General features: G+C 64.6%; 56 protein-coding genes (2 of these 56 cut by a window edge). 26 read left to right on the top strand and 30 right to left on the bottom strand.

Annotated features, from left to right (window positions below):
- On the bottom strand, positions 1–609 hold the 5' portion of the coding sequence (gene mddA / locus ABIB80_RS06430) for a methanethiol S-methyltransferase (protein WP_007599504.1). It extends 177 nt beyond the left edge of the window; only the first 609 of its 786 coding nucleotides appear in the window; its start codon is at positions 607–609; its stop codon lies beyond the left edge, outside the window.
- A gap of 134 nt (positions 610–743) precedes the next feature.
- On the opposite strand from mddA, the gene ABIB80_RS06425 reads away from it, so the two are divergent.
- Positions 744–2,294, top strand: coding sequence for a winged helix-turn-helix domain-containing tetratricopeptide repeat protein (locus tag ABIB80_RS06425; protein ID WP_007599503.1), 1,551 nt, complete (start codon positions 744–746; stop codon positions 2,292–2,294).
- 7 nt (positions 2,295–2,301) lie between these two features.
- Here the strand turns inward: ABIB80_RS06425 and irr are convergent, their stop codons facing one another.
- A complete protein-coding gene (gene irr, locus ABIB80_RS06420; protein WP_007599502.1) occupies positions 2,302–2,784 on the bottom strand; it encodes a Fur family transcriptional regulator Irr in 483 nt (160 codons plus the stop codon).
- A gap of 177 nt (positions 2,785–2,961) precedes the next feature.
- On the opposite strand from irr, the gene ABIB80_RS06415 reads away from it, so the two are divergent.
- From ABIB80_RS06415 to ABIB80_RS06395, 5 genes are all read left to right on the top strand, one after another.
- Positions 2,962–3,273 (top strand): hypothetical protein, encoded by a 312-nt coding sequence (locus ABIB80_RS06415; protein ID WP_007599501.1) that lies wholly within the window; start codon positions 2,962–2,964, stop codon positions 3,271–3,273.
- Positions 3,274–3,491: 218 nt separating this feature from the next.
- Positions 3,492–5,042, top strand: coding sequence for an ABC transporter substrate-binding protein (locus ABIB80_RS06410; RefSeq protein WP_007599500.1), 1,551 nt, complete (start codon positions 3,492–3,494; stop codon positions 5,040–5,042).
- A gap of 203 nt (positions 5,043–5,245) precedes the next feature.
- The gene (locus tag ABIB80_RS06405; protein ID WP_007599498.1) at positions 5,246–6,217 is read left to right on the top strand and encodes an ABC transporter permease; all 972 of its coding nucleotides are present in this window, start codon (positions 5,246–5,248) and stop codon (positions 6,215–6,217) included.
- Positions 6,214–7,053 (top strand): ABC transporter permease, encoded by an 840-nt coding sequence (locus tag ABIB80_RS06400; RefSeq protein ID WP_018458168.1) that lies wholly within the window; start codon positions 6,214–6,216, stop codon positions 7,051–7,053. Before ABIB80_RS06405 ends, ABIB80_RS06400 begins: the two co-directional genes overlap by 4 nt.
- Positions 7,054–7,055: 2 nt before the next feature.
- A complete protein-coding gene (locus tag ABIB80_RS06395) occupies positions 7,056–8,675 on the top strand; it encodes an ABC transporter ATP-binding protein (protein ID WP_007599494.1) in 1,620 nt (539 codons plus the stop codon).
- Between the two features lie 18 nt (positions 8,676–8,693).
- Here ABIB80_RS06395 and ABIB80_RS06390 read toward each other — a convergent pair whose 3' ends face one another.
- A complete protein-coding gene (locus tag ABIB80_RS06390) occupies positions 8,694–8,963 on the bottom strand; it encodes a hypothetical protein (protein WP_083869906.1) in 270 nt (89 codons plus the stop codon).
- A gap of 346 nt (positions 8,964–9,309) precedes the next feature.
- Here ABIB80_RS06390 and ABIB80_RS06385 point away from each other — a divergent pair, with 346 nt between their 5' ends.
- Both ABIB80_RS06385 and ABIB80_RS06380 read left to right on the top strand, forming a co-directional pair.
- Positions 9,310–9,474, top strand: a complete 165-nt coding sequence (locus ABIB80_RS06385; protein WP_007599491.1) for a hypothetical protein — start codon at positions 9,310–9,312, stop codon at positions 9,472–9,474.
- Positions 9,471–9,680, top strand: coding sequence for a hypothetical protein (locus ABIB80_RS06380; protein WP_007599488.1), 210 nt, complete (start codon positions 9,471–9,473; stop codon positions 9,678–9,680). Before ABIB80_RS06385 ends, ABIB80_RS06380 begins: the two co-directional genes overlap by 4 nt.
- A 90-nt stretch (positions 9,681–9,770) precedes the next feature.
- Here ABIB80_RS06380 and ABIB80_RS06375 read toward each other — a convergent pair whose 3' ends face one another.
- Complete coding sequence (locus tag ABIB80_RS06375) at positions 9,771–10,064, bottom strand: hypothetical protein (RefSeq protein ID WP_007599485.1); 294 nt, start codon at positions 10,062–10,064, stop codon at positions 9,771–9,773.
- 125 nt (positions 10,065–10,189) lie between these two features.
- Complete coding sequence (locus ABIB80_RS06370) at positions 10,190–10,537, bottom strand: hypothetical protein (RefSeq protein WP_007599478.1); 348 nt, start codon at positions 10,535–10,537, stop codon at positions 10,190–10,192.
- A 236-nt stretch (positions 10,538–10,773) separates the two neighbouring features.
- On the opposite strand from ABIB80_RS06370, the gene ABIB80_RS06365 reads away from it, so the two are divergent.
- The 6 genes from ABIB80_RS06365 (at position 10,774) to ABIB80_RS06340 (ending at position 20,853) form a co-directional block, all read left to right on the top strand.
- Positions 10,774–11,094, top strand: coding sequence for a hypothetical protein (locus ABIB80_RS06365; RefSeq protein WP_007599476.1), 321 nt, complete (start codon positions 10,774–10,776; stop codon positions 11,092–11,094).
- Between the two features lie 223 nt (positions 11,095–11,317).
- Positions 11,318–12,043, top strand: coding sequence for an outer membrane protein (locus ABIB80_RS06360; RefSeq protein WP_007599475.1), 726 nt, complete (start codon positions 11,318–11,320; stop codon positions 12,041–12,043).
- A 164-nt stretch (positions 12,044–12,207) separates the two neighbouring features.
- Positions 12,208–14,361, top strand: a complete 2,154-nt coding sequence (locus ABIB80_RS06355) for a methyl-accepting chemotaxis protein (RefSeq protein ID WP_007599474.1) — start codon at positions 12,208–12,210, stop codon at positions 14,359–14,361.
- 94 nt (positions 14,362–14,455) lie between these two features.
- On the top strand, positions 14,456–15,517 hold the full coding sequence (locus ABIB80_RS06350; RefSeq protein WP_007599473.1) for an MBL fold metallo-hydrolase: 1,062 nt from the start codon (positions 14,456–14,458) through the stop codon (positions 15,515–15,517).
- A 201-nt stretch (positions 15,518–15,718) separates the two neighbouring features.
- Positions 15,719–16,948: a 5-aminolevulinate synthase gene (gene hemA, locus ABIB80_RS06345; RefSeq protein WP_007599472.1), complete on the top strand. Its 1,230-nt coding sequence runs from the start codon at positions 15,719–15,721 to the stop codon at positions 16,946–16,948.
- Positions 16,949–17,343: 395 nt separating this feature from the next.
- On the top strand, positions 17,344–20,853 hold the full coding sequence (locus tag ABIB80_RS06340; protein ID WP_007599471.1) for a PAS domain-containing hybrid sensor histidine kinase/response regulator: 3,510 nt from the start codon (positions 17,344–17,346) through the stop codon (positions 20,851–20,853).
- Between the two features lie 10 nt (positions 20,854–20,863).
- On the opposite strand, the gene ABIB80_RS06335 is transcribed toward ABIB80_RS06340, so the two are convergent.
- The 3 genes from ABIB80_RS06335 to ABIB80_RS06325 form a co-directional block, all read right to left on the bottom strand.
- Positions 20,864–21,367, bottom strand: coding sequence for a cytochrome P460 family protein (locus tag ABIB80_RS06335; RefSeq protein ID WP_354127159.1), 504 nt, complete (start codon positions 21,365–21,367; stop codon positions 20,864–20,866).
- A 121-nt stretch (positions 21,368–21,488) separates the two neighbouring features.
- On the bottom strand, positions 21,489–22,520 hold the full coding sequence (locus ABIB80_RS06330) for an alpha/beta fold hydrolase (RefSeq protein ID WP_007599467.1): 1,032 nt from the start codon (positions 22,518–22,520) through the stop codon (positions 21,489–21,491).
- A 36-nt stretch (positions 22,521–22,556) separates the two neighbouring features.
- Positions 22,557–22,976 carry an organic hydroperoxide resistance protein gene (locus ABIB80_RS06325; RefSeq protein ID WP_007599465.1) on the bottom strand — a complete coding sequence of 140 codons (420 nt, stop codon included), beginning with the start codon at positions 22,974–22,976 and terminating at the stop codon, positions 22,557–22,559.
- A gap of 199 nt (positions 22,977–23,175) precedes the next feature.
- On the opposite strand from ABIB80_RS06325, the gene ABIB80_RS06320 reads away from it, so the two are divergent.
- Positions 23,176–26,016: an ATP-binding protein gene (locus tag ABIB80_RS06320; protein ID WP_007599464.1), complete on the top strand. Its 2,841-nt coding sequence runs from the start codon at positions 23,176–23,178 to the stop codon at positions 26,014–26,016.
- Between the two features lie 1,094 nt (positions 26,017–27,110).
- Here ABIB80_RS06320 and ABIB80_RS06315 read toward each other — a convergent pair.
- A complete protein-coding gene (locus ABIB80_RS06315; protein ID WP_007599462.1) occupies positions 27,111–27,782 on the bottom strand; it encodes a response regulator in 672 nt (223 codons plus the stop codon).
- Between the two features lie 343 nt (positions 27,783–28,125).
- On the opposite strand from ABIB80_RS06315, the gene ABIB80_RS06310 reads away from it, so the two are divergent.
- The gene (locus tag ABIB80_RS06310; RefSeq protein ID WP_198288262.1) at positions 28,126–29,751 is read left to right on the top strand and encodes an MFS transporter; all 1,626 of its coding nucleotides are present in this window, start codon (positions 28,126–28,128) and stop codon (positions 29,749–29,751) included.
- 127 nt (positions 29,752–29,878) lie between these two features.
- On the opposite strand, the gene ABIB80_RS06305 is transcribed toward ABIB80_RS06310, so the two are convergent.
- Positions 29,879–30,358 (bottom strand): secondary thiamine-phosphate synthase enzyme YjbQ, encoded by a 480-nt coding sequence (locus ABIB80_RS06305; protein ID WP_035995416.1) that lies wholly within the window; start codon positions 30,356–30,358, stop codon positions 29,879–29,881.
- 135 nt (positions 30,359–30,493) lie between these two features.
- The gene (locus tag ABIB80_RS06300) at positions 30,494–31,030 is read right to left on the bottom strand and encodes a hypothetical protein (protein ID WP_007599459.1); all 537 of its coding nucleotides are present in this window, start codon (positions 31,028–31,030) and stop codon (positions 30,494–30,496) included.
- 391 nt (positions 31,031–31,421) lie between these two features.
- Between ABIB80_RS06300 and ABIB80_RS06295 the strand changes: the two genes are divergently transcribed.
- The 5 genes from ABIB80_RS06295 to ABIB80_RS06275 all read left to right on the top strand — a co-directional run bounded on the left by ABIB80_RS06295 (position 31,422) and on the right by ABIB80_RS06275 (position 34,061).
- Positions 31,422–31,796, top strand: a complete 375-nt coding sequence (locus ABIB80_RS06295; RefSeq protein ID WP_007599457.1) for an AtpZ/AtpI family protein — start codon at positions 31,422–31,424, stop codon at positions 31,794–31,796.
- Between the two features lie 114 nt (positions 31,797–31,910).
- Positions 31,911–32,660, top strand: a complete 750-nt coding sequence (locus tag ABIB80_RS06290) for a F0F1 ATP synthase subunit A (RefSeq protein ID WP_007599455.1) — start codon at positions 31,911–31,913, stop codon at positions 32,658–32,660.
- A 53-nt stretch (positions 32,661–32,713) separates the two neighbouring features.
- A complete protein-coding gene (locus tag ABIB80_RS06285; protein WP_007599451.1) occupies positions 32,714–32,944 on the top strand; it encodes a F0F1 ATP synthase subunit C in 231 nt (76 codons plus the stop codon).
- A 59-nt stretch (positions 32,945–33,003) separates the two neighbouring features.
- Complete coding sequence (locus tag ABIB80_RS06280; protein WP_007599450.1) at positions 33,004–33,570, top strand: F0F1 ATP synthase subunit B family protein; 567 nt, start codon at positions 33,004–33,006, stop codon at positions 33,568–33,570.
- 5 nt (positions 33,571–33,575) lie between these two features.
- Complete coding sequence (locus tag ABIB80_RS06275; protein WP_007599449.1) at positions 33,576–34,061, top strand: F0F1 ATP synthase subunit B family protein; 486 nt, start codon at positions 33,576–33,578, stop codon at positions 34,059–34,061.
- A 214-nt stretch (positions 34,062–34,275) separates the two neighbouring features.
- Here ABIB80_RS06275 and ABIB80_RS06270 read toward each other — a convergent pair whose 3' ends face one another.
- From ABIB80_RS06270 to ABIB80_RS06250, 5 genes are all read right to left on the bottom strand, one after another.
- On the bottom strand, positions 34,276–34,932 hold the full coding sequence (locus ABIB80_RS06270) for a hypothetical protein (protein WP_007599448.1): 657 nt from the start codon (positions 34,930–34,932) through the stop codon (positions 34,276–34,278).
- Positions 34,933–35,053: 121 nt separating this feature from the next.
- Positions 35,054–35,641, bottom strand: a complete 588-nt coding sequence (locus tag ABIB80_RS06265; protein ID WP_007599447.1) for a GNAT family N-acetyltransferase — start codon at positions 35,639–35,641, stop codon at positions 35,054–35,056.
- A gap of 40 nt (positions 35,642–35,681) precedes the next feature.
- Entirely contained in the window at positions 35,682–36,971 is a 1,290-nt protein-coding gene (locus ABIB80_RS06260) for a M16 family metallopeptidase (RefSeq protein ID WP_007599446.1), read from the bottom strand.
- Positions 36,968–38,386, bottom strand: a complete 1,419-nt coding sequence (gene thrC, locus ABIB80_RS06255; RefSeq protein ID WP_007599445.1) for a threonine synthase — start codon at positions 38,384–38,386, stop codon at positions 36,968–36,970. Before thrC ends, ABIB80_RS06260 begins: the two co-directional genes overlap by 4 nt.
- 556 nt (positions 38,387–38,942) lie before the next feature.
- The gene (locus tag ABIB80_RS06250) at positions 38,943–39,587 is read right to left on the bottom strand and encodes a response regulator transcription factor (RefSeq protein ID WP_007599443.1); all 645 of its coding nucleotides are present in this window, start codon (positions 39,585–39,587) and stop codon (positions 38,943–38,945) included.
- 85 nt (positions 39,588–39,672) lie between these two features.
- Here ABIB80_RS06250 and ABIB80_RS06245 point away from each other — a divergent pair, with 85 nt between their 5' ends.
- Positions 39,673–41,013, top strand: coding sequence for a histidine kinase (locus ABIB80_RS06245; RefSeq protein ID WP_007599442.1), 1,341 nt, complete (start codon positions 39,673–39,675; stop codon positions 41,011–41,013).
- A 94-nt stretch (positions 41,014–41,107) separates the two neighbouring features.
- Here the strand turns inward: ABIB80_RS06245 and ABIB80_RS06240 are convergent, their stop codons facing one another.
- From ABIB80_RS06240 to coxB, 9 genes are all read right to left on the bottom strand, one after another.
- Entirely contained in the window at positions 41,108–41,473 is a 366-nt protein-coding gene (locus ABIB80_RS06240) for a nuclear transport factor 2 family protein (protein WP_007599441.1), read from the bottom strand.
- A gap of 338 nt (positions 41,474–41,811) precedes the next feature.
- Positions 41,812–42,564 (bottom strand): SURF1 family protein, encoded by a 753-nt coding sequence (locus ABIB80_RS06235; RefSeq protein ID WP_007599439.1) that lies wholly within the window; start codon positions 42,562–42,564, stop codon positions 41,812–41,814.
- Positions 42,561–42,962, bottom strand: coding sequence for a DUF983 domain-containing protein (locus tag ABIB80_RS06230; RefSeq protein ID WP_007599438.1), 402 nt, complete (start codon positions 42,960–42,962; stop codon positions 42,561–42,563). Before ABIB80_RS06230 ends, ABIB80_RS06235 begins: the two co-directional genes overlap by 4 nt.
- A gap of 99 nt (positions 42,963–43,061) precedes the next feature.
- A complete protein-coding gene (locus ABIB80_RS06225) occupies positions 43,062–43,958 on the bottom strand; it encodes a cytochrome c oxidase subunit 3 (RefSeq protein WP_007599437.1) in 897 nt (298 codons plus the stop codon).
- Positions 43,959–44,036: 78 nt separating this feature from the next.
- Positions 44,037–44,687: a cytochrome c oxidase assembly protein gene (locus tag ABIB80_RS06220; RefSeq protein WP_007599436.1), complete on the bottom strand. Its 651-nt coding sequence runs from the start codon at positions 44,685–44,687 to the stop codon at positions 44,037–44,039.
- A gap of 5 nt (positions 44,688–44,692) precedes the next feature.
- On the bottom strand, positions 44,693–44,869 hold the full coding sequence (locus ABIB80_RS06215; RefSeq protein ID WP_007599435.1) for a cytochrome c oxidase system small membrane protein: 177 nt from the start codon (positions 44,867–44,869) through the stop codon (positions 44,693–44,695).
- Positions 44,866–45,810 (bottom strand): heme o synthase, encoded by a 945-nt coding sequence (locus ABIB80_RS06210; RefSeq protein WP_007599434.1) that lies wholly within the window; start codon positions 45,808–45,810, stop codon positions 44,866–44,868. The genes ABIB80_RS06215 and ABIB80_RS06210 overlap by 4 nt, the downstream gene beginning before the upstream one ends.
- A 60-nt stretch (positions 45,811–45,870) precedes the next feature.
- On the bottom strand, positions 45,871–47,496 hold the full coding sequence (gene ctaD, locus ABIB80_RS06205; RefSeq protein ID WP_007605061.1) for a cytochrome c oxidase subunit I: 1,626 nt from the start codon (positions 47,494–47,496) through the stop codon (positions 45,871–45,873).
- An 88-nt stretch (positions 47,497–47,584) separates the two neighbouring features.
- Positions 47,585–48,424, bottom strand: a complete 840-nt coding sequence (gene coxB / locus ABIB80_RS06200; RefSeq protein WP_007599432.1) for a cytochrome c oxidase subunit II — start codon at positions 48,422–48,424, stop codon at positions 47,585–47,587.
- A 447-nt stretch (positions 48,425–48,871) separates the two neighbouring features.
- On the opposite strand from coxB, the gene ABIB80_RS06195 reads away from it, so the two are divergent.
- Positions 48,872–49,417, top strand: a complete 546-nt coding sequence (locus ABIB80_RS06195; RefSeq protein WP_007599430.1) for an invasion associated locus B family protein — start codon at positions 48,872–48,874, stop codon at positions 49,415–49,417.
- Positions 49,418–49,428: 11 nt separating this feature from the next.
- Here ABIB80_RS06195 and ABIB80_RS06190 read toward each other — a convergent pair whose 3' ends face one another.
- Positions 49,429–49,752 carry a DUF5615 family PIN-like protein gene (locus ABIB80_RS06190; RefSeq protein WP_035993984.1) on the bottom strand — a complete coding sequence of 108 codons (324 nt, stop codon included), beginning with the start codon at positions 49,750–49,752 and terminating at the stop codon, positions 49,429–49,431.
- A 4-nt stretch (positions 49,753–49,756) separates the two neighbouring features.
- Positions 49,757–49,981, bottom strand: coding sequence for a DUF433 domain-containing protein (locus tag ABIB80_RS06185; protein ID WP_007599426.1), 225 nt, complete (start codon positions 49,979–49,981; stop codon positions 49,757–49,759).
- Between the two features lie 149 nt (positions 49,982–50,130).
- Here ABIB80_RS06185 and tldD point away from each other — a divergent pair, with 149 nt between their 5' ends.
- The 3 genes from tldD to ABIB80_RS06170 are packed head-to-tail and all read left to right on the top strand — an operon-like array spanning position 50,131 to position 52,952.
- Entirely contained in the window at positions 50,131–51,558 is a 1,428-nt protein-coding gene (gene tldD, locus ABIB80_RS06180) for a metalloprotease TldD (protein ID WP_007599424.1), read from the top strand.
- Complete coding sequence (gene lepB / locus ABIB80_RS06175; RefSeq protein WP_007599422.1) at positions 51,555–52,331, top strand: signal peptidase I; 777 nt, start codon at positions 51,555–51,557, stop codon at positions 52,329–52,331. The genes tldD and lepB overlap by 4 nt, the downstream gene beginning before the upstream one ends.
- Before the next feature lie 54 nt (positions 52,332–52,385).
- Positions 52,386–52,952 carry a nucleotidyltransferase family protein gene (locus tag ABIB80_RS06170; protein WP_007599420.1) on the top strand — a complete coding sequence of 189 codons (567 nt, stop codon included), beginning with the start codon at positions 52,386–52,388 and terminating at the stop codon, positions 52,950–52,952.
- A 160-nt stretch (positions 52,953–53,112) separates the two neighbouring features.
- Here ABIB80_RS06170 and ABIB80_RS06165 read toward each other — a convergent pair whose 3' ends face one another.
- The 3 genes from ABIB80_RS06165 to ABIB80_RS06155 all read right to left on the bottom strand — a co-directional run.
- The gene (locus ABIB80_RS06165; RefSeq protein WP_007599419.1) at positions 53,113–53,673 is read right to left on the bottom strand and encodes a PAN domain-containing protein; all 561 of its coding nucleotides are present in this window, start codon (positions 53,671–53,673) and stop codon (positions 53,113–53,115) included.
- Positions 53,674–53,785: 112 nt separating this feature from the next.
- Positions 53,786–55,156, bottom strand: coding sequence for a glutamate--cysteine ligase (locus ABIB80_RS06160; protein WP_007599418.1), 1,371 nt, complete (start codon positions 55,154–55,156; stop codon positions 53,786–53,788).
- A 99-nt stretch (positions 55,157–55,255) separates the two neighbouring features.
- Positions 55,256–55,612, bottom strand: partial view of a MarR family winged helix-turn-helix transcriptional regulator gene (locus ABIB80_RS06155; protein WP_007599417.1) — the 3' portion only. 138 nt of this gene lie beyond the right edge of the window; 357 of the gene's 495 nt are visible here — the last part of the coding sequence; its start codon lies off the right edge, out of view; the stop codon is at positions 55,256–55,258.

The following is a 55,612-nucleotide window of genomic DNA, read 5'->3' as shown; positions in this document are numbered from 1 at the left end:
CGCGATGATGAAGCCGAGATAGATCGGATGACGGACGAACTTGTAGAGCAGCGGCGTCTTGAAGCGCGGCGGCGACGCCTCCTTGCCGACGAGATGATTGGTCACCTGATGCAATCCGAACAACTCGAAGTGATTGATGATGAAGGTCGAGGTAAACACCAGGACCCAGCCCACCAGCGACAGCGTGACGATCGTCACAGCAAGATCCGGGTTCGCGACGTCCCATATGACCGTGGGCAGCGGACGCCACTGCCAGAACAGGAGAAGCAATGACAGGCTGGCAAACAGCACATAGGTGCTGCGCTCGACCGGCTTGGGGACGTACTGCGTCCACCAGGCCTTGAATTGCCGGCGCGCCATGACGCTGTGCTGGATCGCAAACAGGGCCATCACGAGCAGATTGATGATGACGGCCTCGGCCACGGGCGTATCGGTCCCGGTATCGATGGTCTTCGGCACCACGAGCCCCATGACGAAGCCGATGGCGTAGAGAATGGTGACGAAAAACACGAGATACGCCGCAATTCCGTACAGAAAGGCGATGAACTTGAAAATGCGTGAGCCCGCAACCGGGCCGATAGGATCAACCTGATGATCAATTTGGGTCATAAACAGCTCCGTTGTGCCAAAACGCCGGCACTTCATTGGTCGCTGCACCATGCCGCACCGGAGGTCCCAAGACTTTCGCGGACGGTTGATTTTCGCCTGAGACGACTTTGATTTTTGCTTGAGACGACAGAAACGTGCGATTTCGCTTTGAAAACAACGTGCTCGACGGCGACCTGCGGGAACTCACCTGCAGCGGCGCCGCCGTGCCGTTGCAGCCGCAGGTGTTCGATCTCCTGCTTTATCTGGTGGCGCAGCGCACCCGTGTGGTCAGCAAGGATGACCTGATCAGCCAGATTTGGAGCGATCGGATCATCTCTGATTCCGCCCTGAACAGCCGGATCAACGCCGCGCGCAAGGCGCTCGGCGACGACGGTGCGACCCAGCGGCTGATCAAGACCATTCCGCGCAAGGGCTTTCGTTTCGTCGGCGAAGTCCGGGAAGAAATGGCATCCGCGCCCGCCCCCACGCAACCCGTCGCTGCTTTGCCGCGCGCCCTGGCGGACCGCCCGGCGGTCGCGGTGCTCGCTTTCGAGAACATGAGCGGCGATCCCGCACAGGACTATTTCGGCGACGGCATCAGCGAGGACATCCTCACCGCGCTGTCGAAGCAGCGCTGGTTCATGGTGATCGCCCGCAACTCGTCCTTTACCTACAAGGGACGCGCGGTTCACATCCGGCAGATCGCCGAGGAACTCGGCGTCCGCTACATCGTCGAAGGCAGCGTGCGCAAGTCGGACAACCGGGTGCGCATCACCGCGCAGCTCAACGACGCCACGACGGGCAGCCATCTCTGGGCCGAGCGCTACGACCGCGAGTTGGTCGACGTGTTCGCCGTGCAGGACGAAATCACCAACGCGATCGCCGCGGCGATCGAGCCGCAGATTCATGCGGCGGAAAGTTTTCGCGCCCATCGCAAGCCCCCCGCGAGCCTGGATGCCTGGGATCTCCTGATGCGGGCGCTGTCGCATTACTGGCGGGTGACGCGGCGGGATCACGAGACCGCGCGGGCGCTGCTCGAGCGCGCGGTCGGGATCGACCCGAACTACGGCCAGGCGCTGTCGGTGCTCGCGGCGAATCACATGTTCGGCGTGCATCTCGGCTGGGCCGAGCTCGCCGTGGTGGCGCCGGTGGCGGAAGCCGCCGCGCTCGCCGCGGTGCGCTGCGACCACGAGGATGCCTGGGCGCACGCCGCGCTTGGCAGCGTCTACTTCTCGACGCGACGGCTTGCGGACGCGCTGTCCGAGTTCGAGCAGGCGCTCGCGCTCAATCCGAACTTCTCGCTGGCGCAGGGCTATTACGCACTGGCGCTGTCCTATGCCGGGCGGCCGAAGGATTCGTTCGAGGCAGCGCAGAGGGCCATGCGGCTCTCGCCGCGCGATCCATCCCTGGCGATCTATCACGGCATCGCCGGCTATGCCCGCTTCACCGAGCGGCGCTATGGCGAGGCCATCACGCTCGCGCGGGAGGCGATCCGCCACCGCGGCGACCTTACCGGCGCCTACCGCGTGCTGGCGGTTTCTGCTGGCATGACCGGCGACGGCGTGCTTGCGGAGATGGCGCTGGGCGAGCTCCGCCGCACCCAGCCCAACATCTCGCTGCGCTGGATCGCGACGCAATTGCCATGGGCGAACGACGCCGACCGCGAACACTATCTGGAAGGGTTCCGGCGGGCGGGCTTGCGCTAGACGATCGTCATGCCGGGTCTACGTCACGCTTCCGGCGCAGATGGACGACGACGTCGAGCCGCGCGATCTCGTGGCCCGGAAGCGCCTCGGGCATCCTGGTGAAGGTCAGGCCGTCGGTGACGTCGACCAGCACATCCTCGCCTTCGAGGTAGAAATGCGGATGCACGGACGTATCGGTGTCGAAGAACGACTTGATGCCGTCGGCGGCGATCCGCCGCAACAGGCCGGCTTCGGTGAACTGGTTCAGCGTGTTGTAGACGGTCGCAAGCGACAGCCGCAGATTGGCGGCGGTGGCTTCTTCATAAAGCCCCTCCGCTGTCACATGACGATGAGGGCAGAGGAACAGCATTTGGCCGAGCGCCAGGCGGTGGCGCGTCAGCCTGAGGCCAGCATCGCCGAGCAATTGCGCGCAACGTGCCGACGCCTCGTCTGCGAAAGAGATGGCGCTATCGTCTGAATCCGCTTCGGATGGGGTGGAATGGACGTTCATCGCCGATGGACTCGCAGTTGACCGGGCACGCGGGGCTTCACCCGTCCTGCCATCAGATCGCAGAAGCGGCAGCCCGGCTTTGATCCGAATCAAATCCGGAACGAGCCCGCCTCTGACCTATCGCAAGGCGGCCGAGTTTATTCCCGGCCAGAATGGCCTGACATCAATGAGGCTCACATGTCCAAGCCGGTTCCCGACAAGGCAGAGATCGCGCTCGAATATCCCGACAAGTTCTATGTCGGCACCTTCGGGCATTCATCGCGGTTCGAGGCACGTCTCGACGGAAGCGGCGTTGCGCTGGTGCTGCAGCATCCGGGCACGGCGGACGAGCGCAAATCGGTGCACCTGCACCTCAATTTCGGCCTGCTCGCCGGAATCCTGCGCGAACTCGCGGGCAGTGTCGCGGCCATCCCCAAGGACGACATCGCGCACCGGGAGCAACTCGCGGACGCGCTTGCCGAGTTGCAACGGGTGCTGCGGCCCTCCTGAAGCAGGGCGGCGCGGCGGCGTCGGCTTGGCCGTCAAATGCCATAACCGGACGCGCTGTACATTTTTTGGGCGAACACTGTCGAGACTTTCATCTTGCGGCGCCGAATGAGACTGTGTGAGCCTCGATCCCGGATGGGGACTGGGATGGGCCTGCCGTAGCTTTGCGCGCCATGACGTGCGAAGCGTTTGCGGCTGGTCTCGCTTGAGAAAGATTCGACATGTCAAAACGAGTGTTGCTTGGTGTCCTCCTGGCTTGCGGCCTCGCGGCCCCGGCGCTGGCGCAAGAGCCGAAAGCGGGTGGAGCGATCAATGCCGTGATTCAGCCCGAGCCGCCCGGCCTGATGCTGGCGATGGTCCAGAACGGCCCGGTGCAGATGGTGTCGGGCAACATTTTCGAAGGCCTGCTGCGCTACAGCCCCAAGCTCGAACCGCAGCCGGAGCTCGCCGAGAGCTGGAGCGTCAGCGAGGACGCCAAAACCTACATATTCAAGCTCAGGAAGGGCGTGACCTGGCACGACGGCAAGCCCTTCACCGCCGCCGACGTGCTGTTCTCAATCGAGATGCTGAAGCAGACCCACGCGCGTGCCCGCAACAATCTGGCGCAGGTCGACAAGGTCGAGGCGCCCGACGACTACACGGTGGTGTTCACGCTGAAGCAGCCGTTCGGTCCGTTCCTCGGCATCTTCGAGGTCGGCTCGATGCCGATGGTACCGAAGCATCTCTACGAAGGCACCGACTGGAAGACCAATCCCTACAACAACGCCCCTGTCGGCACCGGCCCCTTCATGTTCAAGGAATGGCAGAAGGGCTCTTTCATCCGCCTGGTCAAGAACCCGAACTATTACGAGAAGGGCAAGCCCTATCTCGACGAGATCTACTGGCAAATCATTCCCGATGCCGCGGCGCGCTCGGTGGCGTATGAGACCGGCAAGGTCGACGTGCTGCCCGGCGGCTCGGTCGAGAATTTCGACGTGCCGCGGCTGTCCAAGCTGAAGGACACCTGCGTCACCGGCGCCGGCTGGGAGTTCTTCTCGCCGCTGGCCTGGCTGTGGCTCAACAATCGCCAGGGTCCGCTCGCCGACAAGCGGGTGCGGCAGGCGGTCATGTTTGCGATCGACCGCGACTTCGCCAAGGACGTGATCTGGAACGGGCTCGGCAAGGTCGCGACCGGCCCGTCGGCCTCGACCATCAAATACTACACCGACGACGTGCCGAAATACCCTTACGATCCCGCCAAGGCCAAGGCGCTGCTGAAGGAAGCCGGCTACAAGGGCGAGAAGATCCGCCTTCTGCCGCTCGCCTATGGCGAGACCTGGCAGCGCTGGGGTGAAGCCGTGAAGCAGAACCTCCAGGACGTCGGCATGAACATCGAGACCATCGCCACCGACGTTGCCGGCGGCAACCAGAAGATCGGCGACTGGGACTACGACATCGCTTTCACCTATCTCTACCAGTACGGTGATCCCGCACTCGGCGTCGGCCGCAACTACGTCTCCAGCGCCATCGCCAAGGGCCAGGTGTTCAACAACGTCGAGGGTTACTCCAACCCGGAGATCGACAAGCTGTTCGCCGACGGCGCGGTTGCTACGCCGGACTCCAAGCGCAAGGAGATCTACGAGAAGGCGCAGAAGATCCTGGTCGAGGACGTGCCGGTGGCCTGGATGCTCGAGCTGCAATTCCCGACCATCATGCGTTGCAAGGTCAAGAACCTGATCACCACCGGGATCGGGGTCAATGACGGCTTCAAGGACGCATGGCTCGACAAGTGAGGGCGTGCCTTCCTTCACCTCTCCCCGCTTGCGGGGAGAGGTCGACGCGCTCGCAGAGCGCGGCGGGTGAGGGGGTACAGATCCATCGGCATTCTCGCCCGTGGAGAGAGGCCCCTCGCCCCAACCCTCTCCCCGCAAGAGCGGGGCGAGGGAGCACAATGCCCCCGTGGCTTCAGGTCACGCAACAAGACATGACCCTCTAGATGCTCTCCTTCGTTGCTCAGCGTGTCGTGAAGGGCGTGATCGTCCTGCTTGCGATCGTCGTCCTCAATTTCTTCCTGATCCGGCTTGCGCCCGGCGATCCCGCCGTCGTGATGGCGGGCGAGGCCGGCGCCAGCGACCAGATCTTCGTCCAGCAGCTCAGGGAGAAGTTCGGCCTGGACAAGCCGCTGCCCGAGCAGCTCTTCATCTACGTCAAGGGCATTGCTACCCTCGACCTCGGCTTCTCCTTCCGCCAGCAGGCACCAGTCGCGAAGCTGATCGGCGAGCGGCTGCCGGCGACATTGCTGCTGACGCTGACGGCGTTCGCGATCTCGCTCGTGCTCGGCGTTCTCTTCGGCACCTTCGCCGCGCGCTTTGCCGGAACCTTTCTCGACACCGCGATCACCGTCTTTGCGCTGATCTTTTACGCCATGCCGATCTTCTGGGTGGCGCTGATGGGCATCCTGCTGTTCTCGGTCACCATGGATTGGCTGCCGAGCTTCGGCTACGAGACTGTCGGCGCCAACCTCACTGGCTTCGCTCATGCCGTCGACGTCGCGAAGCACCTGATCATGCCGGCGATGACGCTGGGCCTGTTCTTCATGGCGACCTACACCCGCATGACGCGCGCCTCGATGCTGGAGGTGAAGCGTCTCGACTTCGTCAAGACCGCGCGCGCCAAAGGCCTGTCCGATGCCGTGATCCAGCGTCGCCACGTCCTGCGCAACGCGCTGCTGCCCGTCGTGACACTCGCCGGCGTCCACTCCGGCACCCTGATCGGCGGCGCCGTCATCACCGAGACCGTGTTCGCCTGGCCCGGCATCGGACGCTTGATGTACGACGCCCTGCTCCAGCGCGACTACAATCTGCTGCTCGGCGTCTTCGTGATCTGCTCCGCCATGGTCCTGATCTTCAACCTCATCACCGACCTGGTCTATCGCCTGGTCGACCCGCGCATCGAATTCACCACATGAAACAATTCTGGAAATCGATGCTGAGGAGCCCGAGCGGCGTCATCGGGCTCATCATCCTGCTGCTTGCGATCTCGGTCGCCTTGTTCGGTCCGATGCTGTTCCCGAACTCGCCCTGGCGCATGGTGCAGCGGCCGTTCCTGCCGCCGTTCACGCTCGCGACCGTGCCGCTCGGCACCGACGCGCTCGGCCGCGACGTGTTCGCCGGCATGATCTTTGGCGCACGCGTCTCGCTGCTCGTCGGCATGGTCTCCACCCTGGTGGCGCTCGTCGTGGGCGTTCCCATTGGCGCTATGGCCGGCTATTTCGGCGGCAGGGTCGACGACGCCCTGATGCGCTTCACCGAGTTCTTCCAGACCATTCCTAGCTTTGCGCTCGCGATCGTGCTGGTCGCGATCCTGCAGCCCTCGATCTATTCGATCGTCGCCTCGATCGCGCTGGTAAGCTGGCCGCCGGTCGCGCGCCTCGTCCGCGGCGAGGTGCTGTCGCTGCGCACGCGGGAATACGTCCAGGCCGCGGTGGTCACGGGCCAGAGCAACACCTGGATCATCCTGCGCGAAATCCTGCCGAATACGCTGTCGCCGGTGATCGTGCTGGCTTCGCTGATGGTGGCGACCGCGATCCTGCTGGAATCCTCGCTGGCGTTCCTCGGCCTCGGCGATCCCAACCTGATCTCCTGGGGCTACATGGTCGGCGCCGGCCGCACCGTGATCCGCCAGGCCTGGTGGATCACCGTGTTTCCCGGCGTCGCCATCCTGATCTCGGTGCTCGGCCTCAATTTGATCGGCGAAGGCCTCAACGACGCGCTCAATCCGCGGCTGTCGCGGGAGGGCCGCTGATCATGACCGCTCCGCCCGCCGTCTCCATCAAGAACTTGCGGATCGCGTTGCCCAAGGGCGCCGAGCGTCCGTTCGCGGTCGACGGCGTCTCGCTCGATCTGCGGCCCGGCAAGATCGTCTGCGTCGTCGGCGAATCCGGCTCCGGCAAATCGATGTGCGCGCATGCGCTGATGGGACTGTTGCCTGACACGGTCACCGTCACCTCCGGCGAGATCCAGTTCGAAGGCCGCGACCTGCTCAAACTCGACGACGACGGCTGGCGAGATCTGCGCGGCCGCCGGCTCGCGATGATCTTCCAGGAGCCGATGACCGCGCTCAATCCGTTGATGCGGATCGGCGATCAGATGGCGGAGATGTTCGAGGCGCACGGGCTGCTCACGCCGAGGGAGCGGCGCGCCAAGGCGCTGTCGCTGGCGCGCGAGGTCGGCCTCCCCGACCCCGAGCGCATCGTGCGCGCCTATCCGCACCAGCTCTCCGGCGGCCAGCGCCAACGCGCCATGATCGCGATGGCGCTCGCGCTCGAACCGGCGGTGCTGGTTGCGGACGAGCCGACCACCGCGCTCGACGTCACCACGCAAGCGCAGATCCTGAAACTGATCCGCAACCTCCAGCGCAATCGCAACATGGCGGTGATGTTCATCACCCATGATTTCGGCGTGGTCGCCGACATCGCCGACCAGGTCATCGTGTTGCGCCACGGCAAGGTGGTCGAGGAAGGCCCCGCCTCGGCCGTCTTCAACGCGCCGCAGCACGACTACACCAAGGCGCTGCTCGCCGCCGTGCCCTCGATGGACCCGCCCGCCCGCAGCCCTCTCGACGACCAGGCCAAAGCGGTCGAGGTGATCGGACTGGACAAGACCTACGTCACCTCGGGCGGCTGGTTTCGCGAGGACCGTCGCGTCGATGCCGCACGCGAAGTCAATTTCACGATTCTCAAGGGCGAGACGCTCGGCCTGGTCGGCGAATCCGGTTCCGGCAAATCGTCGGTGGCCCGTCTTGTGATGCGGCTGGTCGAAGCCGATCGCGGCACCGTGCGGATCGGCGAGACCGATCTCACAAAGCTCGCGGGCAAGGCGCTGCGCGCCGAGCGCCACCGCATCCAGATGATCTTCCAGGATCCGTTCGCTTCGCTCAATCCGCGCCGCAAGGTCGGTCATATCATCGCCGACGGCCCGATCGCGGCCGGTACCGATCCGAAGGTGGCATTCGAACGCGCCCGCGATCTCCTCAAGATGGTCGGGCTCGACGCCGGCGCACTCGAACGCTATCCGCACGAATTCTCCGGCGGCCAACGCCAGCGCATCGGCATCGCGCGCGCGCTCGCGCTCGAACCCGAAATCATCGTCGCCGACGAAGCCGTCTCCGCGCTCGACGTGTCGGTGCAGGCGCAAGTGCTGAGACTGCTTGAAGACCTCAAGGCGCGTCTTGGCCTGTCGATGCTGTTCATCACCCACGATCTGCGCGTCGCTGCTCAAATCTGCGATCGCATTGCGGTGATGCAGCGCGGCGCCATTGTCGAACTGAAGCCGACCGCGCAGCTGTTCGCCGCGCCCGAACATGCCTATACGCGCGAGCTGCTCGCGGCAGTGCCGGGGCGCAAGGATCGCCCGCCGGCGGCGTAAGTCAGCCGATCGCGATTTCTACTTCGGTCGGGGATTCGTGTTGTTCCAGGTGGGGACCGAGTTTGTTACGCCGACGGAGGGCTGGTTGGACGTTCCGACCGATGGCGCTGTCACGGTCCCGACGGTCTGCCCGGAACTTCCAATAGTCCCTTGCTGTACTGGTGCTCCGGAGCGTCCGCTCGTGCTGCTTGGTGCCCCCGTCCCCGACGTTTGTGCGTTTACGGCGAGTGGCGCTGCAGCCAATCCGAGAGCGATAAGTGCAGCAATGGAGCGTTTCGTTCTTGTCATGGCTGATCCTTTCGGGCGCGGTCTCTCAATCGCGATGCCGTTCGTCGAGGCACCCGTGCACTGAGTGACCTTACAACTCCACGCGCGACAAAATGTGCCGCAGTGCCATCATCCCGCGGGGCTCAACTCTTCATCACGATGCTGCGAAGCGGTCCCCGCCGAACAGATGCGCCGTGAGATCGGCGCATCGCTGAAGGTACCCCGCTCCCCCTCAGGAGCGGAATCCTCACGGGCTTTTTATCCCTCGTGACCGCCCGCACGGCTGCAAAGCCGAAGGCGACACCCCACATCCGGATGAAATGATTTCCATCATGTGATGATGGATTGAGAATCTATTGGAGACGACATGGGCCAGGTTATTGAGTTTGTCTCGAAATCCGAGCGCGAGCGCATTCGCCTCATCCAGGAAGCGCGCGCGATCTACGACAGCATCTTCCCGCCGGCTGATCCGGTGAGCGAACCATCAAGCGGAGCCTCCGCGCGTCGCAGCGACGGAGGCAACCTCGCGTGATCAAGATCATCGCCGTGCTCTGCAACCTCGCCTCTCCAGCGAACTGTCATGAGCAGACCGTCACCACATCCGATTTCGCCGACGTCTCGATGCAATCGTGCCTGATGGGTGCGCCGCAGCTTGCCGAATGGATGAACCAGCATCCGGCCGAGCGCCTCGCGGGATGGCGCTGCGTGATCGGCCAACAGGCCGGCCGGGGCGCCTGAGGATGCATGCTCCCTGCTGGGGCGTTGCGATCTTCACCTTGCGACCGGCCGCGCTGATCGACATCGGCTCTCGCCCAGAGCGTTCGTGTGCTATCTGACCGGCGGGTTGGTATTGCTCCAGGTCGGAACCGAGTTGGTGACGCCGACGGAAGGCCAATTATACGTGCCGATCGACGGCGCCGTGACCGTCCCCACCGTCTGTCCTGAGCTGCCGTAAGCCCTCGACGGCACGGCCATCGACCCTCCAACGCTGCCATAACTCGGGGCCGCCATAACGGAGCTGTAGTGTCTGGCGGACCTGTGCTTCTTCGCCTCGACAACGGAGGGGGCCGTAGCTAGGCCAACCGTGATAAGTGCGGCAATCGCGAATTTGATGCCTGTCATCGCTGATCCTTTCGTCGCCGTAGACCCCGTACGCCAAGTGTTCATTGTTCGGAAGAATTCCATAGCACTTCCGTTCATAACTCCGTGCGCACACGAAGGTGCCGGAGCGCGGTCGCACGGCATGATCAGCGCCGCCGCGGACGACAGGCCTTGCGGTTGTGGCGCTCCTTGACGGTCGCGACCGAGTGCATCAGCTCCTTGAAGGCCGCGATTGCCTTGTCATCGCCGAATGCGCTGTCACCGAGCGCTTCCAGATGCTCAATGACCACGAGCAGCGCATCCGCGACCTGGCCGATCTGCTTGCCGTAACTGCCGACATCCGACAGTAGGTCCTTCTCGACATCGGGCGCCGAGGATTGGCCCACCGTGATGTTCACGAGACCGAACTGGCCGCCGGCCGGGCTGAAGAACGACGTGATCGGGTTGATGGACTGCACGACGTCCCCCGACAGAGGCAGCTTGAACACGGGCATGCGACTATTCTTTCCTTTGCTGAGCCCGGCGGGCGCGAGACTAGCACGCCCGCCCGCTACCGCGCCTCGCCTTCGGATGGACCCGAATCAGCGCTAAAGCGTTTTCGAGCGAAGTGGATGCCGGTTCGCGTGAAGAAAACGCGTCGAAACAAGGATCTAGAGCTTCGGTTCTGATTCAATCAGAACCGATAATGCTCTAGTGCATTCACCTCATCGACTTCGCGTATTGAGGCGATATGACCGGTCCCGAACTGAAGCAACTCCGCAACGATCTCTCGGACGTCCTCGAACGCAAGCTCACCGCGGCCGACATGGCCCGGCTTTGCGGATTGCCGGAGAAGGGCGGCGCCGACACCATCCGGCGCTGGGAAGTCAGCGGCCCGACACCGTCCGCGACCAAGGTGCTGCGCGTGCTCGCGATGGCGAGCGAGCGCTACCCGATCCTGGAGAAGTTCGACGTCTTCGATCGTCATGACGTGCGCGAGGAAGACCGGCCCGCAAAGCGCGCTGCATTCCGCGAACAGATGCGCGATGAGGCGCGGCGCCGTCTTGGTTAATGAGATGCGCGCGCAAGTTACACTGACAGCGCCGAGTTAAGCCTTCCTTCACCACTTCTTAAGCCGACATTAAGCACGAAAATCGTTTACGGCCCAATACGTTAGGTTGGCTGCCGCTGTGCCACAGATGTGACAGCATTTTCGTCAAAAGCGAGCTATCTGCAAAATCAACGACGGCGCGGAAAGCGCGCCTGCCGGGGACCTAAGTGTTGGAGTTTGGACGATGAAGAAGATTCTGTTTGCGACCGTTGCGCTGCTCGTGCTGGGCGCTGCTGCGCCGGCAGTCGGTGCCGATCTCGGTAACCGCAATTACTATAAGGCGCCCGCGCCCGCTTATGCCGCGCCGATCTACAACTGGACCGGCTTCTACATCGGTGGCCATGTCGGCGGCGCGTTCTCCAGCGACAACAATTTCAGCGGCCTCTCCACCGGCAATAACGGCAACGGCCGTTTCCTCGGCGGCGTGCAGGCTGGTGCGGACTGGCAGTTCAACCCGAACTTCGTCGTCGGCGTCGAAGGCCAGTATTCCTGGCTCTCCGGCAGCGTCGGCGCGGTGTTCCCGGGCGGCGTCGCCTACACCAACGACCAGCGCGGTCTCGGCTCGATCACCGGCCGCGTCGGCTACACCTGGGGTCCGGGCCTGCTCTATGTGAAGGGCGGCTACGCCTACTCCGACAACAACGAGAAGGTCACTGTCGGCGGCGTGCCGGCGGCCTTCGTCATCACGGGCGATCACCGCAACGGCTACACCGTCGGCGCCGGCCTCGAATACATGTTCGCCCCGAACTGGTCGGCCAAGGCCGAGTACCAGTACTACAATTTCGGCGACGCGCACTTCACCGGTGGTCCGCTGGCGGGCACCGGCAACTTCACCACCGACGACCACACCATCAAGGCGGGCGTCAACTACCGCTTCAACTGGGCCAACTCGGCGGTCGCGCGCTACTGAACGGTTATCAAAACCTTATCATGATGAAGGGCCGGCATCGTTGCCGGCCCTTCTTTTTTCGCTGTGCGGAACGTGCGCAACCAATTGAGCGACTTGCGATTTTTTAACCTGGCCCGAGGATACTCCGCGGCGAAAACATAAAGATCACGCGTGGGGGAATTTCGATGGCGATCCGTCTGGGCCTTGGCCGTTTGCTTGGTCGTATCCGGCCCCGTTTCAAAATGCCGACATGGGGTGTGCGCGGCAGCCTGTTCACGGCCTTCGCGGTGATCGCGGGCATGGGCCTCGTGATTGCAGCCGGCGCCGGCTTCGTCTTCAACCATCTCGGCAGCACCATGATGGACCTGAGCGGCCGCGACATCCCGCGCCTTTCCGCCAGCCTTCAACTCGCATCGCAAAGCGCAACGCTCGCGGCGCAGGGGCCGGGCCTCCTGGCGTCGCCGTCCGACGAGGCGCTGAACGAACGCACCAAGAAGGTGCAGGAGATCCAGCAGCTTGCCATGGCCAAGCTTGGCGAGATCATCGAACTCGGCGCCGACAAGCAGATCGCAACCGCATTGCGCGACACCGCCAAGAGCATCGACGAGGCGACCCAGAGCCTGGTGTCGGCCGCGCGCGAGCGGCTCGATGCCGGCGCGCTGCATGACAAGCAATATGAAGCGCTCCGCAAGGCGCAGCTCACCTTCGTCGGTGCGGCCGGTCCTGCCATGCTGGATGCGCAAACGCGCCTGAACGCGATCCTCGGCGCGGCGGAAGTTTCCGCCGACGATGCCACCGAAGCCGCCCGCACCGTCTCCCAGGTCGCGACCATCTCCGCCAACGGCAATCTGATGGCCGCCGACATGATGGCGGCGCTGTCGGCCAACAACAGCGATACGCTGGAGGCGATCGAGAAAGAGTTCAAGGCGACGCGCGACCGCGTCAAATCGAACCTCGAGGACCTGCCGAACATGGGCTCGATGCAAGCGGTGCGCGACACCGTGCAAAAGCTGTTCGCCTTCGGCGAAGGCAAGTCCGGCGTGTTCAAGATCCGCCAGAAGGAGCTCGACGCGATCGACTACGGCCAGACCATCCTGGACGAGACCCGCAAGCTCAATGTCGGCCTCGGCATCAGCGTGCAGCAGCTGGTCGAGGGTGTGCAGAAGGAGACCAACGCGTCGACCTTCCAGGCGCGGCAGGAGATCTCGCTCGCGACGACCGCGATGCTGGCACTCGGCGCACTGACGCTGGTCGGCTCGGCGCTGTTCGTCTGGCTCTATGTCGGCCGCAACATCCTGCGCCGCATTCGCGAGCTTCAACGCGCCATGCAGTTGCTCTCGGCCGGCGACCTCGACACCGAGATCGTCCGCTCCCGGCAGAACGACGAGATCGGCGCGATGAAGGAAACGCTGACGGTGTTCCGCGACAGCATGATCGAAGCCCGGGCGCTTGCGAGCGAGCAGGACAGGGATCGCGTCGCCAAGGCCGAGCGTGCGGCGCAGATGGAGGCGAAGATTGCAGAATTCGAGGGCACGGTCCGCTCCGCACTCGACAATCTCGCGCAGTCGGCCAATTCGATGCAATCGACCGCGCAGAGCATGTCCAACACGGCAGACCAGTCCAATGCGCTGGTGAACGCGGTTGCCTCCGCAGCCGAAGAGACCTCGGTCAATGTGCAGACCGTATCGTCAGGCACCGAGCAGCTCTCGTCCTCGATCGAGGAGATCAGCAAGCAGGTCGTCACCTCGGCCGCGATCGCCAGGAAGGCGGTCGACGAAGCCGGCGCGACCGACGCCACGGTGCAGAGCCTCGCCGACAGCGCGAGCCGCATCAGCGTCGTGGTCGACCTGATCCAGACCATCGCCTCGCAGACCAATCTGCTGGCGCTCAACGCCACCATCGAGGCGGCGCGCGCGGGCGAAGCCGGTCGTGGCTTCGCGGTGGTCGCCTCCGAGGTGAAGAGCCTCGCGAGCCAGACCGCGAAAGCGACGGAGGAGATCCGTAGCCAGATCGCCAGCATGCAGTCGGTGACGACTTCGGCGGTCGGCGCCATCCAGGGCATCGGCCGGATCATCGGCGAGATCAACGACGTCACCACGACGATCGCCGCCGCGGTCGAGGAACAGGGCGCGGCGACACGCGAGATCGCCCGCAACATCCAGCATGCGGCCGGTGGCACCAGCGAGGTCTCCAGCAACATCGTCGGCGTCTCCACGGCTTCGGCGGAAGCCGGCGCAGCGGCGAACGAAGTGCTCGGTGCCTCCGACGCGCTCCGCCGCGAGGCCGACATGCTGCGCGGAGAGATCGACGCGTTTCTCAACAACATGCGGGCGGCGTAGGCGCCGTTCCGTAACCCGGAATGACCGCTATGCGGGCCCCGCCAGCGCCCTTTTTCGGCTGGCGCGCCGCAGCGAGCGGGTTTAAGCCGGTAGCATGAACGCAAAGACCGACACCGTGCAGTCCTCCGCCGACGCCCTGCGCTATCCCTGGGAACAGCATCCCGGCCCCGAACAGGTCGTCGAGGTGAAGCCCGGCGTGTTGTGGGCGCGGCTGAAGCTGCCGTTCCGCCTCAACCATGTGAACATCTACCTGCTCGCCGACGGCGACGGCTATGCCATGATCGATGCCGGCTTCGGCAACGAGGAGACGATCGAAGCCTGGACGAAGCTGTTCGACGGACCGCTGAAGGGCGTCAACATCACGCGCCTTATCGTGACCCATTCCCATCCCGATCATGTCGGTCTGGCCGGATGGATCGTCGAGCGGTTCAACTGCCCGCTGGTGATGTCGCAGGTCGAATATCTGCAATCGGTCTATCACCAGAACCGCGGCACCGAGGAGCGGCAGGAGGCGCAACGGCTGTTCTTCCGCCGCCACGGCATGGACGAGTCGCTCACCGAAAAACTGCTCGGCCGCGGCCAGGACTATCTCAAGCGCGTCTCGGTGCTGCCGCCGTCCTACCGCCGCATCTCGCATGGCGAGGACGTCGTGATCGGCACGCGCCGCTTCAAGGTGATCACCGGCGGCGGTCACGCGCTCGACCAGGTGATGCTGTATTGCGCCGACGACAAGCTGTTCCTCTCGGCCGACCAGGTCCTGAGCAAGATCTCGCCGAACGTCAGCGTGTGGGCGGTCGAACCCGACCAGAACTCGCTCGGCGAATATCTGGCCTCGCTCGCCAGCCTCACCACGACTCTCCCCTATGACGTGCTGGTGCTGCCCGGCCACGGCGTGCCGTTCTACGGGCTGAAGACCCGCATCAAGCAGCTCGCCGATCACCACGAGGAGCGCTGCCGCCTGATCGCGGAAGCCTGCCGCGAGGTGCCGCAGACCTCGCGCGCATTGGTGCCCGTGGTGTTCAACAAGCACGTGCTGGACGAACACCAGATGGGTTTCGCCGCCGGCGAGCTGGTCGCTCATGTCAACTACATGATCGTGGAAGGCCGGCTGACGGCTGAGATGAAGGACGGCGTGCTGCAGTTCAGGACGAGTTGAGCGCCGACTTCACTTCAGCGGATGTTGCAGGGCAACATCGCATCTCGCGCGAACTTGATCCGGATCAAGTTTCAAATCGCACGATAGGGCATTTTGCCCAAATGCCCCGCACGTCCAAATGTGGGATAGCGCATAGACATTGGAGCTGGAAAAGCTCTAAGGATATGCGGGTCTTTGGTCGGTTCCGCTGCAGGTTTGACGATGGATTACGCCCAGTTCTTCAATTCCGCCCTTGATCGTCTCCACAGCGAGCGGCGCTACCGCGTGTTCGCCGATCTCGAGCGCATTGCCGGCCGGTTCCCGCATGCGCTCTGGCACTCGCCCAAGGGCAAGCGCGACGTCGTGATCTGGTGCTCCAACGATTATCTCGGCATGGGCCAGCACCCGAAGGTGGTGGGCGCGATGGTCGAGACCGCGACCCGCGTCGGCACCGGCGCCGGCGGTACCCGCAACATCGCCGGCACGCATCATCCGCTGGTGCAGCTCGAGGCCGAGCTCGCCGATCTCCACGGCAAGGAAGCCTCGCTGCTCTTCACGTCGGGCTACGTCTCGAACCAGACCGGCATCGCGACCATCGCAAAGCTCATTCCGAACTGCCTGATCCTGTCGGACGAGCTCAACCACAATTCGATGATCGAGGGCATCCGCCAGTCCGGCTGCGAGCGGGTCGTGTTCCGCCACAACGACCTCGCCGATCTCGAAGCGCTGTTGAAGGCCGCCGGCCCGAGCCGGCCCAAGCTGATCGCCTGCGAGAGCCTTTATTCGATGGACGGCGACATCGCCCCGCTCGCCAAGATCTGCGACCTCGCCGAGAAGTACGGCGCGATGACCTATGTCGACGAGGTCCACGCCGTCGGCATGTACGGCCCGCGCGGCGGCGGCATCGCCGAGCGCGACGGCGTGATGCATCGCATCGACATTCTCGAAGGCACGCTCGCCAAGGCGTTCGGCTGCCTCGGCGGCTACATCGCCGCCAACGGCCAGATCATCGACGCCGTGCGCTCCTATGCGCCGGGCTTCATCTTCACCACCGCTCTGCCGCCGGCGATCTGCTCGGCCGCGACCGCGGCGATCAAGCACCTGAAGACGTCGAGCTGGGAGCGCGAGCGTCACCAGGATCGCGCCGCCCGGGTCAAGGCGATCCTCAACGCCGCCGGCCTGCCGGTGATGTCGAGCGACACCCACATCGTCCCGCTGTTCATCGGCGATGCCGAGAAGTGCAAGCAGGCTTCCGACCTCTTGCTCGAACAGCACGGCATCTACATCCAGCCGATCAACTATCCGACGGTCGCCAAGGGCTCCGAACGCCTGCGCATCACGCCCTCGCCCTATCACGACGACGGCCTGATCGATCAGCTCGCCGAAGCCCTGCTGCAAGTGTGGGACCGCCTGGGTCTGCCGCTTCGCGAGAAGTCGCTGGCGGCGGAGTAGGCTTCTTCGCCTTCTCTTCGATCTAAGTTTCACCGTCCCCGGAGCTACCCCCCTCCCCACCCTCCCCCACAAGGGGGGAGGGAGCGAGAGAGTTGCGGCTCCTTACATCGGGTAGCCGCACAGCGTGACGGTCGGTCTCGAATTCTTGCGACGCGGACGCTCTCTCCGTTCCCTCCCCCCTTGTGGGCGAGGGTCAGGGAGGGGGGTACCGCGCGGGGACTCTCTCGGTGAGCCCGAGGCAGCGCAGCTTTGGGGCAGCGCACCGCTTAACGACAACCCCGGTTCCCGCGCCCGCGCGGCATTTCGCTGTCGCCTCCACCCGCCCAACGCGCTAGATTTACAGGGAAAATGAGATCGGGCGCGGCCAGCGCGCCCCCGGGAGAAGCACGCTCGCCATGCTGCACGATTGGGGCGTGATCGCCGCCGCCTTCGGCTATATCGGCTTTCTGTTCCTGGTGGCGAGCCATGGCGACCGCCGCTCGCGGGCCGGGCGCGGCCGCGCCTCGGGGCTGATCTATCCGCTGTCGCTGGCGATCTACTGCACCTCCTGGACCTTCTTCGGCTCGGTCGGCTTCGCCACCCGCACCTCCACCGACTTCCTCGCGATCTATGTCGGCCCGGTCCTGATGATCGGGCTCGGCGCCGGCGTCCTCCGCCGCGTGATCCAACTCGCGAAAGCCCACAACATCACCTCGATCGCCGATTTCATCGGCGCGCGCTATGGCAAGAGCCAGGCGGTGGCGGCAACTGTCGCACTGATCGCGATCATCGGCTCGGTGCCCTACATCGCGCTGCAGCTCAAGGCGGTGGCCTCCTCGCTCGAAACCATCCTGAGCGAAGACCAGGCCTTCTCCCACATCCCGATCGTCGGCGACGTGGCGCTGATGGTGACGTTGGCGATGGCGGCCTTCGCGGTGCTGTTCGGCACGCGGCAGACGGACGCCACCGAGCACCAGCACGGCCTGATGCTGGCGGTCGCAACCGAATCCATCATCAAGCTGGTCGCCTTCCTCGCCGCGGGCATCTTCGTCACGTTCTGGATGTTCTCGCCGCACGAACTGATCGAGCGCGCGATGAAGACACCGGAGGCGGTGCGCGTCATCAACTATTCGCCGTCGATCGGCAACTTCCTGACCATGACGCTGCTGTCGCTCTGCGCGATCATGCTACTGCCGCGCCAGTTCCACGTCAGCGTCGTCGAGAATTCCTCGGATGCCGAGGTCGGCCGCGCGCGTTGGCTGTTTCCGCTCTATCTTATCGCCATCAATCTGTTCGTGATCCCGATCGCGTTCGCCGGCCTCGTCAGCTTCCCGTTCGGCGCCGCCGATCCTGATATGTACGTGCTGGCACTGCCGATGGAGGGCGGTGCGGATCTGCTCAGCGTCGCCGTCTTCGTCGGCGGGCTGTCGGCGGCGACCGCGATGGTGATCGTCGAATGCGTCGCGCTCTCCATCATGGTTTCGAACGACCTCGTGGTGCCCCTGGTGCTGCAACGACGGCCCGAGGGGCGCACCGGCGGCGCCGATTTCAGCGACTTCCTGTTGCGCTCGCGCCGGCTCGCGATCTTCGCCATCATGGTGATGGCCTATTTCTACTACCGCGCGCTCGGCAACACCCAGCTCGCGGCGATCGGCCTACTGTCTTTTGCCGCCATCGCCCAGCTTGCACCAAGCTTCTTCGGCGGGCTGCTGTGGCGGCGCGCGACCGCGCGCGGCGCGATCGGCGGCATGCTGGTCGGGTTCGCGGTGTGGCTCTACACGCTGTTCATCCCGAGCTTCATGGATACTTCGACGGCGGGGATCCTGCTGCTCCAGCACGGCCCGTTCGGGATCGAGGCGCTGCGGCCGCAGGCGCTGTTCGGCGCCGATTTGCCGCCGCTGATGCACGGCGTCGTCTGGTCGCTGTCGCTCAACATCCTCACCTATGTGCTGCTGTCGCTGGCGCGCCGGCCGTCTTCGATCGAGCTGGTCCAGGCCGATCTGTTCGTCCCCAACACGCTCGCGCCGATTTCCCCGAATTTCCGGCGCTGGCGGACCACCGTCACGGTGCAGGACATCCAGACCACGGTGGCGCAATATCTCGGGCCTGACCGCGCGCGGCATTCGTTCGAGGCATTCTCCGCGCGGCGCAATGTGCGGCTGGAGTCCGGGGCACCCGCCGATTTCGAGCTGCTGCAGCACGCCGAGCACCTGATCGCCTCCTCGATCGGCGCGGCCTCCTCGCGTCTGGTGATGTCGCTGCTGTTGCGCAAGCGGACGGTCTCCGCCAAGGCTGCGCTGAAACTGCTCGACGATTCCCATGCGGCGCTGCATTTCAACCGCGAGATCCTCCAGACCGCGCTCAACCATGTGCGCCAGGGCATCGCGGTGTTCGATGCCGATCTGCAACTGATCTGCTCCAACCGGCAGTTCGGCGATCTCCTCAACGTTCCTCCGCATTTCATCCAGTTCGGCACGCCCTTGCGTGAAATCCTGGAATTCATGGGCGTGAGCGAGCCGGCCGACCCGATCGAGCGCGAGGCCATGCTGGAGCGCCGGCTGGTGGCCTACACCACAGACGGCGAGCCTTATCTCGAGCGCCTGCCCGACCGCCACATGGTGATCGAGATCTTGACCAACCGCATGCCCGGCGGCGGCTTCGTCATTACCTTCACCGACGTCACGCCCACGTTCGAGGCGGCCGAAGCGCTGGAGCGCGCCAATGCGACGCTGGAAAAGCGGGTGCGCGACCGCACCGAGGAGCTGACCCGGCTGAATTCCGAGCTGGCGCTGGCCAAGAGCGCGGCCGAAGACGCCAGCATCTCCAAGACGCGCTTTCTCGCCGCCGCCAGCCACGACATTCTCCAGCCGCTGAACGCGGCGCGGCTCTATGTCACGAGTCTGGTCGAGCGTCAGCACAGCGGCGAGGAGACGCGACTGGTCGAGAACATCGACGAATCGCTCCAGGCGATCGAGGAGATCCTCGGCGCGCTGCTCGACATCTCCAGGCTCGACGCCGGCGCGATGACGACCTCGATCTCGAGCTTCAAGATGGCCGACCTGATGCGCTCGCTGGAGATCGAGTTCGCGCCGATCGCGCGCGCCAAGAATCTGGCGCTCGTCTTCGTGCCGTGCTCGCTGCCGGTGGAGTCGGATCGTCTCCTGCTGCGGCGGCTGCTGCAGAACCTGATCTCCAACGCCATCAAATATACCCCGCGCGGGCGCGTGCTGGTCGGCTGCCGCCGCCGCGGCGCCACGCTGAAGATCTGCGTCTACGACACCGGCGTCGGCATCCCGGCGGTCAAGCGCGGCGAGATCTTCAAGGAATTCCACCGCCTCGAGCAGGGCGCGCGAATTGCCCGCGGCCTCGGCCTGGGCCTGTCGATCGTCGAGCGGTTGGCACGCGTGCTCAAGCACGACATCGCCATCGATTCCAATGTCGGCGGCGGCTCGGTATTTTCCGTGACGGTGCCGACGGCAAAGGCGATCACCCACACCGCGGCCGTGACCAGTGCGACGCCGCTCGCACGCACCTCGATCTCGGGGACCCTGATCGTCTGCATCGAGAACGACGCCGCGATCCTCGACGGCATGCGCACGCTGCTGAAGGCCTGGGACGCCGAAGTGATCGCGGTCGCCGATCCCGAGGGCGCGATCGCCGCGATCGAAACTGCCGGCCGCCGCGTGACCGGCCTGCTGGTCGATTACCACCTCGACCGCGGCAACGGCATCGCGGCGATCCGCGACATCCGCCGCCGCTTCGGTGACGGCATCCCCGCGATCCTGATCACCGCCGACCGCAGCCCCGCCGTGCAAATGGCTGCGCGCGACGAAAAGGTCGCGGTGCTCAACAAGCCGGTCAAGCCGGCTTCGCTGCGCGCCCTGCTCGGCCAGTGGCGCACGCAGCAGATGGTGGCGGCGGAGTGAACTTCCGCACTCAAGGTGCAAGCCTCGTAAACACGTAGTCGCGGCTCTTCACACGAGCTTCGTGGCAGGCGAAGCAGGTGCGATGCTGGCCCTCGTCGACCGGCTTGCCGTTGACGAAGCGACCAAATCCCCAGCCGCCGGTCGAGGCATATTTTCTGGAATCCTTCACCATCACCTGGACGGTGGTGGCCTCACCGGGAATCGTCGCGGACGCAAATTCGGGCGATTGCTTCCGCTTCCAGGCGCGCTTGACCAGAATTGTCCCGTCCGGGAACGGAAGCTTGCCGCCTTGATAGGCATCGATCGCGGTCCTGTTGCCGACCACGGCACGCAGCTCGTCCAGGGGAGCCGCCTCCTCCGCCGGCGCGATCAGCTCCCACTGCTTGTAGCCCTCCGGGACGGTGACGCCGAAGATCGGCGAGGCATCGCCCTCGCCCTGCGCGAAAGCGATTGTGACCAGATACGGCACGCAGGTCAGGACAACGACGAGGAGGAGCACGGCCAGCACGATCATCGCCGTAGAGGATTGAAATTTTGACTTTTCAGATTTCATTGTCGTCATGACGCTTTGTTGAACTGCGATCGCAAGTCAGGCCTCGGTCCAGCATTGCCGGACCGAGGTGCTGTCAAACTCCTCAGGCACCGCCGTCGGCGTCGATGACGGCTTTGGCAAAGGCTTCCGGAGCCTCCTGGGGCAGATTGTGGCCGATGCCACCGGTGATCAGGCGATAGTCGTACCGGCCGGAGAACTTCTTGGCATAGGCGCTTGGATCTGGATGCGGCGCGCCGTTGGCGTCGCCTTCCATCGTGATCGTCGGCACGCTGATCACCGGAGCTGCCGCCAGCTTCTTTTCGAGCTCCTCGTACTTCGCTTCGCCTTGGGCGAGCCCGAGCCGCCAGCGGTAATTATGGATCGTGATCGCGACGTGATCCTTGTTGTCCAGCGCCGCCGCGCTGCGGTCGAAGGTGGCGTCGTCGAACTTCCACCGCGGCGAGGCCAGCTTCCAGATCAGTTTTGCGAAATCATGCGTGTACTTCTCGTATCCCGCGCGGCCGCGCTCGGTCGCGAAATAGAACTGGTACCACCATTGCAGCTCGGCCGACGGCGGCAAGGGCGCGCTGCCCGCCGCCTGGCTGCCGATCAGATAGCCGCTGACCGAGACCAGCGCGCGGCAGCGCTCCGGCCACAGCGCAGCAAGGATGTCGGCGGTGCGTGCGCCCCAGTCGAATCCGGCGACCACCGCCTTCTTGATCTCGAGCTTGTCCATCAGCGCGATGATGTCGGCGGCCATTGCGGCCGGCTCGCCGTTGCGCGGCGTCTCGGCGGAGAGGAAGTGGGTCGAGCCGTAGCCGCGCAGATAAGGGATGATGACGCGATAGCCGGCCTTTGCCAGGATCGGCGCGACGTCGACGAAGGCGTGAATGTCGTAGGGCCAGCCGTGCAGCAGGATCGCAACCGGACCGTCCGCAGGACCGGCCTCCGCGTAGCCGACGTTGAGGACGCCGGCATCGATCTGCTTGATCGCGCCGAACGACGCGTTCGATGCGGAGGCGCGCGGCGCTTCGGTTTCGGCGCGGGCGAGGCCGATCACGCCAAGGCCGGCGGCGACGGTTCCCGCGGCGATTCCAAAGAACTGGCGGCGGTGCTGATCGATGATCTGTTTCATGATGGTGCTACCTTTCTGATGGTTGGTGGTGTTGCGTCAGATCAGCGCGACCGAGACGTCGATGTTGCCGCGGACAGCTTTGGAATAGGGGCAAGTCTGGTGCGCTTCGTCGACGAGGCCGCGCGCGATCTCGCGATCGAGGCCGGGCAGGCTGATGTCGAGGCGTGCCCTGAGCGAATAAGCGCCCTCGTGGAGCACGAGGTCGATCTCCGCATCGATCGCGCATTTCCTGGGGAGCTCGATCTTCCGCTTGCGGGCGGCGATCTCCATCGCGCCCTCGAAGCAGGCCGACCAGCCGGCCGCGAACAATTGTTCGGGATTGGTGCCGATGCCGGTGCCGCCCGGCGGCGATAGCTTGACATCCAGGCGGCCGTCGGAACTGCGCGATATGCCGTCATGTCGCCCGCCGCTGGTACGGGTCCGGGCCGTGTAGAGCAGTTTCGCCGCTTGGGTCATGAAGGTCTCCTTGCCGTCGCACAACTGACTAGCAGCGGCTGCCGCGACACACCCGTTGGGAGTTGTGAGAACTTGTGAGGTCTCGGCGCGCGCGCCTCACAAGGCCTGCATTCGCAGTCTGATCGCGACGCGCGGGACGGTCTTGCCGGATTGCGATCATGTGGCTATCCGATCCGCTCGAAGGGATCAGGATTCCGCCATGACCGAGCCGGCCGGCACCGCAACGGGAACCCTCTCGTTTGGGCCATTCACCGTGACGCCAAATGAAAGACTTGTGACGCGCGACGGCGTCGCGCTGCCGCTCGGCGCAAAGGCCTTCGACACGCTGCTCGCACTGATGTCGCGGCCGAACCAGGTCGTCAGCAAGTATGATCTGATGGCGCTGGTGTGGCCCGGCATGACGGTCGAGGACGCCAATCTGCGCTTTCACGTCGCGGCGCTTCGCAAGGCCCTTGGCGACGGCAAGAACGGAGCCCGCTACATCACCACACTCTCCGGCCGCGGCTATTGCTTCGTGGCGCCGATCTCGCAGGTGAATATCCCGGCGGAAGGGCGCACCGTAGCGCGAACGGAATTGCCGCCCGTCAAACTGCCGAACCGGCTGCAACGGATGGTCGGGCGCGACGATGCGGTCGCCGCCGTCTCGGACAGGCTCATCGCCTCGCGCTTCGTCACGATTGCCGGCCCGGGCGGTGTCGGCAAGACCGCCGTTGCCGTGGCCATCGCTCACGACCTGCTCGCGACATTTTCCGACGCCGCACATTTCGTCGATCTTGCCGCGCTGAGCGATCCCGATCTCGTGATCACCTCGATCCTGCTGATGCTGGGCTTGCCGGCGCAAACCGAGGATCCTCTGCCTGCGCTGCTCGCGCATCTCAGGGACAAGCGGATGCTGCTGATCCTCGACAATTGCGAGCACGTCATCGCCACGGCGGCGCCGCTGGCCGCCGACATCTTCCACGCCGCACCGCATGTCCATATCCTGGCGACGAGCCGCGAAGCCCTGCGGGTCGAGGGCGAGCAGGTCTATCGCTTGGCGCCGCTCGCCGTTCCGCCCGACAATCCTGGGCTGACGGCGGCCGCGGCGCAGACTTATCCCGCGCTTCAACTCTTCCTCGAACGTGCCACGGCCGGCGGCGCGCAGATCGCGCTCGACGATGTCAATGCCGCGATCGTCGCCGGGATCTGCCGCAAGCTCGACGGCATGGCGCTGGCGATCGAACTCGCCGCCGGCCGCGTCGAAGCCTACGGCCTGGAGCAGACCGCAGCACTGCTCGACGAGCGCCTCAATCTGCTCTGGCAGGGCCAGCGCACGGCGCCGCCGCGACAGAAGACGTTGCAGGCGACGCTGGCATGGAGCTACGGGCTCTTGTCCGACATCGAACGCCTCGTGCTGCGCAGGCTCGCGGTTTTCGCCGGTCACTTCACCATCGACGCCGCACTCGAGATCGTGCCGGACGAACGTGTCGACCGCTCCCGCCTGTTCGACGCCATCGACGGCCTGGTGGCCAAGTCGATGGTCGCGGCGCGGCCGGTCGGCGCCATGATGCGTTACCGTCTGCTCGACACGACGCGCGCCTATCTGCTCGAGATCGAGCCTGATGACGCGGCGCTCGCCGCCCGGCACGCGACCTATTACCGGCAATGGCTGGAGCAGGCCGGCACGACGTGGGCCACGGTGCCGAGCGCCGACGAGCGCGCGATCCACTTTTCCGCGCTTCACAACGTGCGCGCGGCGCTGGACTGGTGTTTTGGCACGGACGGCGATGCCAGCATCGGCATTGCACTGGCCGCAGCTGCAGCGCCAATTTTTCTCGCGATGTCGTTGCTGGTCGAGTGCCGGCGCTGGTCTGAACGGGCGCTGCTTGCGATCGATCCCTTCTCGCGCGGCGGCGCCGAGGAAATGCACATCCAGGCCGCGCTCGGACTGACCTTGATGTTCACGCGCGGCGGCAGCGAAGCGGCGCGTGCCGCCTTGAGCCGAAGCCTTGCGATCGCCGAGGCGCGCGGCGACGCGCCGAACCAGCTCCAGCTGCTCGGGCGCATGCATATCTTCCACGAGCGGATGGGACAGTTCGACGCCGCGCTCGGCTATGCGCAGCAAAGCCTTACGGTCGCCGGGACACTCGGCGATGCCGCCTCCCTCGCCCTCGCCCATTCGCTCCTCGGTGTCTCCTTGCATCTTGCCGGCGAGCACCGCGACGCGCTGACGATGCTGGAGGCCGCCTGGCATGGGCCGGGCACGGAACGGATCAGCACCGTCTATGGCTTCGATCACCGCAACCGGGCCGGCATCTCGCTCGCGCGCGAGTTCTGGTTGCAGGGCCGCCCCGCGGATGCGCTGCAACTGGCCCGACAGACGGTCGTCGAGGCCGCGCAGATGGACCATCCGATCACGCTCTGCATTGCGTTGATCTGGGCGGTCTCGATCGATCTCTGGAGCGGAGACCTCGATGCCGCGGAAGAGAACATCGACCGCTTCATCGCCCATGCCGAATCGCGGTCCATGGGCCCCTATCTTGCGGTCGGCCGCGGCGTCAAAGGCGAACTGGCGATCCGGCGCGGCCATGCCGCCGAAGGCGTCGAGACGATCGGGACGTGTCTGCGTGAGCTCCACGATGCCGGCTACGAGCTGCTCACCACGACGTTCAACATCGCGCTTGTTCAGGGCTTGATGGCGCTTGGGCAGATCGAGCGGAGTGCGGGCCTGATCGACGATGCGATCCGCCTCGTCGAGCAAAGCGGCGATCATCTGTACATGCCCGAGCTGCTGCGCATGAAGGGAAGGGTTCTCTTGGCGAGGCCCCAGCCCGACGCTGATCAGGCAGAAGCCCACTTCGTCCAATCACTGGAATTGAGTCGTCGCAAAGGCGCCAAAGCCTGGGAGCTGCGGGCCGCGATCGATCTCGCGGGGCTCCTTGCCGAACGCGGCCGGCGCGAGGAAGCGAAGCGATGGCTTCAATTGGCGTATGAAGGCTTCGCCCAGGGCTCAGAGACAGCCGATATCCGGGCCGCCGACAAGTTGTTGCAAACATTGTGACGCGGACTCGGTGCAGCTCGTGTCCTGGGCGCGCTGCAACGCTCTTGCGTTGCTGCGCAGAGCCGGGACCCAGCAGTGACATGATACAGTGCGGCGAGATGGGCCCCGGCTCTGCAGCGCATCGTCGAAGGGACGCTGCGCTGCGTCCGGGGCACGAGAGCGGAGTATGTCGCACGTTCTCTCCACATCGTCATTGCGAGCGCAGCGAAGCAGTCCAGAATCCCTCTGCGGAAAGACACTGGATTGCTTCGCTGCGCTCGCAATGACGGAGCAAGGGGCAGCATCGTCATCCTCCAATGCAGATTCAACTTGCAGACACACCTTCGCGTCCTCGCGACGTGTTTCGCCCGAGCTTTGCTTCGTCACTCCACCCTCTAAGCCAAGAGGGCGCAGGGAAGGCCGGGTGCTGACCTCGCACCCGCGGTCCGCTGCGCGAAAATGGTGCGCAAGGAAACCGCACAGCAGCATACAGGTGGTGCCAATCACTCGGCCTTCCCTGCGCGATGGTTGGACGGCTTATGCCGTGCTCTCCCGGGAGCCGAGTTCCTGCTGGCCTCCCTCGTCCCAACGAAATTCACCGGCACCGCGCCGGTTGACGCGGATGCCGCATTCGCCAGGGCTTGACCGTAGCAACGACGGCCAGGACCACACGGTTTTGCCGTACGCACGGTTCGCCATTTCGCCGCAGTTTTTCCAGCCCTGTCGACAGAGCCGGAAACTTACAGACGAGACGAAGCCTAGCAGCGCCGCTCGTCGGAACGAAGCCTTGGGCTCACGGAGAGCAATCCGCCCTGCCCTTGGCCACTCGCACCCGAACGCTGCCGCGTCCACCGCAAGCCCGGCTCGCGAACGTGACGACCACAAGATCGCCCCTCAAGGATGAGCCGGGATGAGCGACACATACGCTAAAACCGAATTTCGGTAAAGTGGAATATTTTTGCGGCCAACGATTGACAGAGGAGCGACACAGGCGCGGTCCCGTAGCCCGGATGAGCGAAGCGATATCCGGGGTTTTCGCTAGCTAGCCGCACTAGCGGTCCCGGATGTCGCTTCGCTCATCCGGGCTACAGGCTGCGAGAGGCCCTCTTCCAGGCTCACCCCGTCGGGGTACCCTGCTTCCACTGACCGCCGGCAATTTTCGCGGCAGCGATCACGGCTTGGGTCCGGCTTTCGACGCCGAGCTTCTGCAGGATCGCGGAGACATGCGCCTTGATGGTGGCCTCGGAGACGCCGAGCTCATAAGCGATCTGCTTGTTGAGCAATCCCTCCGACAGCATCATCAGAACCCGGACCTGCTGCGGCGTCAGCGTCACCAGCCGGTCGCGCAGGCGCGTCATGTCGGGATCGGCGACCGCCGACAGATCGGTGTCGGCGGGAACCCAGACGTCGCCCTCCATCACCTTGAGGATGGCGTCGCGCAAGGTCTCGACGCCGAATCGCTTCGGAATGAAACCGGAGGCGCCGAAATCGAGCGAGCGGCGGATGGTGGCGCTGTCGTCGGACGCCGAGACGATCACCACCGGAATGGCCGGATATTGTGCGCGCAGATAGATCAGGCCGGAAAAGCCGGAGATCCCGGGCATCGAGAGGTCGAGCAGGATCAGGTCGACGTCGGAGGTCTGTTCCAAAAGTTTGGTCAGATCCTCGAACGATCCAGCCTCGTCGATCCTGGCAGAGCTCAGGACGCCCGCCACCGCCTGCCGCAGCGCGGCGCGGAACAATGGATGGTCATCGGCAATGACGAGATGGGTGGAGGGAGCGTTCATCGTTCTCTTGCTGGCAATCGCACCGGGCCAGTAGGCCGGCGCAGGGCCTTGGTCAATTCTTTCCCGACCAGCCGTGGCATGCAAGTGGACATTATCCCTTTGCGGCAACGGGGTTAATCCACAGGCCGGCACTATGTTGCCGGATGGAACGCCCGCGGCGTCAGGTGAGCGTCAGTGCGAAAGGCCGAAAGTCGTATTGGGGCGGGTTTCACGCCAATGTTACCTTGGGGGCAAGGCTTGGGTTGATCCGGCATGACCGGACATCCAGGGCGCGAGGAAACGATTTTTCGGGGAGCGACTCAACATGTCGACATTGGCTGTGTCTCAAGCAGGCGCGGGAGGGATGACGAAGGACGAACGGTTCGTCATTCTCGCCTCCTCGCTCGGTACCGTCTTCGAGTGGTACGATTTCTATCTCTACGGTTCGCTGGCTAGCATCATCGGCGCGCAGTTCTTCTCGGCCTATCCGCCGGCAACCCGCGACATCTTCGCGCTGCTGGCCTTCGCGGCGGGCTTCCTGGTGCGCCCGTTCGGCGCAATCGTGTTCGGCCGTGTCGGCGACATCGTCGGCCGCAAATACACCTTCCTCGTCACCATCCTGATCATGGGTCTGTCGACCTTCATCGTCGGCCTGCTGCCCAATGCGGCGACCATCGGCATCGCGGCCCCGATCATCCTGATCGCGCTGCGTCTCGCCCAGGGCCTGGCGCTCGGCGGTGAGTATGGCGGTGCGGCGACCTACGTCGCGGAGCATGCTCCGAACGGCAAGCGCGGCTACTACACCTCCTTCATCCAGACCACGGCGACGCTCGGCCTGTTCCTGTCGCTGCTGGTGATCCTGTTCACGCGCTCCGCGCTCGGCGAACCCGACTTCGCGGCATGGGGCTGGCGCATTCCGTTCCTCGTCTCCGTGCTGCTGCTCGGCGTCTCGGTCTGGATCCGGCTCCGCCTCAACGAATCCCCGATCTTCCAGAAGATGAAGGACGAGGGGAAGAGTTCGAAGGCCCCGCTGACGGAAGCCTTCGGCAACTGGCAGAACGGCAAGCTCGTGCTGCTGGCGCTGCTTGGCGGCGTGATGGGCCAGGGCGTGGTCTGGTACACCGGCCAGTTCTACGCGCTGTTCTTCCTGCAATCGATCCTCAAGGTCGACGGCTACACCGCCAACCTGCTGATCGCCTGGTCGCTCCTGCTCGGGACCGGCTTCTTCATCGTGTTCGGCATGCTCTCCGACAGGATCGGCCGCAAGCCGATCATCCTCGGCGGCTGTCTGATCGCGGCGCTGACCTTCTTCCCGATCTTCAAGATGATCACCACCAACGCCAACCCGGCGCTGGAAAAGGCGATCGAGTCGGTCAAGGTCGACGTCGTGGCGGATCCCGCAGGTTGCGGCGACCTGTTCAACCCGGTCGGCACCCGCGTCTTCACCTCGCCTTGCGACACCGCGCGTGCCTACCTGTCGCAATCGTCGGTCAAGTACTCGACCACGCCAGGTCCGGCCGGCTCCGGCGTGAAGGTGATGGTCAACGGCAAGGAAGTTGCCTACGCCAACGCCAAGGACGGCAATCCGGCAGTCCTCGCCGCCGTGCAGGCAGCCGGATATCCGAAGGCCGGCGATGCGGGCATCGTGAAGATGGCGCATCCGTTCGACATCTTCCGTCCGCAGGTGGCGGCGGTTGTCGGACTGCTGTTCGTCCTGGTGATCTTCGTCACCATGGTGTACGGCCCGATCGCCGCGATGCTGGTCGAACTGTTCCCGACCCGCATCCGCTACACCTCGATGTCGCTGCCCTACCATATCGGCAACGGCTGGTTCGGCGGCCTGCTGCCGGCGACCGCCTTCGCCATCGTGGCCTCGACGGGCGATATCTATGCGGGCCTCTGGTATCCGGTCATCTTCGCGTCGATTACCGTCGTGATCGGCTTGTTCTTCCTGCCGGAGACCAAGGACGTCGACATCAAGTCGACCTGATCGACGCAGATCGAGATCAACACCAACCGGCCGCGGTCTCCGCGGCCGGTTTTGTTTTGAACTCCAGACTCTTTGTTTTGACGCGTTTTCTTGACGCGAACCGGCAGCCACTTCGCTCGAAAACGCGCTACTGATTGCTGCCGAGAAATTGCAGCACCACCTCGCGCCGATGCGGGCGGGCGCGATGCTCGATCAGATAGATCGCCTGCCAGGTGCCAAGCGCCAGCCTGCCGTTCAGCACCGGCACCTGGAGCGATGTCCCCGTCAGCATGGTTTTGATATGCGCCGGCATGTCGTCCGGCCCTTCGGTGTCGTGAGTCCAGCCCGCATCTTCATCGTCGGGCGCGAGCCGCGCCAGCACCGTAGTGAGGTCGACCAGCACCGACGGGTCGGCATTCTCCTGGATTGTCAGAGACGCCGAGGTGTGACGGATGAACAGCGTGAGCACGCCGTCCCGCGCATGAACGTCGGCGATGAACCGCGCCGCCTCGGCGGTGAGGTCGCTGAAGCCGCACCCCGGCGTCTGCACGGTCAGCAGCGAAGATGCGATGGTGGTGGCCGGTCCTGACGACGGCGCCGAGCGCGAGATGGATTTGGCTGATGTCATCATCATCACTCTCAATTCGGAAAGCTGCCGTAGGGTGGGCAAAGCGAAGCGTGCCCACCGACTCACTCAACGGAGACGCAAATGGTGGGCACGGCGCTTCGCGCCTTTGCCCACCCTACGGCATCTCACCACGCGCTAAATCTTCCCCGAGACGTCCTTCTGCACGCGGTTGGCCATGTCGATCAGGCGACGCCAGGCTTTTTCCAGGAACGACATCACGCGATCGACGTCCTGGTCGCTCGGCAGCGGGATCTCGATCCTGCGCTCGCCCTCGGCGGCCCTTGGTTCTCGTGCTTGCGGCTCCGCCTTCTTGAGCGGATCGGTTTTCGGCAGCGCCTCGTCGATCTTGCCTGACACGGTCGGCCCCGCCGCAAGCCGTTCCTTCAGCATCTCGACTTCGGCCTGGAGCCTGCCGATCTCGGCGTCGAGCGCGGTACGTTCATCGGGTACGGCGTAGCAGGCCCAGCCGGCGCCGCTCCGGGTGCAGGTCGACACGGTGCCGGTGCGGCTGTCGAGCCGCAGCACGCCCTCGGGGATGGGGGTCATGCTGTAGCGGCCGTTTTCGCTGTCGGGCGCGGATTGCGCGGCAAGGCAGCCGACGCTGATGGCCATCGCCGCGGCGAACGCCGCCGCCGCAAGCCATGATGCTGGGGATGAATTCGCTGGTCTCATCGCGTTCTCCGCCACGACGCGCCGGTCGCACGTCCAAAGATGGCGCTCATAAAGGTGGCACGTCTCGCAAATGCTACACCCCGGCGAGGCGATCCGCCGCCCAAAACGCGCCTTTGACATCAACGATCGCGAGGCCCCCTTTGATCCCGGCAGCCGGGCGAAATGGCGACTGCGTTCGCCGATCCAGCGGAGACCTGCTGCGGTGCGGCGTCACGCTGTGTGCAGCGCTGCCGGCCGCGCCGATATTTCCAAAGAAATCATATACATAACGGGAATGGACACAATCGTGACTTGGCTTGACTTGATTATGGGCCATCAGTATGGTCCGCGCGGCTTTTGAGGGTGGCGGGCGCAATTTCCATTCAGCCGCGGCGTTTCGGGTCTTCGTTGCATGACACAGGGCACGGGACACGGCGAGAATGGAGATCGCGATAGATCGCCCGAGGAAGCTGCGCTTTCCGATCGGCTCGGAAATCTTGATCAGCGGTTGTCCGAATTTCGCGGCCGCCACGTCAAGACCGAGCAACCCGCAGGTGACGGTGAAGACAGAGCGGCCAGAGCCTCGGCGATGGCGCTTGGTTTCCGGTTATCCTCCGAGTTGGTCGCCGGGGTCGTTGTCGGAGCGGGGATTGGCTGGGGTTTCGACCGCTTGCTGTCGACGTCGCCTTTCGGATTCATCGTGTTCCTGCTGCTGGGCTTCGTCGCCGGCGTGGTGAATGTGGTGAGAACGGCAGGCGCGGGTCAAAACAGGCGCGGTGGTTCTTAAGCGATCCACTCCAGGAGAGGAATGATCGTGCCGGCTTGAGCCGGTACGGGCCGGGCCCGACCGGCAGACCGAGACCCGCCGGCATCGCCCGGCAGACCAAGAGATGCCGCGCTGATGAAAATCGATCCGATCCACCAGTTCAACATCGAGCCTCTCTTCACCCTGGGCCATATCGGCAACCACACGATCGCCTTCACCAATTCGTCGCTCTACATGCTGGTGGCGGTCGCGATCATCTCGATCCTGATGCTCGCCAGCGGCACGCAGCTGGTTCCCGGGCGCCTGCAGTCGGTCGCCGAGATCTCCTACGAGTTCGTGGCCTCGACCATCCGCTCGACGGCCGGCTCGGAAGGCATGAAGTTCTTCCCGCTGATCTTCTCGCTGTTCATGTTCATCTGCGTTTCGAACCTGGTCGGCATCATTCCCTACACCTTCACGATCTCGAGCCATCTGATCGTCACCGCGGCCCTCGCGCTGCTGGTCTTCTTCACGGTGCTGATCTACGGCATTGCCAAAAACGGCCTGAAATTCTTCTCGATCTTCGTGCCCCACGGCGTCCCCGGCTACATCCTGCCGCTGGTGATGTTCATCGAGATCCTGTCGTTCTTCCTGCGGCCGGTCTCCCACAGCGTCCGTCTGTTTGCCAACATGCTGGCCGGCCACATCGCGCTGAAGGTGTTCGCGGGCTTCGTCGCCATGCTCGGCTTCTCGCTCGGCGCCCTCGGCTGGGTCGGCGGCGTGCTGCCGCTGGCGCTCACGGTCGCGCTTTACGCTCTCGAGATTCTGGTCGCATTCCTGCAAGCCTATGTGTTTGCGATCCTGACCTGCATCTACCTCAACGACGCCATTCATCCGGGACACTGAGCGGTCCGGGGAATTTCCACCCAAAACCCAATCTTTCTTCCAAGGAGTCTAAAATGGATCCGGCAGCAGCAAAACTTATCGGCGCGGGCATCGCATGCATCGGCATGGGCGGCGCGGGCGTCGGCGTCGGCGTGATCTTCGGCAACTACCTCGCCGCAGCCGTTCGCAACCCCTCGGCCGCTCAGGGCCAGTTCGGCAATCTGATCTTCGGCTTCGCCGTGACCGAAGCGCTCGGCATTTTCTCGCTGCTGATCGCGCTGCTGCTGCTGTTCGTTCCGCTCTGAGGACGATTTTCGCGCCGCTTCAGCCGAAGCGACGCGCATGACAGCAACAGGAGTACTCCATGGCTGAAAGTCATGGCGGCGCAAAAGGTCCGGCGGCGGGCGCTCACACCGAGGCTGACGGTGGTCACCACGGTGGCGGTTTTCCGCCGTTCGAGAGCAGCACCTATGCTTCGCAGCTGGTGTCGCTCGCGATCTTCTTCGTCGCGCTTTACGTGATCGTGTCCAAGCTCGCTCTGCCGCGCGTCGGCGGTGCGATCGAGGCGCGTCAGAACAAGATCGAGGGCGACCTCGCCGAAGCGCAGAAGCTGAAGGACCAGTCCGAAGCGGCGCTGAAGGCCTATGATAGCGAGCTTGCTTCGGCACGCTCGCGCGCGCAGGCCATCGGCAACGAATCCCGCGACAAGGCGAATGCGCAGGCGGACGCCGAGCGCAAGGCTTTGGAAGAGCAATTGGCGGCCAAGCTCGCCGAGGCGGAGAAGACCATCGCCTCGACCCGTGCGACCGCCATGAGCAACGTCCGCGGCATCGCGGCCGATGCGGCAGGCACCATCGTGCAGCAGCTCACCGGCGTGGTTCCGGACGCGGCATTGGTCAATGCCGCCGTTGATGCGTCCTTGAAGGGTTAATCGATATGTTCTTCGATCCTGAAACCTGGGTCGCCATCGCCTTCGTGATCCTGATGGTCGGGTTCGGCTATCTCGGTGTCTTCAAGAAGGCCATGACTGCGCTCGACCATCGCGCCGATCGCATCAAGGCCGAGCTCGACGACGCGACGCGCCTCAAGCAGGAAGCCGCCAAGGTACTCGCCGACTACAAGGCGCGCACCGCCTCGGCCGAACGCGAGGCCGCCGACATCATCACGAACGCGAAGAGCGAAGCCGAGCGCATCGCAACCGAGGCCAAGGCCAAGGTGGAAGATTTCGTCGCTCGCCGCACCAAGACCGCGGAGGGCAAGATCGCGCTCGCCGAGGCCCAGGCGGTGGCCGATGTCCGCGCCGCAGCCGCCGAAGCCGCCGTCCAGGCCGCCTCCACCATCCTGTCGCAGTCGGTCAGGGGCCAGGTCGCCGACGATCTGCTCGCCAAGGGCATCACCGAAGTCAGGCAGAAGCTGAACTGAGGGGCTTCGCCTTCACCCATCAAAAAGCCGGTGCGATGAGCGCCGGCTTTTTTGTTGGTATGGCTTCTTCCCGTGTCCCGGACGCGGCGCAGCGTGTAACGCTGCTCCGCAGAGCCGGGACCCATGCCTCACACGATAACGCTGACCGCAACATGGGCCCCGGCTCTGCGTCGCACCGCTGCGCGCTGCGCCGCGTCCGGGGCACGAGACCGCCCTACTTCTTCTTCGCTCGCGCCTTCGGCTCGGGCGAGAGCGCCTGCGGATCGAAGCCGACATAGAAGATGTAGCTATCGGCGTCCTTGGCCGAAGGCATCGGATAGACCAGATCCTCGGCCACGAAGGTGAACGGCACGCTGCCGCCCTCCGACATTCCGACCGTGGTCCGGTAGGCCTTGGAAGCGATCACCTTCTCGCCGACGCCGCCCTGCACCACGGCGACGCGCAGCGGCACCTCGACGGTCGCAGGCGCGCCGGCGGGACCGGCAATGACGCGGCCCTGGATGCCGATCCGGGCCGTGATATCGCCGCCATTGCGGGCGCATTCGCGCGCCATCTTGGTGATGGTGGCCTGAAAGCGGATCTCGTTGCCGACGGCCGGCTTGCCGGTGGCACCGACCGCATAGGTGGAGGCTCCGGCACGCACCGTGACCTGCGGGCAGTCAAGATCGTCATCGGCCGCCGGCTGGCCTGGCGCAGGTGCCGGCTTGGGTTGAGCCGGCTCGTCCGACTTGCCGCCGAACAGGCCCTTGAATCGATCGGTCAGCGACTGCGCCGCAACCGGCGAGACGGAGACGAGTGCAACCGACAACGCCAGCGCGACCGCCGCCCCCCGCCGCAACGCATTCCGCGATGACCGAAGCTCCTGCACCATCAACACCCACACTCCATGACAACATCACGGCCGATCACCGGCCGGGTTGCGCCGTTATATCGTCAAAACCGGCGAACCCAAGGCAGGCACACAGGAGACTTTGGTCACATCAACGAACGGCTCAGCCGCGGAAATCCTCGTGCAGCAGGCCGAACAACAAATGGTCCTGCCAGACCCCGTTGATACAGAGATAGCGGCGCGCCAGCCCCTCGCGCGAGAAACCGCACTTCTCCAGCACCCGGATCGAGGGCGCATTGGTCGGGATGCAGGCCGCCTCGACCCGGTGCAGATTGAGCTCGCCGAACAGCGTCGGCAGCAGCACACGCAGCGCGGCCGTCATGTAGCCGCGCTGAGCGTGGGGCTTCCCGACCCAATAGCCGATGGTGCCGGCCTGGACGATGCCGCGGCGGACATTGGCGAGCGTGATGCCGCCGACCATGGCGCCGTCGAGCTCCCGGAAGATCAGAAAGGGATAGGACCGGTCCGCGGCGATGTCCTCGGAATAGCGGCGCAGGCGACGGCGGAAACCGGAGCGCGTGAGATCGTCCGACGGCCAGATCGGCTCCCAGGGCGTCAGGTAATCGCGGCTGGACTCGCGCAGATGGGCCCACTGCAGGAAGTCCGACATCTGCGGCGCGCGTAGCAACAGGCCGTTGCCGCGCGGCGCGAGAGCGGCGGGTCCACTGGATGGCAGGCGAAAGAGGGCCATGGTGATGCTTCCCGGGGGCGGATCAACCCGTGCGCGGCTCCTAATGCAGCCGCGCCTTGGCGCGTGCCCGGGTCAATCCTTCCGCAAAAGACACCGCCGTGTCCAGACCCCTGCCACTGCCTAATGCGACAACCGCAGGGCGGCTGCGCGAAAGCAGTGCACGCGCCGCATCCCGGGTCGATTCGACGCTGACGGCGTCGATCCGGGCCACCAGCTCCTCGGCGGTCTGGGGCCGGCCATAGGCCAGCACATGCCGGGCGAGCTGCTCGGCGCGGGACGAGCAGCTCTCCAGCGCCATCAGCAGCCCCGCCTTCATTTGCGCCTTGGCCCGCGCGATCTCGACCTCGGTCAGGGTCTCGACCGAATCGTTCATGATGTCGACCACGACCTCCATCATCTCGGGCGCGTCGGCCGGATCGGTGCCGGTGTAGAGGCCGAAAAAGCCGGTGTCGGTATAGGGGGCGTGGAACGAGTAGATCGAGTAACAGAGGCCGCGCTTCTCGCGCACCTCCTGGAACAGCCGCGACGACATCCCGCCGCCGAGGATGTTGGTGAAGACCTGGAGCGAGAACAGCGACAGATCGGTCTGCGGCACGCCCTCCAGCGCCAGCGTCAGATGCGCCTGTTCGAGCTCGCGATGCACCACCTTGGTGCCGCCCTTGCCGAACTGCGCGGGTTGCGGCTTGGGGCCCGCTGTCCCCTCAAAACTGGCAAAGCGCTGCTCGACCTCGGCGACCACCTGCTTGTGATCGACCGCCCCGGCGGCCGCCACCACCATGTCCGGCCCGCGGTAATGCGTCGACAGATAGTCGCGCAGCGAGTCGCGGCTGAAGGCACGCAAGGTCTTCGCGGTGCCGAGCAGCGAACGGCCCATCGGCTGGTCGGGATAGCAGAGCTCGTTGAGGTGCTCGAACACGACGTCGTCAGGCGTGTCCTGCGCCGCGCCGATCTCCTGCACGATGACGTTCTTCTCGCGCTCGAGCTCGTCAGGCTCGAAGGCCGGATTGGCCAGGATGTCGGCGAGCACGTCGAGCGCGAGCGGCACGTCGGCCTTCAGCACCCGCGCATAATAGGACGTGGTCTCGGTCGAGGTGCCGGCGTTGAGGTCGCCGCCGACCGCCTCGATCTCCTCGACAATCTCGCGCGACGAACGCTTCGTCGTGCCTTTGAAAGCCATATGTTCCAGGAGATGCGAGATGCCGTGCTCGTTGGGCTTCTCGTCGCGCCCGCCGACGCCGGCCCAGACGCCAAGCGCCGCGGTCTCGAGATGGGGCATCTTGTCGGTGACGACGGTCAGGCCGGACGCAAGCTTGGAAATCTCGACGCTCATCCGGCAACTCCCTGTTTCGCGGCGCGGCTGACCGACAGCACGAACCGCTCGACCTCGGCCTGGTCGTTCTTCATCACCTTCATGTGTTCGGATTTGGTCATCAGACCATCGAGCCAGGCCGGCAGTTGCGGCCGCTGGCCGCAGGCCGCTTCGACCGCATCGGGGAATTTGGCCGGATGCGCGGTGGACAGCACGATGCTGGGAACCGTCCTGTCCGTGGTGTCGCGGTCGGCGACCGCAAGCGCGACCGCAGTGTGGGGGTCGACCAGTTCGCCCGCCTCGCGCCAGGCGGCGCGGATCGCGGCCGCGGTCTCGGTCTCGTCGGCCCGGCCTGCGTCGAACCCCTCGCGGATCGCGGCCAGCGTCGCATCGGGCAGCACGAAGCGGCCGGATTGCTTCAGCGAATCCATCAGACGGCGCACGCCGGCGGCATCGCGCCCGCCAGCTTCGAACAGCAGCCGCTCGAAATTCGAGGAGATCTGGATGTCCATCGACGGCGACGCCGTCGCGTGGACCTCGCGCACCTCGTAGATTCCGGTCTTCAGCGTGCGCGCCAGGATGTCGTTGACGTTGGCGGCGATGCCCAGGGTCCGCACCGGAAGACCCATGCGCTTGGCGACATAGCCGGCAAAGATGTCGCCGAAATTGCCGGTTGGCACGACGAAGTCCACCGCGCGCGCGGGTGCGCCGACGGCAACGGCGGAGGTGAAATAGTAGACCACCTGGGCGACGATGCGCGCCCAATTGATGGAATTGACACCGGACAGCGAGGTCGCATCGCGGAAGCGATGGTTGTTGAACATCGCCTTCACGATGGCCTGGCAATCGTCGAAATTGCCCTCGACGGCGAGCGCATGGACGTTGGCCGCGCCCGTCGTCGTCATCATCCGCCGCTGCACCTCGGAGATGCGGCCACGCGGGAACAGCACGATGAGATCGACATTTTCGAGCCCTGCGAACGCGTCGACCGCAGCACCGCCGGTGTCGCCCGAGGTCGCGACCACGATGGTGGTGCGCTGGCCGCGCTTGGCGAGCACGTGGTCCATCAGCCGCGAGATCAGCTGCATCGCCACGTCCTTGAAGGCGAGCGTCGGACCGTGGAACAGCTCAAGCACAAACTGGTGCGGCGCCATCTGGCGCAGCGGCACCACCGCCGGATGGCGGAAGGTGGCGTAGGCCTCGTTCGCCATGCGGCCGAGCTCGGCGTCCGAGATCTCGCCGGCGACGAAGGGGCGGATCACCTCGACCGCGACCTCCCAATAGGGACGACCGAAGAAGCCGGCGATGGCGTCAGGCGAGAGTTGCGGCCAGATGGCCGGCACATACAGGCCGCCGTCGCGGGCGAGCCCGGTCAGCATCACGTCGCAGAAGCCGAGTTCGGGGGCCTCGCCCCGGGTCGAGATATAACGAGTCAAACTGCCCTCCAAAGGCCGGCCGAGCCTAGGCTCGATCCGCAAGCCTTTGATTTTACGAAATTACTTGTTAACAGCCAGAGGCTTTGGGCCACCATAAAGTGTTTTGCGGCATCAGGAAACCGCTTCGCGCCTGGGGCCATCCAAGGAAAAAGGCTGCCAACGAAAAGGGCTGCGGCAATGCCGCAGCCCTCTCTTGGAAGGTCTGTCGTTGTGTGCAGACCGGTTTGGCCTCTTGGGGTCACCGACCCTCAAAAACTGTTCGCGCAAGCTTTCGTCGGCTGTCACGGCATCGTCAAGGGACAAAACGGGATGTGCGAGAAAATGTTCCTATTTTTCCCGACGCGTTTCAGCACGGGCAAACGTTCGCCCAGCAATTTGGCGCCACGCATTGCCATTATATCCCGAACGATCGGACAGTTCGGGAACGAACGATGGCTGCGCTCATTGTGTCGGCGGATGGTGTCGGCGCTATCCACGCATTGCCCGGCTGAGCGCCGAGACCGGTCCGCCCGCCGAACCGGCAGCATCCTGGAGCAGCCGGTTCGGCGCCCGGGCGTCAGTTCATCCCGATTTCCACCGCGATCCGGATCAGGTCGGAATGGTTCTTGGCACCGAGCTTCTGCTTGAGCAGGGAGGTGGTGTTGGCGACGGTCTTGTAGGAGATACCGAGCGCCTCGGCGACCTCCACGATCTTGTCGCCTCGACCCAGCAGGCGAAGAATCTCGAGCTCCCGCGGCGTCATCTGCGAGGCAGGATTGGCCTTGATCGCCGCGCCGGAAAACGTCACGGCTTCCGCGAGCTGCGGTGAGATGAAATTGTCGCCCGCAACCACCTTGCGCACCGCCTTGAGCAGGATCCGGGGATCGTCGCCCTTTGAGACGTAGCCCTGCGCCCCAAGCTCGACCGCCCGCACCACGAAGGCCGGATCGTCGTTCATGCTGAACATGATGATCTTGGCGTCAGGATCGTCCTTACGAATGCGCCGCATCAGTTCAAAGCCGGAGACGTCGGGCAGGCTGATGTCGATCACAGTGACGTCGGGCCGCTTGCTGACATAGGCGCGATGCCCGGATTTGGCGTCGGTCGCCTCGTCGATCCGGATCGAATGGTCGGTGGCGAACAGGGTGCGGCAACCGGACAGCACCACGGGATGGTCGTCGACAATCAGGACGCGGGTCGCCGGCTTGGCAGTATCTTGCATTGTAATTCTCTAGTTTTTCGACTCATAAACCGACGGGAACAAATGGAAAGAGCAAAATCCCCTGACGCGCGTTAGAATTGACCTAATGTGGCAACGCTTCTCGTTCAGGACCCAACTGTTTCTGCCGCTCGGCTTGAGCTTCCTCGCCGCGCTGATCATGGGGGGCGTGCTGCTCCAAACCTTCGCGACCGGCCAATTGGCGGACGAGAACGAGCCGGGGCGGCGTTCGATTCAGACCATTGCCGCCGCGCTCAACAATACCCTGCGCACCTCGAACAACCCGCGGCAGACGCTCGACGCCTTTGTCCATTCTCTGGACACCTCCTCCGATATCCAATTCCGTGCCGTGGAGACGGGTCCAGCGTCCTCAGCGAGGGGCGGCCTGCGCAAGCCGCATGGCGTACCGCAATGGTTTGTCGACCTGCTCACCATTCCAGACATGGACGCGGCAGCTGCGGTGACGATCGACGGCCAGCGTGTCGGCGATCTCGTCTTCCTGCCGGACCTGTCGGCTGACCTGTTCGAGAAGTGGATCGGCTTTCTCGCGCTGACCATCCTCGTTGCCGTGCTGATGGTGCTCACCGGCACCATTGCCTATGTTTTCGCGGGATCGGCCCTGCGCCCGCTGCAAGATCTCGGCGAAGGACTCACGCGGATGCGGCGCGGCGACTACGCAACGCCGATCCCGGTCAGAGGACCGCCGGAAATCCGGCAAAGCTGCGAGGAGGCCAATGCGCTGGCCGAAACGCTGGCGCAATTGAGCCAGGATAATCGCGACCTGCTGCACCGCCTGGTGTCGCTCCAGGACGACGAGCGGCGCGATCTCGCGCGCGAACTGCACGACGAACTCGGCCCGCTGCTGTTCAGCATCCGCGCCGGCACGATCGCATTGGCCGACGCCTCGCCCCCGGCGGGAAATCCCGGCAGTTCGGCGCAGGATGTGTTGCAATCGGTCGAGGCGCTCCAGCAGACCAACCGCCGCATCCTCGACCGGTTGCGACCGCTCTACATCGAGGAATTGGGTCTGGAGACCACCGTGCAGACGCTGCTCCGGAATTTTCGCAAGCAGGCGCCGTCTATCGACCTGACGGACACGATCGATCCGGATCTCAACGCGATCGGCGGGCCGCTGGCTCAGACCGTCTATCGCGTGATTCAGGAGGCGCTGACCAACGTGCTGCGTCATGCCGGCGCCAGCAATGCCCATGTGCAGGCGACCTTCGCCGGGGAGACGGTCGTCATCGAGATTTCCGACGATGGCGGCGGCTTTCCCGAAGGTAATGTGTTCGGCCGCGGCCTGACCGGCATGCATGAGCGCGTGCGCGCACTCAGCGGATCGCTGTCACTGCTGCGCGTGGACGACAGGACTTATGTGCGCTGCCGCCTTCCCGCCGAGCCGGCACGCGAGGCGCCGGTCACCGGCTAGAGCCTTTTCGAGCGAAGTGGATACCAGTTCGCGTGAAGAAAACGCGTCAAAACAGAATCTGGTGTTCGGTTCTGACTTAATCAGGACGGAAACTCTAGCACGCCCAGCCAAGCTGCGCGTTCTGTCGCGCCGGCTCGCACAGCGTGGTGCGGATCTTGCCGTCCGGACTAAAACAAAACGAGGCGCGGAAGCGTAGCGCGCCGGCGACGGAATATTCGAGATCGACGCCGTGTGGCGCAGGATGGATTTCCTCCAGCCCGAAACCGACCGACGAGAAAGCGCTGAGCCGCGGCTGCCAATAGGCTTCGAGCTCGCTCCGGCCGCGATAGCGCTGCGTGCCGTTGCACGTGCATTCGACGTGGGCGTCGTCCGCATAGAGGTCGAGGAGCGCCGCGAGGTCGCCCTTCCTGCAGGCATCCACCCAGTCGACGACAATTCCCATCTGGTCGAAATCGCTCACGCTGCAATCCTGTCGGCCGCGGAAAAACGATGGCGGCTTAGGACCACACTCGTGAATGTGCGCTGAATGGTAAACCCCGGGCGATACCGGGTTCCCTGGCAGGGCTGTCGCATATGAAGAAATATATTCGACTGCGGCCATCCTTCGAGACGCCCGCCTGCGGCGGGCCCTCAGGATGAGGGATGAGTATGCGGCAGCATTTCAACGCGGATGGATGCAGCTGAGCCTCATCCTGAGGAGGCCGCGAAGCGGTCGTCTCGAAGGATGAGGCGTTCGCTCTGGCGCCGCCGAGACGTCATATGCGATAGCCCTGGGTTTCCTGAGTGGATCTACGGAGCTCAGCCCCGTCGCCGCCCTCTTGCCCAAACGGCGAAGGCGATGAGCACGGCGCCTGCAAGCGTGAACCAGGTGATGGCGTATTGCAGGTGATCGTCCTTGAGATGCACGTCGAGCGGCCCCGGCCGCGGAATGCCGTTCTCGGGCGCGGGCTGCTCGAGGTCGACATAGAACGGCGCAACCGCGCCCCAGCCCAGCGCGCTCGCGATCACCACGTGATCGCGCACGAACCACAGCCGCTTGTCGCGGTTCTCCGCCGGGGTCAGCCAGCCAGGTGCCTCGGGGAAGCGCAGATAGCCGGTGAAGGAGACCGCCTGCCCCGTGACGAGCTTCTTGACCGCGCGATCCTCGACGCTGCGATCCTGCATGGTATTTTCGACGAAGCCCGCATCGATCACCACCGTCTCGCCGCTCGGCAGCCGCGCCGGCAGGAACGCCCAGGTGCCGGGGCCTGACGCATCCTTGCGTACGGCGGATCCGGGGGAATAGACCATCGCATCGGGCAACGGCGCATAGGTCGCGGTAAAGCTGACACGGCGGAATTCATCGCGCGCGGGGCTTAGCGCGGCCCATCGCGCCGGCGGCGGCAGAGCGACCGGTGCCTCCGCGAGACGCTCGGTGAGTGCGGCGATCAGCTCGTGCTTGGCGATGCGGCGCTGCAATTGCCAGATACCGAGCACGATGCAGACCGCAGTCAGGAATAGCGTGAACAGCGCGAAGCCGGCCACGCGGGGCTTGCGCGCGGTCTCGTTCATTTCGCGCGGTCGACCAGCCGGCCCGGTGCCGCCTTATGGTGGAATTGCAGCGCGATCAGCAGCGACTTCATGGCGCGCAACGGCAGCAGGGTGGTCGCAAGGATCAGCGGCAGCCACAGCACCGCATGCAGCCAATACGGCGGCTGGTACTTGACCTCGACGACGAGCGCGCAGCCGACCACGATCGCACCGGCCAGCATGATGATGAAGATCGCCGGACCGTCACCGGAATCGATGAAGGCGTAGTCGAGGCCGCAATGCTCGCAGGACGGCGCAAGCGTCAGGAAGCCTGCATAGAGCTTGCCCTGGCCGCAGCGCGGGCATTTGCAGGCAAGCCCGCGCAGCGCGCTCTGCAGGACGGTGGCTTGCGACTCGGACGTGTCGTCGGCTTTGTTCATGATGACAGGGTCTATCACAGTTTCTGCCGAAACCCCTGCGCGCAGAAAAGCAAAAGGGCGGCCCCGGGGCCGCCCTTTCTCGATCCGAAGTCAGCCCGCTCAGTGCGCGCCGTGGGCCATGGTCTCGGCGCCGTGTCCCCAGACATAGATGCAGAGGAACAGGAACAGCCAGACCACGTCGACGAAGTGCCAGTACCAGGCGGCGAACTCGAAGCCGAGATGCTGGGTCGGCGTGAAGTGGCCGGCATAGGCGCGGAACAGGCACACCAGCAGGAAGATGGTGCCGACCAGCACATGAAAACCGTGGAAGCCGGTCGCCATGAAGAAGGTCGCGCCGTAGACGTTGCCGCCGAAGGAGAATGCCGCGTGGCTGTACTCATAGGCCTGCACGCAGGTGAAGAGCGCGCCGAGCACGACGGTGAGGATCAGGCCATACTTCAGGCCCTGGCGATCGTTCTCGAGCAGCGCATGGTGGGCCCAGGTCACCGTGGTGCCGGAGGTGAGCAGGATCAGCGTGTTGAGGAGCGGCAGATGCCAGGGATCGAAGGTCTCGATGCCGTGCGGCGGCCAGGTGCCCGGCACGGCGCAGGCGCCGGCCGCAGTCCCGAGACCACAGCCGAACACCGCATCGCGGGTGGCGTGGACGGCGTCGGCCGGGAATAGCGCCGCGTTGAAATAGGCCCAGAACCAGGCGACGAAGAACATCACCTCCGAAGCGATGAACAGGATCATGCCGTAGCGGTGATGCAGCTGCACGACGCGGGTGTGGTCACCCTTGTACTGGGCTTCCCGGATCACGTCGCCCCACCAGCTCGCCATGGTGTAGAGCACACCGACGGTGCCGACACCGAAGATGATCGGCGCAGCCGAGAACATGTGGTGCATCCAGGTGATCGCGCCGACCGCCATGATGAAGGCGGAGATGGAGCCGACGACGGGCCATGGCGAGGGATCGACCAGGTGGTAGTCGTGATGCTTGGTGTGCGCCGTTGCCATTTGCGGTCTCGCTCCTCAATCCCGTGCCTGTCAGGCACTTATCCCCTTATGTCCAACCCCGGCGCGTGAGCCCGGAGATCAGAGATTTCCCTTGCGTTTGTCGTCTTCGCTGGCCGCGAGCGGCTTCACCACCGGATCCTTCACCGGATAGAACGTGTAGGACAGCGTGATCGTGTTGAGACCGTCGTTCTCGTGGTCGTCGGCAATCGACGGATCGACGTAGAACACGACCGGCATCTCTCGCTTCTCGCCCGGCGCCATGGTCTGCTCGGTGAAGCAGAAGCAGTTGATCTTCTGGAAATAGGATCCGACCGTCAGCGGCGCGACATTGTAGGCGGCCTGGCCTGCGGTGGTCCGCGCGGCCCGGTTGGTCACCGTGTAGAAGACGGTCACGACCTGGCCGATATTGACCTCGATCTCGCTCTGCTCGGGCTCGAACTTCCAGGGCAGGCCGGGCGCGACGTTGGAATCGAAGCGCACCGCGATCTTTCGTGCGATCGGACCGCTGGCCGGCGCCGAGGTCGCGACCTGGGTCGTGCCGTTGAAGCCGGTGGCGCGGCAGAACCAGTTGTAGAACGGCACCGCCGCGTAGGAGGCGCCGACCATCAGCGCGACCACGCCGCCGCAGATCGAGGCGACCACCACGTCGCGGCCAAGCCCTTTGGAAGGCCTGCGGCCTTTGGCGGCCGTCCGGCTCTGATCCTGCGATATGGTCGGCTTCTGATCCATGTTTCCTACATCGGCCGGACGAGCACGGCCGGCCCCTTGACCATGGTGACGGCGAAGAACAGCACCACGAGCACGCCGAGCGCGAGTGCGATCGCGATCGAGCGCTGGCGACGGCTCTTCTTCTGCGCCTCGGTGAGGACGATTCCGTCTATCTCGGGTTTGTCGGCCATTCCTGCGATCATGCGCCCCCTACCATCGGCGCGAGCGCCCGGAACACGACCTCGGCCAGCAAGGTCGCAAACAGCGCGAACAGATAAAGGATGGAGAACGCGAACAGCTTGCGGGTCGCCCGCAGCGATTGGCTACGCTCGCGACGCACGTAGACGTTGACGGCGAACGCCAGCATGCCGGCGCCGAGGATCAGCGAGACGATGCCATAGATGGCATCGAAATAACCAAGCGCCCAGGGCGCAGCAGCGACCGCGATCAGCACGATGGTATAGAGCAGGATCTGAAGCCGGGTTGCGTCGGGGCCGGCGACGTTGGGCAGCATCGGAATGCCGGCGCGCGCGTAATCGTCGGAGCGGAACAGCGCCAGCGCCCAGAAGTGCGGCGGCGTCCAGAAGAAGATGATGGCGAACAGCAGCAGCGGCTCGACGTCGACCGTGCCGGTGACCGCGGCCCAGGCCACCACTGGCGGCAGCGCGCCGGCGGCACCCCCGATCACGATGTTCTGCGCGGTCCAGCGCTTCAGACCGATCGTGTAGATCACGACGTAGAAGAAGATGGTGAAGGCGAGCAGCGCGCCCGCGATCCAGTTGACCAGGATGCCGAGCGTCATCACCGAGAAGAAGGCGAGCGTCATGCCGAAGGTCATCGCCTCGGGGCGGGTGATGCGGCCGCGCGGAATCGGCCGGTTCGCCGTGCGCGACATCTTGGCGTCGATGTCGCCTTCGAGCGCCATGTTGAGCGCGCCGGACGCGCCGGCGCCGACGGCGATGCAGAGCAGCGAGGTGATGGCCAGCACCGGGTGAAAATGCCCGGGTGCCATCGCCATTCCGACCAGCGCGGTGAAGATCACCAGCGACATCACCCGCGGCTTCAGGAGCGCGATGTAATCGCCAACCTCCGCTTCGGAGATGCGGGGATTGATGTGGACGGCGTTGTGGTCGAGGACGGACACTAGACTGACTCGCTTGGTTGTCGAGCCGCGGCGCCCGTCACGGGCGCCGCGAGCATTTGCTTACTGCACGCGGGGCAGCACTTCGAACTGGTGGAAGGGCGGCGGCGAGGGCAGCGTCCATTCCAGCGTGGTCGCACCTGCACCCCACGGATTGTCGCCAGCCGGCACCTTCTTCGCGAAGGCGTCGATCACGCAATAGAGGAAGATCAGCACGCCGAAGCCGGAGATGTAGGAGCCGACCGACGAGACCAGATTCCAGCCCGCGAACGCGTCGGGATAGTCGACATAGCGGCGCGGCATGCCCGACAGGCCGAGGAAGTGCTGCGGGAAGAACACCAGGTTCACGCCGATGAAGGTGACCCAGAAGTGCGCCTTGGCGAGCCCTTCATTGTACATGTAGCCCGACATCTTCGGGAACCAGTAGTACCAGCCGGCGAAGATACCGAACACCGCACCGAGCGACAGCACGTAGTGGAAGTGCGCGACGACGTAGTAGGTCTCCTGGAGCACGCGGTCGACGCCGGCATTCGCCAGCACCACGCCGGTGACGCCGCCGACGGTGAACAGGAAGATGAATCCCACCGCCCAGATCATCGGCGCGCGGAACTCGATCGAGCCGCCCCACATCGTGGCGATCCACGAGAAGATCTTCACGCCGGTCGGGACCGCGATGACCATCGTGGCGGCGACGAAATAGGCCTGCGTCGCCGAGGACATGCCGACCGTGTACATATGGTGCGCCCACACCACGAAGCCGATGCCGCCGATCGCGACCATGGCGTAGGCCATGCCGAGATAGCCGAACACGGGCTTGCGCGAGAAGGTCGAGACGATCTGGCTGACCATGCCGAAGGCGGGCAGGATCAGGATGTACACTTCGGGGTGACCGAAGAACCAGAACAGATGCTGGAACAGCACGGGATCGCCGCCGCCTTCGGGGTTGAAGAACGTCGTGCCGAAATTGCGGTCGGTGAGCAGCATCGTAATCGCACCGGCGAGCACCGGCAGCGACAACAGCAGCAGGAACACCGTCACCAGGATCGACCACACGAACAGCGGCATCTTGTGCAGGGTCATGCCCGGCGCGCGCATGTTGAAGATGGTGGTGATGAAATTGATGGCGCCGAGGATCGAGGAGGCGCCTGCCAGATGCAGCGACAGGATCGCGAAGTCGACGGCCGGGCCCGGATGGCCCGAGCTCGACAGCGGCGCGTACATGGTCCAGCCGGCGCCGACGCCGTTGGCGCCCGGCTCGCCCTCGACGAAGGTCGACATCAGCAGCAGCGCGAACGAGGCCGGCAGCAGCCAGAACGAGATGTTGTTCATGCGCGGGAACGCCATGTCGGGCGCGCCGATCATCAGCGGCACGAACCAGTTGCCGAAGCCGCCGATCATCGCAGGCATGACCATGAAGAAGATCATGATCAGACCGTGGGAGGTCACGAACACATTGTAGGTGTGCGTCTCGTGGAAGATCTGCACGCCCGGATACATCAGCTCGGCACGGATCGCGATCGACATCGCGGCGCCGATGACGCCGGCGATGACCGCGAAGATCAGGTACATCGTGCCGATGTCCTTGTGGTTGGTCGAATAGACGTAGCGCCGCCATCCGGTCGGATGGGCGTGCTCGTCATGTCCGTGGTCTTGCGCGTGATCGCCGTGTGCCGCTGCGCTCGTTGCCATTTTCTAATCCTGCCTTGCGTCCCGATCGGACCTCTGGAGGTCCCGCCCTTATGTCGCTTTCAGTTTCCTCGAACCCTTCGCCCGGCGCTCACTGCGTCGGGCCGGCCGTGGAGGCGTAGGTGCTGGTGCCGCCGCTCGCGTACTTCTTCTTCGCCGTCTCGACCCAGGAGGCGAACTCCTGGTCGCTCACCACGCGGATGGCGATCGGCATGAAGGCGTGGTCCTTGCCGCACAATTCCGAGCACTGGCCGTAGAACATGCCGGTCTTGGTGGCCTTGAACCAGGTCTCGTTGAGCCGGCCCGGAATGGCGTCGATCTTGACGCCGAAGGACGGCAGCGCAAAGGCATGAATCACGTCGGCCCCGGTCACCTGAACCCGGACCACCTTGTTGACGGGCACCACCATCTCATTGTCGACGCCGAGCAGGCGGGGCTGCTTGTCCTGGGCCATCAGCGAGTCGAACTCGAACTTGCCGTTATCAGGATAGGCGTAGGACCAGTACCACTGCTTGCCGGTCGCCTTGATGGTCAGATCCGCCTTCGGCACGTCGAGCTCTAGGAACAGGAGCCGGAACGACGGCACCGAGATACCGACCAGAATCAGCACCGGAACGAGCGTCCACGCTACCTCGATCAGCGTGTTGTGCGTGGTCCGCGACGGCACCGGATTGGCTCGCGCGTTGAACTTCACGACCACGATCACGAGCAGCGCCAGAACGAACAGCGTGATCAGCGTGATCAGCACGAACAGGAAATTGTGAAACCAGACGATGTTGTCCATCACCGGGGACCCGGACTGCTGCAGCGTCCACTCCCACGCAGCCGGTTGCCCGAGCTCGGCAAATGCCGCACCGCCCGTCGCCAGCGTCAGACCCGCTACGGCCAATCCCAGCAAGTGCCGGCCCACCGGGCCCATCGACATCTTCATGCCGTTCGCGCTCCCCTAACGAAATCACCCCAAGTGCATTCCCCTATTTTCGGGAAACGCTTTATTCGATCCCCCGTCTGACAAACCGCCGCGCAAGAATACCTCTAAGAGGAATTGGGGCCAGATCGCTAGAACGCCGAAATCAAGCCTCTCAAACCATAATTCTTGATCTATCGCAATGCAGTCTTGAGCCTCGTCTGTCAGCCATCACCCGCAAGATATTTCCTAGTAACATCAGACAAAAATACCATTTCCCGGGATGCTGCCGCTTGACAGCGGAATTGCCCGCGGTAGGCACTGGCGGACAGCCGCACAGGAACCTGATTCGTGCGGGCGACGACGGCCGGGGCGGCGTGGAATTTGCTTGCGAATCGCCTTCAAGACGCCGTCATTCCCGTATCAGTCCGCCGGGTGCGAGCGACCCAGGCGAGCAGAGGGACCGACCCGATGGGGTTTTCGAGATCCATGGCAAGGCGGGCTAAAAGCCAGGCTGGCGGCCTCACGATGCTGGCTGCCCTGCTGGCGGCGGTCGTCGTCCTGGCGCTTCCGGGCCTCGCCCATGCGCAGGGCGCGGTGCGCTCCGTCCATGGCGACTGGCAGATCCGCTGCGACACCCCGCCGGGCGCCCAGTCCGAGCAATGTGCTCTGATCCAGAGCGTGGTGGCCGAAGACCGCTCCAACGCCGGCCTGACCGTGATCGTTCTCAAGACCGCCGACCAGAAGAGCCGCCTGATGCGGGTCGTCGCCCCCCTCGGCGTTCTCCTGCCCTCCGGCCTCGGCCTCAAACTCGACAACCAGGATGTCGGCCGTGCCGGCTTTGTCCGCTGCCTGCCCAATGGCTGCGTCGCCGAAGTCGTCATGGACGACAAGCTGCTCGGCCAGCTCCGCACCGCCAAGACCGCGACCTTCATCATCTTCGAGACCCCGGAAGAAGGCATCGGCTTCCCGCTCAGCCTGAACGGGCTCGGCGAGGGATATGACAAGCTGCCATAGGCTCTAACGGCCTAATAAATCTCAAGGCAGGCAGTGCTGTCATCGCTCTCGAAAGACTCAATCGTCCGCGCGTGCCGGCGAAGCAGAGCCGCAATCGTCGCGGTCGTTTGATTGCCCGCCCGAAGCCAAATCACTTTGGGTGGAGAGCCCAACAGGCCCGCCAGCTCGGCAAAATCGACGTCCTGGGTCACAATCGCGAAACCATTTGCCTTCGCAAACTCCCAAAGCGCACCGTCGGCGACTTCGGACAGACCATAAGACCGGACGTGACTCGAATCCGGAAAAAGGTCGTCGATCATCTGGCAAAGTTTGAAGCTGAGGTTCTGATCGAACAGCGCCTCATATCGGTGCGGTCACCAATCGCCTCTCGCGGTCGGCGGCATAGGCCAGGCAAGCGCGGATATCGTCCTCGGTCAGTTCGGGGAAGTCGTCGAGGATTTGAGCGTGGGTCTGGCCAGCAGCCAGCCAGCCGAGCACATCTGCCACAGCGATCCGCATGTGGCGGATGCAGGGTCGCCCACCGCGTTTGCCAGGTTCAATCGAGATGATATCTCGGTAATTCATGAAACTAGCATAGCACCGATCGGCATCCGCGTCAGGGCCCCTTACTCCCGTGCCAATCCTATCGTTTCCGTAATGTGACGGCCAAGCCCCTCGCGGAACTGCCGGGAAACCATTATCTTGCCTCACATCCCCCGATAATGGACGGACGCATGACCAACCCTGCCACAACCTCCCTGCTCGACCGCGCCAATCTCGACCGCGATCAGGTTCGCAACGAGCTCGCGCGCGGGCTTGCCGGTGCCGACGACGGCGAATTGTTCCTGGAATACAGCCAGACCGAAGCGCTGATGTTCGACAATGGGCGGCTGAAGCAGGCGACCTACGACACCTCGCAAGGTTTTGGCCTGCGCGCCGTCAAGGACGACGCGGTCGGCTACGCGCATTCCTCGGACGTGTCGCTGCCGGCGCTGATTCGCGCTGCGGACGCGGTCGCGGCCGTGCGCGGTGGTTATTCCGGCAACTTCGCCGCGCCTCCAGCACATACCAACGTGCGGCTTTACAGTGACGACAATCCGCTCGATGCCCCCGGCTTCGAGACCAAGGTCAAGCTGCTCGCCGAAATCGACGCCTATCTGCGCGACAAGGATCCGCGGGTGCGGCAGGTCAGCGTCAGCCTGGGCGCGACCTGGCAGGTGGTCGAGATCCTGCGGCCCGACGGCGAGAGCTATCGAGACATCCGCCCGCTCGTGCGCGTCAACGTCTCCGTCGTCGCCGGTCAGGGCGACCGCCAGGAGAGCGGCAGCAAGGGTTATGGCGGTCGCGCCGGCTACGCCGAATTCATCGAAGCTAAGTCCTGGCGCGACGCCGCCGACGGGGCGCTGCGCGAGGCCCTCGTCAATCTGGAATCGATTCCCGCCCCCGCCGGCGAGATGGACGTCGTGCTCGGGGCCGGCTGGCCCGGCGTGATGCTGCATGAGGCGGTCGGTCATGGCCTCGAAGGTGACTTCAACCGCAAGAAGACGTCGGCGTTTGCCGGCCTGATGGGCCAGCAGGTCGCGGCCAAGGGCGTGACCGTGGTCGACGACGGCACCATTGCCTCGCGCCGCGGCTCGCTGTCGATCGACGACGAGGGCACGCCGACCAACCGCACCGTGCTGATCGAGGACGGCGTCCTGGTCGGCTATATGCAGGACCGCCAGAACGCGCGCCTGATGAATATGAAGCCGACCGGCAACGGGCGCCGCCAGGGCTATGCCCATGTGCCGATGCCGCGCATGACCAATACCTACATGCTCGCGGGCGACCGCGATCCGGCCGAGATCCTCGCGTCGGTGAAGAACGGCGTCTTCGCCGCGAATTTCGGCGGCGGTCAGGTCGACATCACCTCGGGCAAATACGTGTTTCAGTGCACCGAGGCCTACAAGATCGAGAACGGCAAGATCGGTGCGCCCTTGAAGGGCGCCATGCTGATCGGCAACGGGCCGACCGATTTGCGTCGCATCCGCATGATCGGCAACGACCTCGCGCTGGATACCGGCATCGGCACCTGCGGCAAGAACGGTCAGGGCGTGCCGGTCGGCGTCGGCCAGCCGTCGCTGTTGATGGAACGCATTACGGTGGGTGGAACAGGCGGATGAGCGTCGAGAAGATAACTGTCACCACCAAGCGGAAGGGCAGCGGCTGGGCAGGCCAGCTCGTGCAGCTCGCGGGCATCGTCGCGGCGGTGTTCATCGCCAAGGGTGCGCTGGCCGAGCCGTTCTACGTGCCGTCGGGCTCGATGGAGCCGACGCTGTTGATCGGCGACGCCTTGATCGCCTCGAAATTCCCCTACGGCTACGGCACCTCGTCGCTGCCGATCCAGATCAACCTGCCCGAGAGCGGTCGCGTCTTCGCGGAGACGCCGAAGCAGGGCGACGTCGTGGTCTTCCGCTGGCCCGGCGATCGCTCGCAGGCCTGGGTCAAGCGCGTCGTGGGCCTGCCCGGCGACCGCATCCAGCTGCGCCAGGGCCAGCTCTTCGTCAACGACCGCCCCGCCGAACTGAAGCCGGACGGCGTCGGCGCCGCCGAGGACGACAATGGCGGCAGCGAACCCGCCTATCGCTATGTCGAGACGCTGCCGAACGGCGTCTCGCACCTGATCTTCAAGATGCGCGACAACGGTCCGCTCGACAACACTCAGGAAGTGACGGTGCCGGCGGGCCATCTCTTCGTGCTCGGCGACAACCGCGACAACTCCGCCGACAGCCGCGTGCCCCTGCGCTCCGGCGGCGTCGGCATGTTGCCGATCGACAATCTGGTCGGCCGCGCGGATGCCGTGCTCGGATCCTGGGATCTCGGCATCCGGGGCCAGCCGGTGTGGACCTGGCTGTCCGGATTTCGCATGGCGCGGTTTTTCACCGCCGTGCATTGAAGGCAGGAACGTCCTCACCTCTCTCCTGCATGCGGGAGAGGGAGTGCAATAGTGATGGTCCGCGACGAATTTCTGGCTCTCGCCCTGCGAAATCCGTTGAACGCAGCGATCCTCGATGAAATCCATCGCCTCGCGCTGCCGGATGCGTGGCTCGTCGCGGGCTGCCTGGTGCAGACGGTGTGGAACGTGCTCACGGGCCGCCCGATCGATCACGGCATCGCCGATTACGACGTGTTCTATTTCGATTCCGACACCTCATGGGAGGCGGAAGATGCGGTGATCCGCAAGCTGCACGCGCAGCTCGCGCATCTCGGCCCCAAGGTCGAAATCCGCAACCAGGCACGCGTGCACCTTTGGTATCCCGGCAAGCACGGTCTGCCCTATCCACCCTTGATGCGCGCGACCGACGGTATCGACCGCTTCCTCACGGAGAATACGCAGGCGGGCATCCGCTCTGCCGGTGGGGATTTCGAGGTCTACGCGCCGCACGGATTCGACGACATCGCGAAGCTGATCGTGCGACCCAATCGGACGCCGAATTTTTCCGCCGCCAGTTACGCGGCGAAGGCGGCACGCTGGAAGACGCTGTGGCCCGAGATCACGGTGATCGCGGCCGAATGAGATGTCCGCTTTACCCTCCTCGCCATTGCGAGGAGCGAAGCGACGAAGCAGTCCAGAGTGCCGCCGCGGAAGCAATTCTGGATTGCTTCGCGGAGCCTGTCATCGGGCCGCGCTTCGCGCGGACCCGGTGGCTCGCAAGGACGGTGGTGAGAGCTGCATGCTATCTCACCACGCCCGACGTGAACCCCGCCTTCCGCCGCGGCGGTTTGATTTCCTTTTTCAGGAAGCAGCGCGCTTCGCGTCCGGTGTAGCCGGGGCGGGCATAGGTGAAGGCGCGGCATTTGTTGTCGGCGGTGCAGGCGGCCTTGCAGGCCTCTTCGCCTTCGCCGTCCTTCATCTCGAAATTGCGCAAATCGCCGCCGGGGCGGTCGATCGAGGTCTCCACGCCTTCGACGCGCGGCTCGATCACGCCGGCGCCCCGCACACCGGAGATGCAGCAGCTTCCCGGCACGCGCGCAGGCACCGTGTTCTTCAGCCAGCACACGGCCGAGCCGCCTTCGACGTCCGGATAGCTGAAGCTCCACGAGCGGCACCGGCGGTCGCGCTCGCACAGCAGCGCGCAATCCTCCGGATCGCCCGACGTGACCGGGGTGCTGAAATAGTCTCCGCCGGGCCGGTCGAACGCCGTCTGGGCGCGCGCAGGCCAGCTCGCAAACACGAGCGAAAGCAGCGCGGCGCAGGCCGCGACGCTTGCCAGGACGGCCAGGCGGCCCTTCCCCATCGGAACAGCTTTCGAGTTATTGACGACGCTCGGGTTTTTCAGCCGGCCATTTGATCGCCGCAAACCTGTACGGGCGATGAACGGCTCAGCTCCCGACCGCTCGTCTTGTGTCCTAGAACGCGTATTCCGCGTAGGCTGGTTCCACCGAGCCGTTCCAGGGACCCTTGAACTTGTCGAGCATCTCCTCAGCCGGCGTGCGGCCGGAATCGATGATGCGATCGAGCGGCTCCAGATGCCTGGTCTCGTCGCGGCCGAGCTGGTCGATCCGGCCGCGCCGGCGCAAGCCGGCATGTGCCAGAACGAGGCATTCCTTGGCGATCTCGAACAGATAGCGGTCCTTGATCCGCGATTTGAAGCCGAAGCGCGGCACGTCGTCGCGCAGGGCCTGGCGCTCATGCGCGCTCCAATGCTTCACCAAGTCCCAGGCGGCATCCAGCGAGACATCGTCGTAGAGGAGCCCGGCCCAGAACGCCGATAGCGCCGGCAGACGGCCCCACGGGCCACCATCGGAGCCGCGCATCTCGAGATAGCGCTTGAGCCGCACCTCCGGGAAAATCGTCGAAAGATGGTTGGCCCAGTCCGACAACGTCGGACGTTCCCCAGGCAAATTGTTGTTGCGACCATCGAAGAAGGCGCGGAACGAGGAGCCCGAGACGTCGATGTAGTCCTCGTCGCGCTTGACGAAATACATGGGCACGTCGAGCGCGTAATCGACATAGCGCTCGAAGCCCATGCCGTCCTCGAATGCCCACGGCATCATGCCGGCACGCGCGTTGTCGGTATCGCGCCAGATCTCGGACCGGAAGGAGAGAAAGCCGTTCGGCTTGCCCTCGGTAAACGGCGAATTGGCGAACAAGGCGGTCGCGACCGGCTGAAGCGCGAGCGAAACACGCAGCTTCTTGACCATGTCGGCTTCGGAGGAGAAGTCGAGATTGGTCTGTACCGTGCAGGTCCGGTACATCATGTCGAGGCCGTACTGGCCGACCTTCGGCATGTAATTGGTCATGATCTTGTAGCGGCCCTTGGGCATCACCGGGATGTCGGCGCGCGACCAGGACGGCGTCATGCCGAGCCCGAGGAAGCCGATGCCGAGCGGCGTTGCGATCTCGCGCACCTGCGCCAGATGCGCCATCAGCTCACTCTGGGTCTGGTGCACGTTTTCGACCGGAGCGCCCGAAAGCTCGAACTGCCCACCGGGCTCCAGCGAAATCGCGCCGCCGCCGGTGACGTCGTAGAGGCCGATGATGTTGCCCTTCTCCATGATCGGCTCCCAGCCGAGCAGGAGCTTCATGCCTTCGAGCAGCGCGCCGATACCGCGCGGGCCCTCATAGGGCACCGGGCAGTGGCCTTCGAGCGTGAACGGCGTCTTCTCATGCTCGGTGCCCATGCGGAATTCGGACGGGTCCTTGCAGCCTTCCTCGAACCACTTGACGAGTTCGTCACGCGATTGCAACGGCGTCATATCGATCTGGTCTCGCGCCATATCAGACTCTAATCAAAAGCGCTTCGATCGAACGCGCGTGGGTGACAGGGATGGTCCGCGCAGCCACCGGCTGCACGGACGAGCTGGTTTGCCGCGCGATCATCGCAACGGCGTGGTTTCGTTGACGTGGGCAGGCGGCAGTTTCATCTCGCCGCACGAGCAGCCCAGACGGTCGAGCAGACCGCTGAGCTTCACGGCATCCGCATCGGACAGCTTCGAACCGACATATTTCTCGATCGCGGCAGAATAGGCGCCCCACATCCGCTTCTGCAATTCGCGCCCGGCTTCCGTGATCTCCACGAACTGGCCGCGCTTGTCGATCTTGCATTCGCGCCGCGAGGCGAGGCCTTCGTCGACCAGGCGGTCGATCAGCCGCGATGTCGAATATTGCGGGATCAGCATCTGCCGTTCGAGTTCGACCGGCCGGAGCTCGCCCGAGGGCGCCCGTGACAGTTC

Origin of the sequence: Bradyrhizobium sp. i1.15.2, assembly GCF_040548425.1 — a bacterium.
GTDB lineage: Bacteria > Pseudomonadota > Alphaproteobacteria > Rhizobiales > Xanthobacteraceae > Bradyrhizobium > Bradyrhizobium canariense.
The sequence above is the reverse complement of the archived record's forward strand: the minus strand, read 5'-3'. Positions and strand labels throughout refer to the sequence as shown.

What these genes read in the sequence shown, in the direction of transcription:
- irr (WP_007599502.1), bottom strand. Translation starts at nt 2,784, where the DNA reads ATGAACGTCCATTCCACCCCATCCGAAGCGGATTCAGACGATAGCGCC.
- ABIB80_RS06415 (WP_007599501.1), top strand. Translation starts at nt 2,962, where the DNA reads ATGTCCAAGCCGGTTCCCGACAAGGCAGAGATCGCGCTCGAATATCCC.
- ABIB80_RS06410 (WP_007599500.1), top strand. Translation starts at nt 3,492, where the DNA reads ATGTCAAAACGAGTGTTGCTTGGTGTCCTCCTGGCTTGCGGCCTCGCG.
- ABIB80_RS06405 (WP_007599498.1), top strand. Translation starts at nt 5,246, where the DNA reads ATGCTCTCCTTCGTTGCTCAGCGTGTCGTGAAGGGCGTGATCGTCCTG.
- ABIB80_RS06400 (WP_018458168.1), top strand. Translation starts at nt 6,214, where the DNA reads ATGAAACAATTCTGGAAATCGATGCTGAGGAGCCCGAGCGGCGTCATC.
- ABIB80_RS06395 (WP_007599494.1), top strand. Translation starts at nt 7,056, where the DNA reads ATGACCGCTCCGCCCGCCGTCTCCATCAAGAACTTGCGGATCGCGTTG.
- ABIB80_RS06390 (WP_083869906.1), bottom strand. Translation starts at nt 8,963, where the DNA reads ATGACAAGAACGAAACGCTCCATTGCTGCACTTATCGCTCTCGGATTG.
- ABIB80_RS06385 (WP_007599491.1), top strand. Translation starts at nt 9,310, where the DNA reads ATGGGCCAGGTTATTGAGTTTGTCTCGAAATCCGAGCGCGAGCGCATT.
- ABIB80_RS06375 (WP_007599485.1), bottom strand. Translation starts at nt 10,064, where the DNA reads ATGACAGGCATCAAATTCGCGATTGCCGCACTTATCACGGTTGGCCTA.
- ABIB80_RS06370 (WP_007599478.1), bottom strand. Translation starts at nt 10,537, where the DNA reads ATGCCCGTGTTCAAGCTGCCTCTGTCGGGGGACGTCGTGCAGTCCATC.
- ABIB80_RS06365 (WP_007599476.1), top strand. Translation starts at nt 10,774, where the DNA reads ATGACCGGTCCCGAACTGAAGCAACTCCGCAACGATCTCTCGGACGTC.
- ABIB80_RS06360 (WP_007599475.1), top strand. Translation starts at nt 11,318, where the DNA reads ATGAAGAAGATTCTGTTTGCGACCGTTGCGCTGCTCGTGCTGGGCGCT.
- ABIB80_RS06355 (WP_007599474.1), top strand. Translation starts at nt 12,208, where the DNA reads ATGGCGATCCGTCTGGGCCTTGGCCGTTTGCTTGGTCGTATCCGGCCC.
- ABIB80_RS06350 (WP_007599473.1), top strand. Translation starts at nt 14,456, where the DNA reads ATGAACGCAAAGACCGACACCGTGCAGTCCTCCGCCGACGCCCTGCGC.
- hemA (WP_007599472.1), top strand. Translation starts at nt 15,719, where the DNA reads ATGGATTACGCCCAGTTCTTCAATTCCGCCCTTGATCGTCTCCACAGC.
- ABIB80_RS06340 (WP_007599471.1), top strand. Translation starts at nt 17,344, where the DNA reads ATGCTGCACGATTGGGGCGTGATCGCCGCCGCCTTCGGCTATATCGGC.
- ABIB80_RS06335 (WP_354127159.1), bottom strand. Translation starts at nt 21,367, where the DNA reads ATGATCGTGCTGGCCGTGCTCCTCCTCGTCGTTGTCCTGACCTGCGTG.
- ABIB80_RS06330 (WP_007599467.1), bottom strand. Translation starts at nt 22,520, where the DNA reads ATGAAACAGATCATCGATCAGCACCGCCGCCAGTTCTTTGGAATCGCC.
- ABIB80_RS06325 (WP_007599465.1), bottom strand. Translation starts at nt 22,976, where the DNA reads ATGACCCAAGCGGCGAAACTGCTCTACACGGCCCGGACCCGTACCAGC.
- ABIB80_RS06320 (WP_007599464.1), top strand. Translation starts at nt 23,176, where the DNA reads ATGACCGAGCCGGCCGGCACCGCAACGGGAACCCTCTCGTTTGGGCCA.
- ABIB80_RS06315 (WP_007599462.1), bottom strand. Translation starts at nt 27,782, where the DNA reads ATGAACGCTCCCTCCACCCATCTCGTCATTGCCGATGACCATCCATTG.
- ABIB80_RS06310 (WP_198288262.1), top strand. Translation starts at nt 28,126, where the DNA reads ATGACGAAGGACGAACGGTTCGTCATTCTCGCCTCCTCGCTCGGTACC.
- ABIB80_RS06305 (WP_035995416.1), bottom strand. Translation starts at nt 30,358, where the DNA reads ATGACATCAGCCAAATCCATCTCGCGCTCGGCGCCGTCGTCAGGACCG.
- ABIB80_RS06300 (WP_007599459.1), bottom strand. Translation starts at nt 31,030, where the DNA reads ATGAGACCAGCGAATTCATCCCCAGCATCATGGCTTGCGGCGGCGGCG.
- ABIB80_RS06295 (WP_007599457.1), top strand. Translation starts at nt 31,422, where the DNA reads ATGACACAGGGCACGGGACACGGCGAGAATGGAGATCGCGATAGATCG.
- ABIB80_RS06290 (WP_007599455.1), top strand. Translation starts at nt 31,911, where the DNA reads ATGAAAATCGATCCGATCCACCAGTTCAACATCGAGCCTCTCTTCACC.
- ABIB80_RS06285 (WP_007599451.1), top strand. Translation starts at nt 32,714, where the DNA reads ATGGATCCGGCAGCAGCAAAACTTATCGGCGCGGGCATCGCATGCATC.
- ABIB80_RS06280 (WP_007599450.1), top strand. Translation starts at nt 33,004, where the DNA reads ATGGCTGAAAGTCATGGCGGCGCAAAAGGTCCGGCGGCGGGCGCTCAC.
- ABIB80_RS06275 (WP_007599449.1), top strand. Translation starts at nt 33,576, where the DNA reads ATGTTCTTCGATCCTGAAACCTGGGTCGCCATCGCCTTCGTGATCCTG.
- ABIB80_RS06270 (WP_007599448.1), bottom strand. Translation starts at nt 34,932, where the DNA reads ATGGTGCAGGAGCTTCGGTCATCGCGGAATGCGTTGCGGCGGGGGGCG.
- ABIB80_RS06265 (WP_007599447.1), bottom strand. Translation starts at nt 35,641, where the DNA reads ATGGCCCTCTTTCGCCTGCCATCCAGTGGACCCGCCGCTCTCGCGCCG.
- ABIB80_RS06260 (WP_007599446.1), bottom strand. Translation starts at nt 36,971, where the DNA reads ATGAGCGTCGAGATTTCCAAGCTTGCGTCCGGCCTGACCGTCGTCACC.
- ABIB80_RS06250 (WP_007599443.1), bottom strand. Translation starts at nt 39,587, where the DNA reads ATGCAAGATACTGCCAAGCCGGCGACCCGCGTCCTGATTGTCGACGAC.
- ABIB80_RS06245 (WP_007599442.1), top strand. Translation starts at nt 39,673, where the DNA reads ATGTGGCAACGCTTCTCGTTCAGGACCCAACTGTTTCTGCCGCTCGGC.
- ABIB80_RS06235 (WP_007599439.1), bottom strand. Translation starts at nt 42,564, where the DNA reads ATGAACGAGACCGCGCGCAAGCCCCGCGTGGCCGGCTTCGCGCTGTTC.
- ABIB80_RS06230 (WP_007599438.1), bottom strand. Translation starts at nt 42,962, where the DNA reads ATGAACAAAGCCGACGACACGTCCGAGTCGCAAGCCACCGTCCTGCAG.
- ABIB80_RS06225 (WP_007599437.1), bottom strand. Translation starts at nt 43,958, where the DNA reads ATGGCAACGGCGCACACCAAGCATCACGACTACCACCTGGTCGATCCC.
- ABIB80_RS06220 (WP_007599436.1), bottom strand. Translation starts at nt 44,687, where the DNA reads ATGGATCAGAAGCCGACCATATCGCAGGATCAGAGCCGGACGGCCGCC.
- ABIB80_RS06215 (WP_007599435.1), bottom strand. Translation starts at nt 44,869, where the DNA reads ATGATCGCAGGAATGGCCGACAAACCCGAGATAGACGGAATCGTCCTC.
- ctaD (WP_007605061.1), bottom strand. Translation starts at nt 47,496, where the DNA reads ATGGCAACGAGCGCAGCGGCACACGGCGATCACGCGCAAGACCACGGA.
- coxB (WP_007599432.1), bottom strand. Translation starts at nt 48,424, where the DNA reads ATGAAGATGTCGATGGGCCCGGTGGGCCGGCACTTGCTGGGATTGGCC.
- ABIB80_RS06195 (WP_007599430.1), top strand. Translation starts at nt 48,872, where the DNA reads ATGGGGTTTTCGAGATCCATGGCAAGGCGGGCTAAAAGCCAGGCTGGC.
- ABIB80_RS06185 (WP_007599426.1), bottom strand. Translation starts at nt 49,981, where the DNA reads ATGAATTACCGAGATATCATCTCGATTGAACCTGGCAAACGCGGTGGG.
- tldD (WP_007599424.1), top strand. Translation starts at nt 50,131, where the DNA reads ATGACCAACCCTGCCACAACCTCCCTGCTCGACCGCGCCAATCTCGAC.
- lepB (WP_007599422.1), top strand. Translation starts at nt 51,555, where the DNA reads ATGAGCGTCGAGAAGATAACTGTCACCACCAAGCGGAAGGGCAGCGGC.
- ABIB80_RS06170 (WP_007599420.1), top strand. Translation starts at nt 52,386, where the DNA reads ATGGTCCGCGACGAATTTCTGGCTCTCGCCCTGCGAAATCCGTTGAAC.
- ABIB80_RS06165 (WP_007599419.1), bottom strand. Translation starts at nt 53,673, where the DNA reads ATGGGGAAGGGCCGCCTGGCCGTCCTGGCAAGCGTCGCGGCCTGCGCC.
- ABIB80_RS06160 (WP_007599418.1), bottom strand. Translation starts at nt 55,156, where the DNA reads ATGGCGCGAGACCAGATCGATATGACGCCGTTGCAATCGCGTGACGAA.